The following is a 55,750-nucleotide window of genomic DNA, read 5'->3' on the forward strand; positions in this document are numbered from 1 at the left end:
ATTTTTCACGGGTGCTCTTGTGAAATGGATCATAAAAGCTGGCGCCCGACCACCGTGACGGTCGGCGCGCCCTTCGTTCGTCTCCGTCATCGTCCACCGGGGACGTGAACACCCAGAGCATCGATGAGGAAGCGTTCGGTACAACGATGGTCTCGGATCCGCAACAAGCTCCTTAACCGAACCTGAGCCTCTTCCCAGATTCCGCGCAATCGCTAAGGTCAGCGGCGCCGACGAAACGCTATCGGCTCGACGACGTTGGGGAGGCGTCGTCGCGGACCCGCCGTCCCCCGGCGGGTGCCGCCGCCTTCCTGGGTCGTGCCCTCTGTATTCCATCGCCCCCAGGAGTACGCGTGAAGTTGAACTCCCCTCTCCGCCGCGCCGCGACCGTCCTCGCCGGCGCCCTCATCGGCCTGGGCGGAGCCGCGGTCGTCACCGCGCCCGCCAGCGCGCACGCCTCGTCCGTCAACGGCACGGCGGTCTGCGACACCGCCACCGGCACGCGGATCGTGACGTGGACGCTCTCCAACGACTACCCGGCCGACGCCACCGTTGCGGACCTCAAGACGGCCCCCACCGACGTCGAGAACGCGGCCGAGGGCAACTTCGTCATCCCCAAGTCGGAGCACGGGCGGAACGGCGAGCTCACGCTCACGCAGAAGGTGACCGGCGACCCCGGGGAAGCCACCATCTCCTTCAAGTCCATCTGGTCGGTCGACGGCTACGTGGACCAGGACAACACGGCTCGCGTCGACCTCAGCGAGCCGTGCGCCCCCGCCGAGACGCCCTGCGTCGAGGCCGGCAAGGCGGCGTTCCACCACACCTTCGGCGTGACCGGCAACGGCTCCACCGCCACGGTGTCGCTCGACGAGGGCGTGAAGCTGTGCGACGGGGAGCCGGTCACGCTCGTCTCCTACTTCGCCCCGAAGCCGCAGTTCTCGGTGCCGCAGTACGAGTTCGACCACGACAGCGGCTCGATCGACAACGAGCACCGCTCGGTGACCCTGAACGTCGACGTGCCGGACTGCAACACCCAGGTCGACCTCTTCTTCGGTGGCGAGGACGACATCATCTCGGAGATCACCGAGGGCGGCCCGCGCTACGGCGACAAGAAGCTCGGCAGCAACGGCGGCCTCGGCGGCCGCTCGGAGGGCCCGCAGGGCTGGTTCAACGGTGGCGAGAAGGGCTGCCAGACCCCGGCGGTCGAGCCGCTGTCGCAGTGTGACGGCACGGTGGCGCTGAACCTCAGCAACAACGGCGAGATCAGCCGGTACGCGGTCGACTTCACCGTCAAGGCCGGCGAGTTCACCAAGACCGTCACGGTCGCCGCGGGCAAGGGCGAGACGGTCACCGTCCCGGCGGGCGCCGGCACCATCACGGTCAGCGCCGAGGGCATGGACGACGTCACGTACGACTGGGCCGCCCCCGCGGACTGCGCGCTGCCCACCGTCATCGTCGAGAACGACTGCGACACCGTGGCGATCACCGTCGAGAACCCCGAGGGCGTCACCCCGGCGACGGCGAAGATCACGTACGGCGACAAGACCGAGACCGCGACCGTGGCGGCCGGCAAGTCGGAGAAGGTCAGCTTCGAGGCCGGCAAGGCGACGTACGCGACGGTCGAGTTCCCCGGCCTGAACGTCGAGCCGATCAAGGCCACGCTCGAGAAGCTCGACTGCGACAACGGCGGCGGCGGTGGCGGCGACAGCGACAAGCCCAGCCTTCCCGTCACCGGCCCGGTGGCCGGCGGCATCGCGGGCGGCGCGGCCCTGCTGCTGATCGCCGGCGGCGTGCTGTTCCTCATGGCCCGCCGTCGCAAGATCACCTTCACCGCGTAGTACTTGCTCCGAGGGCGCGCCGATCTCCCGGTCGGCGCGCCCTTTCCACCCCTGCGAAGGCGGCTCCCGTTGAGACCCCTGCTCCACCGCATCGCCGCGGTCGCGGCAATGGCCATGATCGGACTGACCTTCGGGGCCCCCGCGCAAGCCGCCGGACCGGAAACCACCGTTACCGGCGCCGCCAGCTGCAACCCCGACAAGGGCGAGTGGCTGGTCTCTTGGACCGTCACCAACAGCGGCGCCTCATTCGCCTCGGTGGAGAGGCTGCGCACCGAGCCGGCGCCCGTACCGGGGCTGGCCAACGGTTTCCAGATCTGGCCCCGCACTCATAGCGGGACCGACGGCAGGGAAGTCTTCCACCAGACCCTGCCCGGCAGCACGCCGTCGGCCACGGTGTCGTTCGTCAGCTTGTGGACTCAGGAGGGGGTGCGGGACTACGACAACTCCGCGACCGTCGCCCTGGGCGAGTGCAAGCCGGCCGAGACGCCCTGCGTGGAGCCGGCCGGGGCGACGTTCCACCACGAGTTCGTGGTGGCCGACGGCCGCGCGACGGCGACCGTCACGGTCGACGACGGTCTCAAGCTCTGCAAAGACGAGCCGGTCACGCTGGTCAGCTACTTCGCGCCGAAGCCGCAGTTCTCGGTGCCGCAGTACGAGTTCGACCACCAGAGCGCCACGATCACCAACGACAACCGCTCGGTGACGCTCGCCGCGGCGCTGCCCGCGTGCAACGCCCAGGTCGACCTCTTCTTCGGCGGCGAGGACGACGTCATCGAGGAGATCACCGAGGACGGCCCGCGCTACGGCGACAAGAAACTCGGCAGCAACGGCGGCCTCGGCGGCCGCTCGAAGGGCCCGCAGGGCTGGTACAACGGCGGCGGGCGCGGCTGCCACGCGCCGGCCGTGGAGCCGCTGTCGCAATGCGACGGCACGGTGTCTCTGAACCTCAGCAACACCGGCGAGATCAGCCGGTACGCGGTCGACTTCACCGTCAAGGCCGGCGACTTCACCAAGACCGTCACCGTCGCGCCCGGCAAGGGCGAGACGATCGTGGTGCCCGCCGGCGCCGGCCCGATCACGGTCACCGCGGACGGCATGGACGACGTCACGTACGAGTGGCAGCGGCCCGAGGACTGCCCCGCGCCGACGGTCGCGGTCGAGAACGACTGCCGCACCGTCGCGGTAATCGTCACGAACCCCGCAGGCGTGACACCGGCGCGGGCCACGGTGACGTACGGCGACGACACGAAGGACCTCACCGTCGCGCCTGGCACCTCGGAGAAGGCGACGTTCCCGGCGCGGGACATCGCCGAGGCCACCGTCACCATCGACCACCTCGCACCCATCACCGTCGGGATCAAGAAGGCCGACTGCAACGGCGGCGGCTCGGGTCACGGCGACGGCAACGGCAACGGCGATGGCGATGGCGATGGCGATGGCGATGGCGATGGCGATGGCGATGGCGGCGGCAACGACAACGGCGGCGCGGCCGGCGGCGACGAGGGCGGCCTTCCCGTCACCGGCGCGGCCGCAGGGGCCGTCGCGGGCGGCGCGGCGCTGCTGCTCATCGCCGGCGGCGTGCTCCTCTTCCTGGCCCGGCGCCGCCGGGTGACCTTCACGCCGTAGGCCCTTACAGGAACGTCGGCGGCCGGAAGCTCCCATCGGTTTCCGGCCGCCACTCGTGGACGGCCGCCACCGCGTCGACGGGGATCGGGGCATAGAGATGCGGGAACTGCATCCCGCCCGGATCCGGTGGGTCACCGTCCTCCCACACCACGGGTACGGGCAGAAGCGCCTCGTCCAGCACCAGCAGCACGAGATCAGGACGCCCCCGGGCGAGCAGCGTCGCCGGAATGTGCACCTGCTCCGGCGTGGAGCAGTGGATGAAGCCCTGCGTCTCCAGGGACTCCGCTCGATAGGTGCCCGACGCCCGGGCGGCCTCCCACTCGGCGCGGGGGCAGAAGTGCAGGATCATCCCTTCTCCAAGTACTCGGCGCGTTCCTCGTCCACCAGGGCGGCGACCGAGGCCGCGAGCGCCGGGTGCCGGGCCAGGGTCGGATCGTCGCCGACCAGCTCGGCCGCCTCGGCGCGCGCATCGGTGATCAGGTTGCTGTCCCGCAGCAGGGAGAGCAGCCGCAGGTGGCTGTGCTTGCCGGACTGCGAGGCGCCCAGCACGTCACCCTCGCGGCGCTGCTCCAGGTCGAGCTCGGCCAGCTTGAAGCCGTCCGTGGTGGACGCCACCGCGTCGAGGCGCTCGCGGGCCGGAGTTCCCTCCATCGCCTCGGTGACCAGCAGGCAGATGCCCGGAGCGGAACCCCGGCCCACCCGGCCGCGGAGCTGGTGCAGCTGGGAGACGCCGAAGCGGTCGGCATCCATGATGATCATGACCGTGGAGTTGGGCACGTCCACGCCGACCTCGATCACCGTGGTCGCGACGAGCACGTCGAGGTCACCGGCGGCGAACCGGCGCATCACCGCGTCCTTCTCGTCGGCCGGCAGCCGCCCGTGCAGCACCCCGATCCGCAGCCCGTGCAGCGGACCTTCTTCGAGGATCGGCGCCACGTCCGCGACGGCCAGGGGCGGGCGGCGGGCAGGTTCACTATCGCTCGGCGGCTCCCCGTCGTCCTCGGCGCCTGCCGCGTCCCCGATCCGCGGGCACACCACGTAGGCCTGGTGCCCGGCCCGGACTTCCTCCCGGACGCGCTGCCAGGCCCGCTCGAGGAAGGCAGGCCGTTCCGGCGGCACGACGTGCGAGGCGATCGGCGACCGGCCGCGCGGCAGCTGGGAGAGGGTGGACGTCTCCAGGTCGCCGTACACGGTCATCGCGACCGTCCGCGGGATCGGCGTGGCCGTCATGACCAGCACGTGCGGGGGCTGGGCCGCCTTGGCCCGCAACGCGTCGCGCTGCTCGACGCCGAACCGGTGCTGCTCGTCGACCACCACCAGGCCCAGATCGTGGAAATCGACGCCCTCATACAGCAGGGCGTGCGTCCCCACGACGATCCCGGCACTGCCGTCCGCCACCTTCGCGAGCGCCGCGCGCCGGGCGGCCGCGCCGAGCGACCCGGTGACGAGGGTGAGCTGGGTGCCGGCCGGATCCCCGTCCAGCTCCCCGGCCCTGCCCAGCGTGCCGAGCTGGGCGCTGATGCTGCGATGGTGCTGCGTGGCGAGGACCTCGGTGGGGGCGAGCAGCGCGGCCTGCCCGCCGGCGTCGACGACCTGGAGCATCGCTCGCACCGCGACCAAGGTCTTGCCGGAACCCACCTCGCCCTGCAGCAGCCGGTGCATCGGATGGGCCCGCGCCAGATCCGCGGAGATCTCCTCACCGACCCTGGCCTGCCCCTCGGTGAGCTCGTAGGGCAGGGCCGCGTCGAACGCGGCCAGAATCCCGTCGTCACGTCGTGGCCGGGACCGTCCGGGAGCGGCGGCCGAGCGCGCCTTTCGCTGCACAAGCGTCAGCTGTACGGCGAAAGCCTCGTCCCACTTCAACCTGTACTTGGCCTTGAACAGCTCCTCCTTGGAGCTGGGCCGATGGATCTCGCGCAGGGCCGTACCGATGCCGACCAGGTTGCGGTTCGCCCGCACGGATCCGGGCAGCGGATCCGCGGGAGGCTCGAAGGTGTCGAGCACGGTCCGCACGCACTTGGCGATCGTCCACGTCGGCACGGCGGCCGCGGCGGGATAGACCGGAATCAGCGCCCCGGCGAACTCCTCGATCTCCTCGGCGGCCTCGTCCTGCGTCGCGTCGGCCCGCAGCAGCTGGTACGAGGGCCCGTTCAGCTGCCGCTTGCCCCGGAAATCGGTGACCTTGCCGGCGAACAGCCCCCACCGCCCGGTACGCAGCTCCCGCTCCCGCCACGCCTGGTTGAAGAAGGTGCAGGTCAGAGTCGCCCCGGACCCGTCCCCGACGGTGATCTCCAGCATGGTGCCGCGACGCTGGCGCATCGGGCGTACCGTCGCGCTCTTGACCTGGGCGAGCAGGGTGACCTGCTCACCGACCTCGAGCTGCCGCAGATCGGTGTGCTCGCCGCGCTCGTCGTAGCGCCGGGGGAAGTGGTAGATCAGGTCGCCGGCGGTGTGCAGGTCGAGGTGCGTGGCCAGGGCCTTGGCGGTTTTCTCCCCGAGCACCTTGCCCAGCGGGGTGGTGGTCGTCGTCGCGGTGGTCGTGTCGCTCATTCCACTCCAACCAGGAGGTGGTAGCGGGGCTGGCCGCCCGCGTAGCACTGCACCTCGACGAAGGGCCATGCCTGGGCGACATGCGTCCGCAGCACATCCTCGAGGACGGCCGGCGCATCGGCGCCGAGCACGAGGCTGACGAGCTCGCCGCCCCCGCCGAGCATCCGGTCGAGCAGTTGGCGGCACACCTCGGTCAGCGCCGTCTCCGGCCCGTCGCCGGCCGTCTCCGGGCCGTTCTCGGCCGGGATGATCACGTGGACTTCGCCGTCGACGAGGCCGAGCAGGTCGCCCGGATGGCAGCGGCCCGCGACGGTCAGCGCTTCCCGGGCCGCCGTGGTCACCTCGCCGTAGCGGCAGGCGCCGGCCGCCTCCGCCATCGCGATCACGTCGTCGTCGAACCGGCGCTGCGAATCCCGCACGGCGAGCGCGGCGAGGGCCTGCACCGGTGAGCGGGTCGGCACCACGCTCACGCGTACGCCACCGGCCGCCGCCTCGCGCGCCGCCGAGACCGCCACTGCATGGGTGTTGGCGTCGTTCGGCAGCAGCACGACCCGGCCCGCGCCGGTCTGAGCGATCGCCGCCAGCATCTCGGCGATGGACGGGTTACGGCCCACCACGACCGCGCCCTCCTCGGCGAACAGCGAGGTCAACCCGCCCCCCGCGGCCACGACGACAGCGCCCCGGTCCGCGGGCGCCCGGCCCGTCGCACCGCTCTGCGCACCGTTGCCCGGCGCGCTCGCCGGGTGGTCGGCGTGGGCGTGGCCATGGCTCCCGTCTGCATGATCATGAATGCGGTCCTCGAGCCGGCTCACCGAGATCCGGTACGGCCGCCCGGCGACGACCCCGGCCTCGACGGCAGCCCCCACGTGCTCCACGCCGACATGGACGTGCACGTTCCAGGTCTGCTGCCGGCCCTCCCCGGTCCCCACGACGACGAGGGAGTCGCCGAGCCCGTCGAGGGTGCCCCGCAGCACCTCCACGGCATCCGCCTCGGCGTCGAGCAGATACTGCACCTCGTAGCCGAAGTCGCCCGCGCCTTCCTCGGCGGCGTCGGTCGCCCCGGCCGCAGTCTCGGCCGTACTTGTTTCGGCAGTGGTGGTGCTGAGGGCCTCTACCAGGGCGTCGAGCAGCACGACCAGACCCCGGCCGCCCGCGTCCACCACCCCGGCCCGCGCCAGGACCGGCAGCTGCTGGGGGGTACGGGCCAGCGCCTCGGCCGCCGAGCGCGCCGCTTCTCGGGCCACCGCCACCAGGTCGTCGGACTTGATCCGGCCCGCGCCCTCGGCCGCGGCCGCCGCCACGGACAGGACGGTGCCCTCGACCGGCCGGGCCACCGCCGCGTATGCGGCCTCGCTTGCCTTGCGCAGCGCCTTAGCGAGCTCGAGGCCGCGCACGGAGACCGTCGTCGCGAAGGTGTCCGCCATGCCGCGCAGGATCTGGGAGACGATCACCCCGGAGTTGCCCCGGGCGCCCAGGAGCGCCCCGCGAGCCATCCGCCGCATCACCAGCCCCAGTGACGTCTGCGCCGCCTCGCCCTCATCGGCCGCATCCGTGACCGGCCCGGCGGCTTCCCCCTGCAGCGCCTCCTGGGCGGACATCAGGGTCAGGACGAGGTTGGTGCCGGTGTCCCCGTCGGGCACCGGATAGACGTTCAGCTCGTCGATCTCGTGCTGGTGCGCCCGCAGCGCAGCCAGCCCGGCGCCGCACCATCGGCGTACCGCGGCAGCGTCCAGGGTCTCCAGCACGCGAAAAGCGTACTAACCGCCACCGACAATTGCCGGGGCACGGGCGGGCTGATCGACGGTGTCCGGGGCGATTGGCTGTCCGGGGCGGGCATCGGGTAACCTGACCAGGTTGCCCGGGCGCACTCTGTCCGGGGCACCCTCAGTTCGCAGCCGGGCTTCGGTCAGTCCCGTCCGGCGTATCAATCCCAGGAGTACCCCGTGGCTAGCGTGTGCGACGTCTGTGGCAAGGGACCGGGCTTCGGCCACAACGTGTCCCACTCGCACCGGCGGACCAACCGCCGCTGGAACCCGAACATCCAGTCGGTGCGCACTCCGGCCGGTGGCGGCAACACCAAGAAGCTCAAGGTCTGCACCTCGTGCATCAAGGCCGGCAAGGTCGTCCGCGCCTGACGCCGGTGCGCCGGGCCCGAGGGTCCGGCCGACCGCAGCACTTCCCGTAACCGCCGGGTCTTCCGACCCGGCGGTTACGCGTGTCACAGCACCCGGGCGTAGGACAGCACCCCCGGCTCGCCCTTGTAGTAGCCGAAGTCCTCGATCCGCTCGTAGCCGCACTTCTCGTAGAGCGCGATCGCCTCGGGCTGCCTGTCGCCCGTCTCGAGAATGACCCGCTTGCAGCCGCGCTCCCGAGCCGAGTCCTCGATCGCGGCGAGCACCGCACGGGCCACTCCCCTGCCCCGCGCCGCCTCGATCGTGAACATGCGCTTGAGCTCGGCATCGTCGCCGTGAGCCCGCCAGCCCGCGCAGCCGACGAGGTGTCCGGTGGTGTCCTCCGCCACGAAGAACGCGCCCGTCGGCGGGGCGAAGTCCGTCGCCGCCACCGGGGTGTCGTCGCCCGTGCCGCCGTACCTGCTGCTCAGCTCGGCCATGGCGAGCTCGATGAGCCGCCGCACGGCGGGGTCGTCGAAGGGGGTCTCACGGATGATGATCTGTTCCACGCGGCAACGCTAACCCGTGCCGTTTTCTCAGACTCATCAGCTTCAGCGGAAGTGGTCCCAGCCCGTTCCGCCCTGCCACGGCTTCCGGTCGACCGTCACGCCCGTACCCTCGTGCACGCTGCCGATCACCCGCCATTCCGGCGGCAGAGTCACCCCGCGCGGGAAGGTCGCCGCCAGGGCGTGGTCGTCCCCGCCGGCCAGGAGCCAGATGTACGGGTCCACGCCCAGCGCCGAAGCCGCGTCGCGCATCTGGTCCGGCACCTCGAACGCCTCGCGGCGGATGTCGATGCCCACCACGCTGGCCGTCGCCACGTGGCCCAGGTCCTGCAGCAACCCGTCCGACACGTCGATCATCGACGTCGCGCCCAGCTCGGCCGCCGACACCCCGAGCGCGTACGGGACCGACGGCCGCCGGTACGCCTCCACGAGCACCTTCGGGGTCCGGAATCCCCGCGACAGCACGGTGTATCCCGCCGCAGCAAAGCCCGTACGCCCAGCGAGCGCGACCGTGTCCCCGGGCTGGGCCCCGCTTCGCAGCACCGGGTCGCGACCGCCGAGGTCGCCCAGCGCCGTGACCGCGATGGTCAGCGTCGGACTCGACGACATGTCCCCGCCGACCACGCCGGCGCCGACCAGGGCGGCCTCGGCGGAGAGACCCCCGGCGAGCTCCTCGGCCCAGGCGGCCTCCAGATCGGTGGGTACGCAAAGAGCCACCAGCAGCGCCGTCGGCGTGGCACCCATGGCCGCGATGTCGGCCAGGTTGGCGGCGGCCGCCCGGTGGCCGACGTCGGCGGCGCTCGACCAGTCGCGCCGGAAGTGCCGGCCCTCGACCAGGACGTCCGTCGAAGCCACCGTCCGGCCGTCCGGCGCGGCCACCAGCGCGGCGTCGTCACCCGGGCCGAGCAGGCTCGCCGGGCCGTCGCCGAGCCGCGCGACGATCCGGGCGATCAGCCCGAACTCCCCCGTCTCCGCGATGCTCACGTCCACCGTTCCCTCGATTTCCCCGTCGCGGTGCGCCCGCCCGGGCGACACCGTTATGTTGAAGCCCGCCGGGCAGGAGCCAGCGATGCGTGCCGCGAGGACCGCGCTCCGTACTGTAGTTTCACGTTCGGGTCGCCGGCGGCGGCGGATAGGAGTCGGATCGTGGTCCAGGCATACATCCTCATCCAGACGGAGGTCGGAAAGGCCCGTGACGTGGCCGCCGCGATCGACAAAATTCAGGGAGTGGTACGCGTCGACGCGGTCACCGGCCCCTACGACGTAGTGGTGCTGGCCGAGGGGCACAGTGTCGATGAACTCGGTCGGATGATTGTGAGCAGAATCCAGTACGTCCCGGGCATCACGCGGACCGTCACCTGCTCCGTGGTAAATCTCTGACATGGTGGATGTGGAGACCCGGACCGGACAGCAGCCCCCCGCGAAGGACCCGGCCGTCCGCAGCGCCGCCCTCTGGGCGACCGTGGTGGCGGTGCCGGTAGCCCTTCTGGTCGGACTGCTGATCTTCTTCCAGGTACTCCCCAGCGGCGAGGACGAACCCGCCGCGTCGGCCACGGCCACCCAGCCCGCGACGGTGCCCAGCACCCCGGTGCAGATGGCCGCGCCGAAGCTTGCCGCCCAGCCGGCCCAGGTGTGCCTCGCGGTGACGTCCCAGCTGCCGGTCAAGGTGCGCGACCTCGAGGCGCGGAAGGTCAGCGCCGGCCCGGAGCAGAACGCCGCCTACGGCGAGCCGCCCATCACGGTCGCCTGCGGCGTGGCTCAGCCCCGGACCTGCAAGTCCCTCGACGAGACCGGCTCGGGCTGCGTACCGATGGATTCTGAGCTTTTGAACATGAACCGGGTCTGCTGGTACGCCGCCCAGCAGCCGGCCGCCACCGTTTTCACCACGATGGACCGTGAGGTTCCGGTGCAGGTGACGGTGCCGAAACAGTACGAGCAGGCGGCACAGTGGGCCAACGAGTTCTCGGACGTGGTGGTGAAGACCGACAAGTCCCTCAGCAAGGGCGTCCCGAGCGGCTGCGTCTAGTGCAGCGGCTTCAGTGCAGGCCGGTCCCGCGGCGCAGTGCCGTGCGGATCAGCCGGTCGACGACCTTGGGGTATTCCAGCCCGGTCGCGGCCCACATCAGCGGGAACATCGACGTCGGCGTGAAGCCGGGCATCGTGTTGATCTCGTTGAGCAGGATCTCGTCGTCGGCCGTGACGAAGAAGTCCACACGGGCCAGCCCGGCGCAGTCGAGCGCCGTGAACGTGCGGCACGCGTACTCCTGCACCTGGCGAGCGACGTCGGGCTTGAGGTCCGCGGGGATCTGGTACGGAGTGCCGTCGCCGAGGTACTTGGCGTCGAAGTCGTAGAACTCGTCGCCGGTCGTGCTGACCATGATCTCGGCGAGCAGGGAGGCCTCAGGCGCGCCGCCCGCCTCCCCTTCGAGCACCCCGCACTCGACCTCACGCCCGACGATGGCCGCCTCGACCAGCACCTTGGGGTCGACCCGGCGGGCGTTGGCGACCGCCTCGTCGAGCCGGGACCAGTCGGTGACCTTGCTGATCCCGTACGAGGATCCGGCCCGGGACGGCTTGACGAACACCGGGAGCCCGAGGCGCTCCTTGTCGGCCTCGGACAGTGAGCAACCGGCCCGCAGCACCGCGTACGGCCCGACCGGGATGCCCTCGGCGGCGGCGAGCTTCTTGGTGAACTCCTTGTCCATGCCGGCCGCCGAGGCGAAGACGTTCGCGCCCACGTACGGGATCCCGGCCATCTCGAGCATGCCCTGGATGGTGCCGTCCTCGCCGTACGCGCCGTGCAGGGCGGGGAAGACGACGTCCACGCCGGACAGCACCGCGACCCCGTCGGCCGGGTCGACGACCATCAGCCCGGAGGAGGTGGGGTCGGCGGGCAGTACGACGGCCCGGCCCGACTCGGCGGTGACCTCCGGCAGCCGGCTGCCCTCGATGGCGAGGTGCGCGGGGTCGTCGCCGGCGAGCACCCAGGCGCCTTCGCGGGTGATACCGACCGGCACGACCTCGTACTCGTCGGGGTCGAGGGCGGCCAGGATGCTGCCCGCGCTCACGCACGAGATGGCGTGCTCGGTGCTGCGCCCACCGAACACGATCGCCACGCGGGTTTTGCGAGGGGTCGTCATGAAATGGCCTCTCGTTGCCGGACGTCGCTACGCTGCCTGCCGCGCGGGCTGCGGGCATGCCGGGGGTGACCCTACTCTGCGTAGACCACTTTCCGGATACGGCGGGCGCCGGGGCGGCGGATGAGGACGCGGAGTCGATGAGACCGGCACTGCACGTGATTGCCTGGCACGGTCCGGGGCGGCTGGCGACCATGCCGCACCCGCGCGGCGGCGACCTCCTGGCCGCCGAGATGACCGGCCTGGCGGCCGCCGGCGTGGACGTGATCGTGTCGGCCCTGACACCCGGCGAGGACCGCCGGCTCGGCCTCACGGGCGCCGCCGGGGCGGCGGCAGCCGTGGGCATCCAGCACCTGGCCTGCCCGATCCCCGACCGCGGCGTGCCGCTAGACGTCGTGGCCCTGGGGGTACGCCTGGCCGCCCACGTCCGCGCGGGCCGTTTCGTGGTGGCCCAGTGCTTCGCGGGCATCGGCCGCTCGACGCTCCTCGCCGGCGTGACACTGGTGATGCTGGGCGTCCGGCCGGAACGCGCGCTGGCCATGGTGTCGGCGGCGCGCGGCCTGCCGGTGCCGGGCAACGAGGCCCAGCGCTTGTGGCTCCACGACTTCGCCGCCGCACACGGTGGATTCCCCGGCGGGAATCCGGTGGGTCGTGGCATTTCCGCCACTCCTCACCGGCCGCCCGGCTCCCTAGCGTTGCCCGCATGCACACACAGATCGTCCTCTTCGACGGCTTCGACCCCCTCGACGTGATCGCCCCGCTCGAGGTCCTGCACGCTGCCGGTGCCTCGGTGGAACTCGTCTCCGCGGACGGCCCGCGGACCGTGCCCAGCGGCATGGCGGCCGTGTCCCTGCGCGCCGTCGCGTCCGTCGCGCCCACGGATTGGTTGCTCGTCCCCGGTGCGGTAGGCGCCTCCGACGCGGAAATCACCGGCAGGCTGGCGGCGACCCTGCAGACATCGCTGCCCCAGCGTCTTGCGGCAGCCCTGGCCGATCCGGCGATCCGGGTGGCCACGGTCTGCGGCGGCTCGCTGATCCCCGCGATGGCCGGGCTGATCGCCGGCCGCGCCGCGGTGACACACCACGACGGCATGTCCGCCCTGGCCGCGGCCGGGGTACGCGCGATCGACGCCCGGGTCGTCGACGACGGCGATCTCGTCTCGGGCGGCGGGGTCACCTCCGGGCTGGACGTCGGCCTGTATCTCGTCGAACGAGAAATCGGCCCGCAGGCCGCCCGGGCGGTGGAGCGGCTCCTGGCATACGAACGCCGCGGCGTCGTGTGGCGCGAGCCGGTGCCGGCATGACCCCCGGCCGCTGACGACACGTTCACCAACCGGAGCGGGGTTAACCGCCGGCCCGTCATGCCGGCGCCGGCATGACGGCAGCGCAGCCCGCCAGACGCCGCCGCTGGCCCCCGGCGACAGCGGCACTGCCCGCCAGACAGCGGCGCTGCCCGGACGACAGCGGCACCGCCCGGATAAGGGCGGCGGCACCGCCCGGATAAGGGCGGCGGCACCGCCCGGATGACCCCGAGGCCATCGCGGAGGGGTTCCGCGGCAGCGGCCCGGCTGCCCCGTGGCAGCCGGGCGGCACCGGCGTCAGCGGGTCGTGGCACGCCTGATGGCCACATCGCGGATCAGCCACTGGTAGAGCAGCCCACCCAGCACGCTCACCCCGAACGAGACCGCCAAGGCCGCCGCGTACGGCAGGTTGCGAGTGAGCACCCCGCCGGTCCCACTGATCCCGAGCAGCTCCTCGGAAAGGAGCCCGGGCAGGATGGCCGGCACGACGACCGCCAGGCCGCCCCAGGCCCCGAAGCGATAGAAGCCGGCAGCGGCCGCGGCACCGGAGACGAAGAACGCCAGGCAGGTCGGGAAGACGTGCCCGAACTCGCTCACGGCCACCGACGGCGACCAGGCCGGATAGCCGGCGCCCACGGTGCTGAACGACCTGTCCTCCAGTCCATGCCCGAGCGTAATCAGCACGCCCACGCCCAAGGACACGAGCACCCCGAGCGCAAGGCCGGCGGCGATCAGGGCGCGACGGGTGACGCCGGCCGCGACGAACTGGCGCAGGTGGAGGGACACCAGCATCACGCCGATCACCCCGAGCCAGTATTTGACCGCCGAGCCGGCCACGAACATCCACAGGCTGAAGGCCGGTTCGGCGAAGATGTCGAGCACGAGATCGCCGATGGCCACGCCGACGACCAGGGTGGCGCCGAACCACAACAGGATCGGCCTGTACATCCGCAGGAGGGTCATGAGGACCGTACGCGCGTTCATCGGACTGCCTCCGGGGTGTGCTCACCCGAGGTGAGGTGGACGAAGAGGTCCTGGATGCCGACCGGGGCGATGCTGAGGCCGGCCTGCTCGGCCCGAAGCTCCTCCTCGTCGCCCAGGCTGCCGTAGAGGGTGGCCTGACTGACGCCGCCGAGGCTCTGCGTGCCGAGCACCGTACGCCCGGACACGAACGTCTCGACCGCCTCGGCCGGACCGGTCACCGCCACGCCCCGGGACCGGAAGGTGTCGGTGTCCTCCTGCACCACCAGCCGACCGCGGTCGATGATGACGACCTCCTCGAAGAGGTCCGCGACCTCCTGGATGAGGTGGGTGGAGAGGACGATCGTGCGCGGATGGGCGAGGTAGTCGTCGAGCAGCTCGCGGTAGAACGCCGTGCGTGCGGCGGCGTCCATGCCCAGGTACACCTCATCGAGCAGGGTGAGCGGGGCGCGGCAGGCGAGGCCGAGGACGACGCCGAGGCTCGACCGCTGCCCCCGGGACAGCGCCGACGGCCTGGTGCGGCGGTCCAGGCCGAACACGTCGAGCAGGTGCGCGGCGTAGTCGGCGTCCCACCGCGGCCGTAGCCGGGCGTGGAAGTCGAGGATCCTGCCGATCCGATCGCCGTCTGCCAGGTCGAGGGTGTCGCGGATGAAGACGGTGTCGCGCATGGTCCGCGGGTTCTCGAAGGGGTCCTCGCCGTCGACGCGGACCGAGCCGCCGTCGGCCTTCCGGTACGCCGCGAGCACGCTGAGCAGGCTGGTCTTGCCCGAGCCGTTGCGCCCGAGCAGGCCGTAGATCTTGCCCGGGGCCAGCTCCACGGTGAGGTCGCCGACGGCGGTCGTGGCGCCGTACCGGACGGTCAGGTCACGCACCGAGACGCTGGGGATCATCGGTGTCCTCCGTCGATGTGCTTCTTGATCTCCTCGACCGAGACGCCGATCATCCGCGCCTCTGTGAGCATCGCGTCGACGACGTCGGCGAAGAACCGCTTGCGCCGCTCCTCGCGCAGCTTCTGGCGGGCGTCCGGGCTGACGAACATGCCGATGCCGCGCTTCTTGTAGAGCACGCCCTCGTCGACGAGCTGGGCGAAACCCTTGGCCGCCGTGGCCGGATTGATGCGGTAGAAGGCCGCGTACTGGTTTGTGGACATGACCTGGCCGTCCTCCTCGAGCACCCCGCTCAGGATGTCGTTCTTGATGCCTTCGGCGATCTGCTGGTAGATGGGGCTCCGGTCGTCGAACACGCCGAGCCTCCCTACTTCAGTGGTTCATTGCTCATGTAGCGAACCATAGAGGCTTCACGCTAGGGTGGCAACCATGACGACGGACACGGGCGACATCGACGCGACCGCCGAGCGGACCGGCGCCTTGCTGGACCGGGGCCAGCAGGCCTACGAGCAGGGTCTGCTGGAGGAAGCGATCGAGCACCTCGAGGCGGCCGTCGAGCAAGCCCGGCGGTTGGTGCGCGATCTGCCGCAGGACCGCACGTTCCGGCAGGGGCTGGGAAGCGTGCTCTACAGCCTGGGCGGCGCGTACATCACGGCTCGCCGTTTCACCGAGGCGGTCACGGTGCTGACCGAGGGCCTGGCGGTATACCGGGAACTGTCCGCGGATGCCTTGGTCGCGGACGTGCACGCTCGGCGGGGCATGGCGCACGCCCTGGCCGGCGCGGGCGCCACGGCAGTCACAGAGGTGCAGGCGGCCATCATCGGCTTCGTCCGCCGGGCGGCCCTCGACCGGTTCGACGACGACTATGTGAGCCTGAGCAGGGTGCTGATGCTCGGCGCCGACGTGCTCGGGGCGTACGCGGATCCGACCGTCGGGCTGACCGCCGCCCAGACGGGGCTGACCCTGTGCGTCAACGGCATCCGCGCGGGCGAGATCACGCCCGACGGCGCCCTGCAGACCGCGATGGTGCGCGCCCTCAGTGTGGAGCGCGAGCTGCTTCACGCCCTGAACCGTCCGGCCGAAGCCGGCAACGCCGAAGGCACGCTGCAGTGGCTCGGCGCCGAGCCGATGCCGACCCTCGTGGCCGAACGGCTGGCCGGTGACAGCCCGGGGCTACTGCTGCCCGTCGCGGATGCGGTGGCCGCGGCCGGTGATCCGGAGCTGGCGGGGTTGCTGCTGGGCGAGCCGGTCGGACCGCTGTGCGCGCCGGCGTTCCGGGTGCCCGCGCCGCGGCTGACCGAGGCCGGCCTGACCGCCGCCGATGCCGCCGTCCGGCTGATGCCCGGCGACCCCGACGCCGCGGTCCGGCTCGGCCTCGAGGCCCACTTCCTGCTCGACGTCGCCCACGAGGATCGGCCGCCGGAGGACGCGACCCGCGCACTCTGGACCGGAGTCCTGGACCGGATGCGCTCTCAGTGCGAGACGGACGGCGACACCGCACTGGCCGCCGACCTAGCCGCCTGCGGGAGGCGCATCGTCGATGCTTAGGCGGCCCCGAACTCAATGCTCAGGCAGCCGGGAACTCAATGCTCAGGCGACCGCGAAGGTCTGCGGCAGCGCGCCCTCGTCCCACAGCCGGTCGAGATGCGCGAGGAAACCGATCAGGCTGCGCTCCAGCTCGCGCCGTTGACCGGCGCCGAGCGCCGCCAACGGGTCGGAGAACACCAGGCCGTCCGGGTGCTTCGCCCGGGTGCCGACGAACCGATGGCAGGCCGAACACCAGATGTAGCTCACCAGGGTGGGTCGGCGGGCGTTTTCCGGAGCATTCACGTACGCCCGCACACTGCGCCGACCGCAGGCGGGACACTCGCGTTCCCCAGGAGCGGCGAAGAAGCTTTCGCCCTGCGCCAGCGCGGTGACCTCGGCTCCGGTGAAACTGCTCCACTCCATGCGGAGAACCGTAGATCAGGCGCCGTCCAGGGCTGCGGTGAGATCGGCGAGGAGGTCGGCCGTGTCCTCGATGCCGCAGGAGAGCCGGACGAAACCCGGCGGGGTGTCGTCGCCCCACTGCGCGCGCCGGTCGGCCGTGGTGTGCAGGCCGCCGAACGAGGTCGCGGCGAAGACCAGCTCCGACGCCGTCAGGAACCGGGCCACCCGCTCCGCGCTGCCCAGGTCGAACGAGACGATGCCGGGGATGCGGCGCATCTGGCTTCGGGCGATCTCGTACGAGGCGTCCGCGGCGAGCCCCGGCCACCGCAGCCCGGTCACGTCCCCGCGCCCGGCGAGGAGCTCCGCCACCGCGGCCGCGTTGGCGCTCTGCCGTGCCAGCCGCAGGTCGAGCGTGGCCAGTGACCGGTGCGCCAGCCAGCAGTCGAAAGCTCCCGGGATGCCGCCCGTCTGCGCACGCCAGGTGGTCACCCGGTCGGTCAGGCCCTCGTCGTTCGTCGCCACGTACCCGAGCAGGACGTCGGAGTGGCCGGTCAGCGCCTTCGTGCCGGAGGCCACCACCACGTCGGCGCCGAGCTCGAGCGGACGCTGGCCCAGTGGCGTCGCAGTCGTGTTGTCCACCGCCACGAGGGCCCCGGCGGCGTGCGCGGCGGACGAGACGGCACGCAGGTCGCACACGTCCAGGCCCGGGTTGGCCGGGGTCTCCAGCAGCACCAGGCGTACGCCCTCGAACGACGGGTACGGCCCCGCGGTCGGCACCAGGACCGCGGCGACGCCCAGGTCGCGCAGCGTACCCTCGGCGAACGCGCGGACGGTGAAGTAGCCGTCGGACGGCAGCGCCACCGTGTCTCCGGAGCGCAGCACCGAGAGCAGCAGCGCCGTGATGGCCGCCTGACCGCTGGCGAAGGCCCGGACCGTCCCGTCCTCCAGCTCACCGATCGCGGCCTCGAGCGCGCGGCGGGTCGGGTTGTCGGGCCGCCCGTACCCGTTCTCGGTCGGGCCCTCGACCGGGTCCAGGTGGTACGGCGCCGCGAGCACCGGCCCGGGCAGGAACGGCCGGCCCGGCACGGGCGAGGGCAGCCCCGCGTGCACGACCCGCGTGCCGTCCCCCTTGGTCGTCACTCGGGCTTCATCTCCCTGCCCATGAGCAGCTTCACGGCGACCCGCGGGTCCACGCCCTCGTGGCAGACCCGCTCGACCTGCTCGGTGATCGGCATCTCGACGCCGTGCGCCCGGGCCAGGTCGCGGACGGCCAGGCAGCTCTTCACGCCCTCGGCGGTCTGCTTCGTCGACGCCTGCGCCGCCTCCAGCGACTCCCCGCGGCCGAGGTGCTCGCCGAAGGTCCGGTTCCGCGACAGCGGCGACGAGCAGGTGGCGACCAGGTCGCCCAGGCCGGCGAGCCCGGCGAAGGTCATCGGGTCGGCGCCGAGCGCCACGCCCAGCCGCGCCGTCTCGGCCAGGCCGCGGGTGATCAGCGAGGCCTTCGTGTTGTCGCCCATGCCCATCGCGGTCGCCATGCCGTACGCCAGCGCGATCACGTTCTTGACCGCCCCGCCCAGCTCGCACCCGACGACGTCGTCGCTGGTGTACGGCCGGACGTACGACACGGCGATGGCCTGCTGCACGAGCTGCGTACGGTCCGGGTCGATGCCCGCCACCACGGTCGCGGCCGGCTGCTCCGCGGCGATCTCCGGGGCGAGGTTGGGGCCCGAGACCACCACGACCCGCTCCGGTGCCACCCCCGCGGTCTCGACGATGACCTGGCTCATCCGCTTCGTGGTGCCGAGCTCGATGCCCTTCATCAGCGACACGAGCGTCGCGTCGGGCGGCAGGTGGGCGGCCCAGTCGGCGAGGTTGCCACGAAGGGTCTGCGAGGGCACGGCTAGGAAGACGAACTCGGCCCGCTCGACCGCGGCCGCCAGGTCGCTGGTGGCGGTGACCCGGTCGGGCAGTTTGATGCCGGGCAGCGACGCCTCGTTGATCCGGTGGTCGCGGATGGCGGCGGCGACCGACTCCCGTCGCGCCCAGATGGTCGTCTCGGAACCCGCGTCTGCCAGGACCTTGGCGACCGCCGTCCCCCAGGCGCCGGCGCCCAGCACCGCGGAGCGCCTCATGCCGGCCGCTCCGTCGGACCGGTGGCTCGGCGGGTGGGCGCGTAGAGCCCCGGTGGCGGCGGTTCCTGACGGAGCTCCGCGAGGAGGTCACGGGTGGCCAGCTGGATCGCCTCGGTCATCTGCTCGAGCACCGCCTTGGTCGGCGCCTCGCCCTGCCAGTGGCTCAGGTCGACCGGCTTGCCGACGCTGACGCTCACCTGCCGGCGTGGCTTCAGCGAGATCTTCTTGGTCCGTACGTCGTGCACCTGCTGAGCGCCCCACGTGGCCATCGGCACGACCGGGGCACCGGTCAGCAGCGCGAGCCGGGCGGCGCCGGTCTTGCCGCGCATCGGCCACAGCTCCGGGTCGCGCGTGGTCGTGCCCTCCGGATAGATCACCACGACGCTGCCCTCGCGGAGGGCCTCGACCAGGGTGTCCAGCGACTTCACGGCCTCCACACTGCCGCGTTCCACCGGAATCTGCCGGGTCTTGCGCAGCATGAACCCGACGAACGGCACCTTCCAGATGCTCGCCTTGGCCAGGAAGCGGGGCCACCGGCCGGTGCCGTAGATGACGTGGGCCACCAGCAGGGGGTCGAACTGCGAAATGTGGTTCGGGGTGAGGATGACGCCACCGTCCGGCGGCATGTTCTCGAGGCCGTACCAGCGGGGCTTGGTCCAGACCTTGAGCGTCGGCAGGACCAGCACCACCGCCAGCCGCCGCCAGAACCCGAGCCTGCGCTGCCCCACGGTCTCTCCTCCGTCCCCCACGCCCTGGATCGAAATCATGCCTGCTCGTGGTCGCCGGAGCCAGGCCGGGTCCGCCCCGGCCGGCAGCACCCCGCGCCGAGCCCGGAGACGGCCCGGCCCGGCACCCCGGCCGGCAACGCGCCGTATCGGGGCCCGGCGCGGCGCCCGGGCACGGCCGGGGACGCGGCCCGGCGCGCCGGTGGCAGGATTGTCGGCGTGTCAGGTGCGGACTGGACGGCGGTCGTTCCCGTCAAGCGTCTCAGCGCGGCCAAGAGCCGGCTGCGCGGCGCCGTGCCCGACGCCTGGCACGAGGACCTGGCCCTGGCCATGGTGCGCGACACCATCGCAGCGGTGGGCGCATGCGAGCAGGTGGGCGAGGTGCTGGTCGTCACGGACGACTCGTCGGCCGCGGCCGCGGTGGCCGCCCTGGGGGCGCGGGTCGTGCCCGACACCCCCACGGCCGGGCTCAACGAGGCGATGCGCTTCGGCGCCGACGTAGCCGTGGGCGCCGGGCGCCGGCGGGCCGTCCTGGCCGGGGACCTGCCGGCGCTGCGGCCGTACGAGCTGGGCGCCGCCCTGCTGAGCGCGGGCAGCGGGCGCAGCTTCGTCGCCGACGCGGCCGGCACCGGCACGGTGCTGTTGACCGCCGGCCCGGGCACCGCCCTGGACCCCCGCTTCGGCGTCGGCTCGGCCAGAGCCCACGCCGCGTCCGGTGCCGAGCCGTTGACCGGTGACTGGCCGGGGCTGCGCCAGGACGTGGACACCGCCGCCGACCTGCGGACCGTCCTGGAGCTGGGCGCGGGCGAGCACACCTGCGCGCTGCTGCGACACCTCGGCCTGGTCACAGGGTGCGTGCCGGCCGGGCCGTCCCGGTAGCGTTGACCTCATGCAGGGCACTGTCGCGACGTTCGATCCCCAGACGCACACGGGCACGCTGCTGCTCGATGACGGCAGCGAGATGCCGTTCCCGGCCGAGGCCTTCCACGCCTCCGGCCTGCGCCTGCTCCGGCTGGGCCAGCGGGTCGCCGTGGAGGCCGGGGAGGACGGCCGTGTGGTCAAGGTCCGAATTCCCGGAATCTCCTGAGCTTTGTTCATTTCCCGTTCACCCAGGACGGGCAATGATGGAGTGATGACCACCCCGCCCCGGACACCCGAGCCTCTCGTGCCCGCCACGACGGCTCCCCGGCGCGGCCCGAACGGAAGGTTCCTGCCGCGCACCGCGTCCGGGGCCGCGGGGGTGGAGAACGCCGAGCCGACCGCCATCGAGCCGACGGAGCCTGCCGTGACGACCGCTGCCCCGCGCCCTGCCGATCTCCCGGCCGAGCGCGACGAGCTGCCCGACGACCGCTTCCTCAACCGCGAGCTGTCCTGGCTCGACTTCAACGCCCGGGTGCTGGCCCTCGCCGAGGATCCGGAGACTCCGTTGCTGGAGCGCGCCAAGTTCCTGGCGATCTTCGCGAGCAACCTCGACGAGTTCTACATGGTCCGGGTGGCCGGGCTGAAGCGCCGCCTCAAGGCCGGGCTGCCGATGCGCGGCGGCGACCGCAGCTCGCTGCGCAACCAGCTCGAGGTGATCAACGAGCGCGCCGCCGACCTGGTCACCCGGCACTCCGCCTGCTTCGGCGAGGAGGTACGCCCCAAGCTCCAGGCCGAGGGCATCGAGCTGGTCAGCTGGGCCGAGCTCGACGCGCCGGAGCGGGAGCGGCTGCGGACGTTCTTCCGGGAGCAGGTCTTCCCGGTGCTCACCCCGCTGGCCGTGGACCCGGCGCACCCGTTCCCGTACATCTCCAGCCGTTCGCTGAATCTGGCCGTGGTGCTGCGGGACCCTGAGGACAGCAGCGGCGAGCTGTTCGCGCGCATCAAGGTGCCCAACAACGTGCCGCGCTTCGTGACGGTGCAGAACGACAGCCGCGGGGTGCGCTTCCTGCCCATCGAGCAGCTCATCGCCGTACATCTGGATCAGCTCTTCTCCGGCATGAAGATCCTCGAGTGGCACTTGTTCCGGGTCACCCGCAACGCCGAGGTGGAGGTCGACGAGGACCGCGACGAGGACCTGTTGCAGGCCCTCGAGCGCGAGCTGGCGCAGCGGCGGTTCGGCCCGCCCGTGCGCCTCGAGGTGGCCGCCTCGATCAGCGACCACGTCCTGGACCTGCTGGCCCGCGAGCTCGACATGAACGACGAGGACGTGCTGCGGGTGCCCGGCCTGCTCGACCTCTCGGGACTCTGGCAGGTGTTCGGCGAGGTCGACCGCGACGACCTCAAGGACCGCCCGTTCGTCCCGGCGACCCATCCGCACCTGGCCGACGGCGAGGTGCCGCGCAGCGTCTTCAACCGGCTGCGCGAGTGCGACATCCTGGTGCACCACCCCTACCACTCGTTCTCGACGAGCGTGCAGCGTTTCATCGAGCAGGCGGCCGCCGATCCCAACGTGCTGGCCATCAAGCAAACGCTCTATCGCACCAGTGGGGACTCCCCGATCGTCGACGCGCTGGTCGACGCGGCCGCCGCGGGCAAGCAGGTGGTGGTGCTCGTCGAGGTCAAGGCGCGCTTCGACGAGGTGGCGAACATCGGCTGGGCGCGCACCCTGGAACGGGCCGGCTGCCACGTCGTCTACGGCCTCGTGGGACTCAAGACGCACTGCAAGACCTCTCTGGTCGTACGCCAGGAGGGCAACCAGATCCGGCGCTACTGCCACATCGGCACGGGCAACTACCACCCCAAGACCGCCCGCCTGTACGAGGACTTCGGCATGCTCACCGCCGACCCGGAGGTCGGCGCGGACGTCACGGACCTGTTCAACGTGCTCACCGGCTACAGCCGCCAGACCGCGTTCCGCCGCCTGCTCGTCGCGCCGCACGGGGTGCGCCGGGGCCTGATCGAGCGGATCGACCATCAGGCCCGCATCGCCCGCGAGGGCGGCGAGGGGTTGGTGCAGTTCAAGGTGAACTCGCTCGTGGACGAGGAGACCTGCGACGCGCTCTACCGCGCCTCGCAGGACGGTGTGAAGGTCGACCTGGTCATCCGCGGCATGTGCGCGCTGCGCCCGGGCGTGCCGGGGTATTCCGAGAACATCCGGGTCCGCTCGATCGTCGGCCGGTTCCTCGAGCACTCCCGGGTGTTCCGCTTCGGCACCGGCGACGACGCCGAATACTGGATCGGCTCGGCCGACCTGATGCACCGCAACCTCGACCGGCGGGTCGAGGCTCTGGTGCGGGTCACGCTGCCGTCCGCGCAGGAGGACCTGCGCAATGTGCTGGAATTGGCCATGAGCGACGAGAGCGAGGGCTGGGACCTCGACGGCGAGGGCACCTGGCACCGGCGGCCCGCCAATCCGGCCCAGCCGCACATGCACCTGCAGGAGGCCCTGCTGCGCCGGGTCATCGGCAAGGCGGTCTGACCCGGTGACGGACACGGTTCGCGCCGCGGGCGGGGTGCTCTGGCGGCCGGCCGGTGACGGGGTGGAGATCTGCGTCGTGCACCGGCCGTACCTGGCGGACTGGAGCCTGCCCAAGGGCAAGCTGGACGGCTCCGAGCATTCTCTCGCTGCGGCGGTGCGCGAGGTCTTCGAGGAGACGGGTGTACGTGCGCAGCCGCAGCTGCGGCTGCCCGAGGTCGCCTACACGATGGCGAACGGCGTACCGAAGACGGTGGACTTCTGGTTGATGCGGGCCGGCGACGGCCCGGCGGCAGACCCGCAGGATCCCACGGAGGTCGACGCCGTGCTGTGGCTCCCGCCGCGGGAAGCCGTCGCCCGGCTGACCTATCCCGATGACCGGCGGCTGGTCGAGTACGTGGTGAAGCTGCCGCCGGTGACCGCTGTGACGGTGCTCGTCCGGCACGCGCACGCGGGCAGACGCAAGGACTTCGCGGGCAACGACGCGCTGCGGCCCATCGACGACCGGGGCCGGGCCGAGGCGGAGACGATCGGCGTCGCGGCCGCCCTCTTCGCGCCGCGGCGGCTGATCGCCGCGACCCCGCTGCGCTGCCGCCAGACCCTGGAGCCGCTCGCCCGCACGCTGGGGCTGCCGATCGTGACGGACGCGGCCTTCGCCGAGCCCGGCGACCCGGAGGACGTCCCGGCCCGCGTCAAGGCCGCGGCGGCGCGGATCGTCGAGCTGCGCGACGGCGAGCGTGCGGCGATCTGCAGCCAGGGGAAGGTGATCCCGGACCTGCTGGCGCTCCTGGACGGCGCCGAGGACCCCGCGCCCTACAAGACGCGCAAAGGCGACGGCTGGGTGCTCAGCTGGTCGGGCGACCGGCTCGTGGCGCTGAGCCGGCTCTGACCCGTGGACCGCGCCCCGGCCGGCGCGGCAGAGGCGGCGGCAGCGGATCCGCGCGCCAGAAGCCGATCAGGTCGCCGGTGAGCCACCGCGCCCGCCACAGCTCGTCGCCCCGTGGTTCCCAGTCGCGCAACGGCAGCAGCGCGACCCGCCAGGACAGCACCGCGGTCAGATACCAGCCGTAGATCGGCACCAGGCCGAGCACCGCGTCGCGCCGGCGGTACGAGCCGTACGGCGCCAGCAGGACGACGGCGACGGCGGACACGGCGCCGGTGACGAGCCAGTCGAGCAGGCCCCATCCGGTCCAGCGCTCGGCGGCGTCGCCCAGAGTCCAGCCGGGTACGACCGCGGCGGCGAAGACGGTGGCGGCGATCAGGGACCGGCTCACCAGACCGCGGGGCCGGACCGGGTCGCGTGGCGAGGCAGGCCCCCGGCGCCGCCGCTCGTGGTCGGGCGTGACGGTGCGGGGCCGCTCGCCGGCCGGGACGGTTCTGCGGTCCATGATGCGGACCGTAGGCTCAGCGGCCGCTGTGGCGCCGGAACACGCGAAAGGCGTCCACCGGACGGGTGGACGCCTTTCGTCTCGTCAGCGTGCCGCTGAGCGGGTGCTTCAGCGGGTCTTGCGCGGCGCGGAGGTGCGCGCCGTGGTGGCCTTCGTGGCCGGCGTGGCCTTGGCGGCCGCCGTGGTCTTGCGGGCGGTCGTCTTCTTGGCCGGTGCCGACTTGGTGGCGGCCGCCGACTTGGTAGCGGTCTTCTTCGCCGGCGCGGCCTTGGTCGCCGTCGTCTTCTTCGCCGCCGCCTTGGTGGCGGTCGACTTGGTCGCCGTGGCCTTCGTCGCCGTCGACTTGGCCGCCGGAGTGGCCTTGGCCGTGCCGGCCGTCTTCTTCGCCGCGGTCGACTTCGCCGCGGTCGACTTGGCCGCGGTCGACTTGGCCGCGGTCGACTTGGCCGCGGTGGCCTTGGTGGCGGTCGCCTTCGTCGCCGTCGCCTTGGTCGCCGTCGTCTTGGTGGCGGTCGACTTGGCCGGAGTGGCCTTCGTCGCCGTCGTCTTCCTGGCCGCCGTCGTCTTGGCCGCCGCCGTCTTGGTGGCGGTCGACTTGGCCGGGGCGGCCTTGGTGGCAGTGGACTTCGCCGCCGCGGTGGTCTTCTTGGCGGCGGCGACCTTGGCCACCTTGCCGCTCGCGACCATCTCCCGGAAACCCGTGCCGGGCTTGAAGGCGGGGACGGACGTCTTCTTCACCTTGACTGGTTCGCCGGTGCGCGGATTCCGAGCCGTGCGCGCATTCCGCGCGCGCTTCTCGAAGACACCGAAACCGGTGATGGCAACGCGGTCGCCCTTGGTGACGGCGGTCTGCACCTCGCTGATGACCGCGTCCAGCGCCGCTGTCGCCGTTTTCCGGTCCCCCAGTCGGGCGGCGAGCGCCTCGATGAGCTCGGCCTTGTTCACGGTTTTCCTCCCGAACGTGAGAACTGACGCTTGGTCACGCACCGGTCTGCGCCGTCGCAACAAGCATCATTGGCCCAATGCGAGCCATTCTGCGCGCACCGTATGCCCTCTGACCAGCAGACACAAACATTGGCCCGAAAAAAAACCGTTGTGTCGCAACGAATTCGCCCCCGCCGGGGGACCGACGGGGGCGAAAAAGCCTGTACTGACAGGGTTTTCCGGCCTCAGACCACGACCGGCTTGAAAGCCGGGCGGGTTTCCTCGTACGAGGTGATGCCGGCCCCGTGCCGCAGGGTCAGTCCGATGTCGTCCAGGCCCTCCATGAGGCGCCAGCGGCTGAAGTCGTCGATCGGGAAGCCCCAGGCGGCGTCGTCCACGCGCACCTGACGCTCGCCGAGGTCGACGGTCACCTGCTTCTCCGGCTCGCTCTCGGACATGTCCCAGAGCGCCTCGACGGCCTTCTGGTCGAGTTGGACCGGCAGCAGTCCCTCCTTGAGGGCGTTGCCGCGGAAGATGTCGCCGAACCGGGCCGCGATGACGACCTTGAAACCCCAGTCCCGCAGGGCCCAGACGGCGTGCTGCCGCGACGAGCCGGTGCCGAAGTTGGGGCCGGCGACCAGGATCGTGGCACCGGCGTGCGCCGGGTTGTTGAGCACGAACGACGGGTCGTCGCGCCAGGCGCTGAAGAGCCCGTCCTCGAAGCCGGTACGGGTGACCCGCTTCAGATAGACCGCCGGGATGATCTGGTCCGTGTCCACATCGGAGCGACGCAGCGGCATGACCTTGCCGGCGTGGGTGGTGAACTTGTCCATGGCTGGTTCCTTCGGCTCTACAGGTCGGCGGGGGCGGCCAGCTTGCCGGCCACGGCGGTGGCGGCGGCGACCTCGGGCGAGACCAGGTGGGTACGCCCGCCCCGGCCCTGCCGGCCCTCGAAGTTGCGGTTGGACGTGGAGGCTGCCCGCTGCCCGGGGTCGAGCGTGTCCGGGTTCATACCCAGGCACATCGAGCAGCCGGCGAACCGCCACTCGGCGCCCGCGTCGAGGAAGATCTTGTGCAGGCCCTCCTGTTCGGCCTGCTCCCGGACCTGGTACGACCCCGGCACGATCATCATCCGGACGCCCTCGTGCACCTTGCGCCCGCGGATCACCTCGGCCGCGGCGCGCAGGTCCTCGAGGCGCCCGTTGGTACAGGAGCCGACGAAAACCACGTCGACCGGAACCTCTTTGAGCGGGGTGCCGGCCTCGAGCCCCATGTACTCCAGCGCGCGGCGGGCGGCGTTGCGCTCCACCTCCTCGACGAACTCGTCCGGGTCCGGCACCCTGCTGTCGAGCGCGGCTCCCTGACCCGGGTTGGTGCCCCAGGTGACGAACGGGCTGATCGCCGCGGCGTCCAGGATCACCTCGGTGTCGAACTCGGCGTCCTCATCGGTGACGAGCGACTTCCAGTACTCGACCGCGGCGTCCCAGTCGGCACCTTGAGGCGCGTGCTCGCGCCCGTTCAGGTAAGCGAACGTGGTCTCGTCCGGCGCGATCATGCCGGCCTTGGCGCCCCACTCGATCGACATGTTGCAGATGGTCATCCGGCCCTCCATGGAGAGCCTGCGGATGGCCTCGCCGCGGTACTCGACGATGTGGCCGTTGCCGCCGCCGGTGCCGACCTGGGTGATGAGCGCGAGGATGAGGTCCTTGGCGGTGACGCCGGGGCGCAGCTCGCCGACGACCGTGACGGCCATCGTCTTCGGCTTGGCCTGCGGCAGCGTCTGGGTGGCGAGCACGTGCTCGACCTCGCTGGTGCCGATGCCGAAGGCCAGCGCGCCGAAGGCGCCGTGGGTCGCGGTGTGCGAGTCGCCGCAGACGATGGTCAGGCCGGGCTGGGTGAGGCCGAGCTGCGGGCCGATCACGTGCACGATGCCCTGCTGCTCGTGACCGAGGGAGCGGATCTGCACGCCGAACTCGGCGCAGTTCTTGCGCAGCGTCTCGATCTGGGTGCGCGAGGTCGTGTCCGCGATCGTGAGGAGGTCGCCGCGGCGGGTGTTGAACGCCGGGTCCGCGTACCCCGTGGGGGTGTTGTGGTCCTCGGTCGCGAGCGTGAGATCGGTGCGCCGGACCGGGCGGCCCGCCAGGCGCAGGCCGTCGAAGGCCTGAGGGCTCGTCACCTCGTGGAGCAGGTGCAGGTCGATGTAGAGCAGATCAGGCTCACCCTCGGCAGCACGCACCACGTGGTCGTCCCAGACCTTCTCGGCCAGGGTCCTCGGCTTCGGAGTGACTCCCACCATCTGGACATCCTAAATTCTGGGAGGTATGTTTCGGCTTGTGGGACACAGTATGAGCGGTGTCGGCGTTCTCGACAAGGCGGTGGTCATCCTCGCGGCCTGTGTCGACGGCGCCAGCCTGGCCGAACTCGTCGACCGCACGAAGCTTCCCCGGGCGACCGCGCACCGGCTGGCACAGGCCCTGGAGATCCACCGGATGCTGGTCCGGGACACCCAGGGACGCTGGCGGCCGGGACCGCGCCTGGGCGAGCTGGCGAATGCGGCCCCCGACGTCCTGCTGACCGCGGCCGAGCCGCTGTTGGCGGCGCTGCGCGACGCGACGGGGGAAAGCGCCCAGCTCTACCTGCGCCGTGCCGACGAGCGTATCTGCGTGGCCGCGGCGGAACGGGCCAGCGGACTGCGCGACACCGTCCCGGTGGGATCGGTGCTGCCGATGGTGGCGGGCTCAGCGGCGCAGATCCTGCTGGCCTGGGAGCCGCCGGAGGCGGTGATGCCCCTGCTGCCTCGCTGCAAGTTCACGGGCCGCACCCTGGCGGAGGTCCGCCGGCGCGGCTGGGCGCAGAGCGTCGCCGAGCGGGAGCCGGGTGTGGCGAGCGTCTCGGCCCCGATCCGCGACCGGACCGGCCGGGTGATCGCGGCCATCTCGATAAGCGGTCCGATCGAACGCCTCGGACGCCGGCCCGGCGAGCGGCACGCGATGGCCGTCGTACGCGCGGGACAACGCCTCAGCGGTCTTTAAAGGCCGCTCAGGGCTCCCAGACCGCGTTGTCGTGGGCGAACACGACCCGGGCCGGGTCGAAGTCCAGGAGCCGCGCGATCCACGCCGGAGCGACCGGCAGCGGCGGCTCCACCCCGTGCCCGGCCGCCCGGTGCGCCAGCACGTCACCGGTGAACGCCGTTGCGTGGTCGTGGCTCTGCCCCGCGACGATCACCGTGCCGTCGCCGCGCCGGACGATCACGGACTGGTGGCCGGCGGTGTGGCCCGGAGTGGGCACGATGATCACACCAGGCAGGATCTCCGCCTCGCCGTCGAGTTCGGCATACGAGGCGCCGGGCGAGTCGATCAGTTCCGGCAGCGTGTGACCTTCCGTGTGGCGCGCGAGGTCGAGCTCCACCCGTTGCGTGAAGATCGGCCGCCCGGGCAGCAACGGGTTGCCGCCGCTGTGGTCGAAGTGCAGGTGGCAGTTCACGACGTACCGGATGTCGGGGAGCCGGACCCCGACGGCGCCGAGCGCGTCCGCCAGGGGGACGCGCCGAGGCCGGTAGTGCGCGTCGACCTCGGGATGCGCGCCCATGCCGGTGTCGACGAGCAACAGGCCCTCGGGATGGTCGATCAGGTAGCCGAGGCAGGGCTCGACCCGCGGCGACCCGGTCTGTGTCTCGGAGGCCGGCCGGACGAAAAAGCCGAAGTCGACCCGGCGCACGCGAAGATCCGTCACACTGTCAGTGTCCCGCACAAGACAAACGGCCCGTGTCCACTGACACGAGCCGTTGATGCTGGTAGTCCCGAAGGGATTCGAACCCTCGCTACCGCCTTGAGAGGGCGGCGTCCTAGGCCGCTAGACGACGGGACCAGGCCTTGCCTTGTTGCTCTTGCTCGGTCTTCCCGCTCCAGCAACGGTGCTGAACTCTATCAGAAGTCCAGCGCCGCCGACCTCGCGGGGAGACCGTAGCGCTGGGGTACCAGGACTCGAACCTAGACTAACTGAACCAGAATCAGTCGGGCTGCCAATTACCCCATACCCCATTGGTACCGCTTGCCGTACCGAGTCAGAACTCTACCCGAGCCCATGGTGCCCACCAAATCGGGGCACCACATGGCGTTTCCGTAACCTGGCGACTACGGCTTGAAGAGGCGGCATACTTCCGCGCCCATTGCGCGAATGTGACCACCGGCCGCCCGGTCAGCTCGGCCACCGTTCCCACGGCCCGTTGCGGGTGCTCGGCCAGTAGTCGCAGCCCGTCGGCGTACCAGGCCGCGTACTCCCCCATCGGCTCTTCGAGCTGGCGGACGAGGTCGTCATGCGGCAGGTCGACGTACGTGAGCTCCCGGCCGTGCGCCGCGCCGATCTGCGCCACCCGCTGCCGCCGCGTCAGCGACTCGGGGCCCGTGAGCTCGTACGCATTCCCCTCGCGCCCCTCCTCGACCAGGCACCGGGCCGCGACCGCCGCGATGTCCGCCAGGGCGATGGGGGCGTTGGCGGCGGAGCCGTAGCCGTCGCGGACCACATCCCCGGCGCGGATCTGGGCGGCCCACAGCGTGGAGTTGGTCACGTACGTACCGTCGCGGGCGGAACTGGTCGACCTCATGGTCGACGCCGTGCTCGGCAGCCGGGACCTGCCCGGGCCGGACGACCCGCGGCCGGCGGACTGGCGGGACCAGATCCACCTCTACGCGGACCGCACCCGGGCCATGTACCGCGCGCACCCCTGGCTCAGCCGGGTGTCGACGATCCGGCCCCCGCTGGGACCGGGCATGTTCCGCGAACGCGAGTACGTCCTGTCCGCGATGGAGCACGCCGGCGTACCCCTCGAACGCGTCAACGAGGCCGCGGTGGCCGTCGGGATGTTCGTCACCGCAGCGGCCCGGCAGGAGGGCGAGAACGTCCTGCTACGCCGGGCGAGCGGGCAGACGAACGACGCGTGGTGGCAGGAGCGGAGCCGGTTCTGGGACGACTGGTTCGACGTGCGGCAGCACCCGGCGATGACCCGGGTGTGGGAGGCCGGCGGCTTGGGCGGCGGCACCGAGGAGCAGGCCGAGGCGGCGTACGCCTACGGCCTGCGCCTGATGCTGGACGGCATCGCCGGCGACGGATCAGTCGAGTGAGACGACCGGGTTGCGCAGCTCGCCGATCCCCTGGACGCTCACCGACACCGTCTCGCCGGCCACGATCTGGCTGACCCCGGCCGGGGTGCCCGTGAGGATCACGTCACCGGGCAGCAGCGTCATGACGTGCGACACGTACGAGATCAGGGTCGGCACGTCGAACACCATGTCCTTGGTCCGGCCGAGCTGGCGTACCTCCATCTCCTCGGGGTTGCGGCCCACCTCGCACCGCACCTCGAGGTCGCTGACGTCCAGCTCGGTCTCGATCCACGGGCCGAGCGGGCAGAACGAGTCGAAACCCTTGGCCCGGGTCCACTGCGGGTCGCTGCGCTGCAGATCCCGCGCGGTGACGTCGTTGCCCACGGTGTAGCCGAAGATCGCCTTCTCCGCGCCGGCCCGGTCCACCCGGCGGGCACCGCTCGCCCCGATGACCACGGCCAGCTCGGCCTCGTGCTCGACCTGCCGGGTGACCGGCGGGATCCGGATCGCGTCGTTGGGCCCGATCACCGAGGTGGAGGGCTTGATGAAGATCAGCGGCTCCTTGGGCACCTCGTTGCCCATCTCGGCCGCGTGGTCGGCGTAGTTGCGCCCGACGCCGATCACCTTGCTGGAGAAGATCGGCGCGAGCAGCCGGATGTCGGCCAGGGCCCAGCGCTGACCGGTGAAGCGGACGTTCTGGAACGGGATGCTGTCGATCTCGGCGATCGTCAGACCCTGGGCGCCCGACTGCGCCTCACCCTCGACGACCCCGAAGGACACGCCACCGGCATGAACAAAACGAGCGAAACGCACGGATAACCCCATCCATCGAAAGCTTGCACGCAAGGACGAGGCTACGCGGGGAGCCCGGGCCAGGCCTCGTTCGGGCGTTCCTCACACCCGGCCCCGCCAAGGCTCGATAGGACTGGACCGGCTGGATACGCTGGTGCGATGGGGATCAGCGAGACACACGCGCTGACCACAGTGCTGCCCAGCATCAGCTGGATCCCGCTGGCCCAGGCCCACGCCGAGCGCGCCGACGAGATGACCGCGGGCCACCGGGCCCGCCGCGCCGTCGGCGAGAAGCACGCGATAGAGGATTTCCTCTACGACTACTACGGCACCCGCCCGGCCCAGCTGCGCCGCTGGCACCCCGGCGTCGGCACCGGCCTGGGCCCGGCCCCCGACGGCCTCGCCGAGCAGGCGGCCTGGAAGTTCTACACCACCGGCCCGGACGGCGTGGTGACGCTGGACGTCGAGGCCTACATGCACGCCCGCGGCGAAAGCGTCCGCTACATCCACGGCCTGCTCACCGCGACGGCATCCCGCCCCGCGTTCTCCGGCTGCTTCGGCCTGCACGAGTGGGCGATGGTCTACCGCCAGCCCGAGCACCGCCACTCGCTCCCGCTGCGCCTGGGCCAGGCCGAGACCGACAAGGTCGTGGAGGAGCACCCGATCCGCTGCACCCACTTCGACGCCTTCCGCTTCTTCACCCCGGAAGCGGTGGGGCTCAACCGTCTCCAGCCGACCCGGGCCACCCAGGTCGACCTCGACCAGCCCGGCTGCCTGCACGCGGCGATGGACTGTCACAAGTGGGCCGGCAAGCTCGGCCCGGCGGTACCGGGCGCCCTCGCGCTCGACTGCTTCGCCCTGGCCGGCGACATCCGCCTGCTCGACATGCAGGCCAGCCCCTACGACCTCAGCTCCTACGACCAGCCGCCGGTGAAGATCGAGACCCCGGAGGGCAAGGCCGAATACGTGACCCGGCAACGGGAGTTCGCCCGCCGCGCCTCGGCCCTGCGGGCCCGCCTGATCCGCGTCTGCGAGGAACTGCTCGGTCCCGCACTCGCCGCCGAGAACCGCGAGGCCGTAGCCCCCCACAACACCTGATTTCCTTCTACGCCCGACGACCTCCCCCAACCGCATCACCAGGGCGCCGTCCTCAGGGGAGGCGAGCAAGGGAACGGATCAGGCGTTCGGTGATGTCGGCAGGCCAGGGAAGGACGCCGACAGCGTGCGCTGGTGGGCCAGGCCGTGCAGACCCAGCCACAGCGCCACGGCATCCGCGAAAGTGTCCCGGCTCGCCGCCTGGCCGGCTTCGACGCAGGCCTCGAGGGCGCCGATGATGACCCGCAGAGCGTCCTGGCCAAGGCTCGCCGCGTCCTCGGCCGTGATCGATTCGGCCTGGACTCCGTGATCACTCGCGGGGCCGCCCCGTGCCGGCGCCGCCCCGCCGCTGCCGGCCGCGACCGACCGCGCCGACGATGACCTTGACTCCGAGCCCGAGAACGACCAGATCAGCGATCATCTGACCGGTGACCACCAGCCGCGCCGCTTCGGTCTTCGCCGTGATGTCACCGAACCCGACCGTCGCGAAAACCGTGACCGTGAAGTACAGCGCGTCCGTGCGTGTCAGCGGCTCGCTGAAGGCGACGGAAGACAGGCGGGACATGACCGTGTACGTACCGGAGAACAGCAGCAGGAACAGGGGAACGCTCGTGGCCAGCGCTTCCACGGCCCGCAGCACCGGGAACGGTGAGGAGACGATGGCGCGGACCTGTAAGGCGATCAGCCCGACCAGGACCGCAAGCCCGACGACCAGCATCGCCACAGCGGCACCCGTGGAAGAGCTGCCCAGCGGCAACAGGTAATAGATGACGATCAGCGCGACGATCGATCCCGCCGCACGCATCACTGTCAGGATGATCGATAGGTGTGGAGGTGGCTCGTGGCGTGACGCGTTACTCGTGGCGTCCGGACCAACGGTCATGGCCACAGGCTAGAGACCGCGTCCAGGAGGGCGGGCCTGCCGCAGGCACGGCGCGCCACCATGATGCTGACGGCCAGGTGGGTCAGTCCATGTCTCCGCGGCGGTTGCGTTTGATCTGGGCTCGGCGCTTCTTCTCGCCGATGCGGCGCTCGACCGAGCCACGAGTGGGTTTGGTGGCGCGGCGCTGGCGAGGCGGGGCAGCGATGGCCTCGCCGACCCGCATGGCGAGGCGGGCCTCGGCAGCCTCGCGGTTGCGGAGCTGGGAGCGGTGCTCGGACGCCGTGATGGTCAGCACGCCGTCGACCAGCCGGCTGCCGAGCCGCTCGACCGCCCGCTCCTTCAAAGCAGGTGAGAGCAGGCTGGAGGCGAGCAGGTTCCACGACAGCTCGACTCGCGAGTCAGTCGTATTCACGCCCTGACCGCCTGGACCGCTGGAGCGGGAGAAACGCCAGTTCAGCTCGGCCTCGGGGATGGCCAGGCCGGGCCGGATCAGCACGTCGGCCATGAGGTCCCCCTTGCGAAAAGCCGGACCCGGGAATCCCTGGTGTTGACGCCCTGGCCGCCGGGCGCGCTCGAGCGGGAGAACCGCCACGACAGCTCGGCGGCCGGGATCACCAGCCGCTCGCTCACCTGGACGTCATCGGGCACGCGGCCCAGCATTCCATCGCCGGGCCGGTAGCGCCACGCGGTTTGTGATCAAGAGAGGGCGGTCGAACCGATGCTGGCGAGGACCACGAGGAACACCGCTGCGATGGCGGCCGGGCTCAGGGGTTGGGCGAGCAGGAGCCAGCCGGCCAGGGCGGCGACCGCCGGTTCGAGGCTCAGCAGGATGCCGAAGGCGCGCTGGGGCAGGCGGCGTAGCGCCGACATCTCCAGGGAGTACGGGATCACCGAGGCCAGCAGTCCGGTGGCGAGCGCGATCAGCAGCAGGTGGGGCGACGTCAGGGCCTTCTCGGCGCCGCTCACGCCGCCTGGCAGGAGGACCAGGGCCCCGACGGTCATTGCGACCGCGAGACCGCCCTGTCCCGCGACGGCGGTGCCGGCGCGGGAGCTGGCCAGGATGTAGAGCGCCCAGAACACCGCTGCCACGAGGACCAGCAGTACGCCGACCGGGTCCAGGGTCGTGCCGCCGTCGGCGAAGCCGAGGGCCGCTACGCCAGCGGCCGCCAGCAGGACCCAGGCGAAGTCGCGGAGGCGGCGGGACAGGATGGCGGCGAGGGTGAGCGGGCCGAGGAACTCGATCGTGACGGCCGGTCCCAGCGGGATGCGGGCGATGGCCGCGTAGAAGAAGCCGTTCATCCCGGCCAGGGAGGCGCCGAGCAGCAGCACCGCGCGCCACTGGTGCCGCTGCCAGGACCGTACGGCCGGGCGGGCCACGGCGAGCAGGACGCCGGCTGCCAGGCCGAGCCGCAGCAGCGTCGCGCCCGCGCTGCCCGTCACCGGGAAGAGCCGGGCGGCGAGGGCCGCACCCACCTGGAGGGAGGCGCAGGAGCCGAGGACCATGAGGACGGCGGGTCCGGGGGCGGATGCGAGGCGCGGCGGGGCAGTGGTCACCGCTTCACCATCGCGATGGCGGAACCGTTTCGTCCAGCGAATGTTTCTGAGCGATAATCGTCAGTGATGTTGGACGTTCATCGGCTCCGGCTGCTGCGCGAGCTCGAGCGGCTCGGCACGCTGGCCGCCGTCGCGAAGGCGTTGAGCTACAGCCCGTCCGCCATATCGCAGCAGCTCAGCGTGCTGGAGGCGGAGACCGGGGCGACGTTGCTGGAGCACGTCGGGCGGGGCGTACGGCTCACCGCGCAGGCGCGGATCCTGGTCGGGCACGCCGAGGTGATCCTGGAGCGGATGGAGCTGGCCGAGGCCGAGCTGGCGGCGACCATGACCGACGTCACGGGCACGCTGCGGGTCGCGTCCTTCCAGTCAGTGATGCTCGCCCTGGTGCCCGGGGCGCTCTCCTGGTTGACCGCCGAGCATCCCGGACTGCGGGTGGAGATCACCCAGTCGGAGGCGGCTCCGGCCTTCGCGGGACTGCTCGCCCGGGACTTCGACGTCGTGCTCGGGGAGTGCTATCCAGGCGTGCCCGAGCCCCGCCTGCCCGGCGTCGACGAGGAGGATCTGCTCGAGGACGAGATGCGGATGGCCGTACCGAAGAAAGGGCCCTGGCATCGGGCCCGGCTGGCCGACCTCACGGATGCGCCCTTCGTCTTCGACCCGGAGGAGGCGACGGCGGGCCGGTGGGCCCGGCACGTCTGCCGCACCGTGGGCTTCGAGCCCGACGTCCGGTTCCAGAGCCCCGACCTGCTGCTCCAGCTGCGGCTGGTGGAGACCGGGCACGCCGTCGCCTTCGTACCCGATCTGCTGTGGACCGGGCGTACCCCCGGCGATCTGGAGTTGCGGCACCTGCCGGACCGGCCGCGGCGCCGGCTTTTCACCGGCGTGCGCAGCGGCTCGGCCGAGCAGCCGGCGATCCGTGCGTTCCGCTCCGCGCTCCAAATCACGGCTCGACGTTGAGGTTCGGGATACTGGAACCCGATACAGGGAGGTTGCGTGTCCGCTCAGCCCGCTCCGGTCGCCGAGACCGGCTATCCGTGGCCCATCGAAACCGCTCGCCTGGACAACGGCTTGCGCATCGTCGTCAGCGAGGACCACACCGCGCCCGTGGTGTGCGTGAACCTCTGGTACGACGTCGGCTCACGGCACGAGCCGGCCGGCCAGACCGGCTTCGCCCACCTCTTCGAGCACCTGATGTTCGAGGGTTCGGCGCACGTCGGCAAGACCGAGCACATGCGGTACGTGCAGGGCGCCGGTGGTTCGCTGAACGCCACCACCAATCCCGACCGCACCAACTACTTCGAGACGCTGCCGGCCGAGCACCTCGAGCTCGCGCTCTGGCTGGAGGCGGACCGGATGGGCGGCCTGGTCCCCGCGCTCACCCAGGAAACCCTGGACAACCAGCGCGAGGTGGTGAAGAACGAGCGGCGCCAACGGTACGAGAACGTGCCGTACGGCGACGCGTGGCTGCGCCTTCTGCCGTTGCTGTACCCGGCGGGGCACCCGTACCACCACGCGACCATCGGGTCCATGGAGGACCTGAACGCGGCGAGCCTGGAGACGTTCCAGGCGTTCCACGCGCAGTACTACGCCCCGAACAACGCCGTGCTGACCGTGGCCGGGGACGTCACGCCGGCCGAGGTCCTCGCCCTCGCGGACAAGTACTTCGGGATGATCGAGCCGGTCCCGGACATCCCGGCGGCGCGGCACGGGCACATTGCCGGCCCGGCCACGTCGCCGGTGCGCGAGACGGTCACCGGCACTGTTCCGGCGCCGCGGGTGTACCTGTCGCACCGTACGCATGCCTTCGGTACGGCCGGGTACGACGCGATCACCGTGCTCGCCACCGTCCTGGGCAGCGGCCGGGGCAGCCGCCTCTACCAGCGGCTGGCCGACGGTGCCCGGATCGCGCAGCCGGACTACATCGGCGCGTACGGCGTCGACCTGGCCCACGCGCCGGCACCGCTGATCGTGACGGCGACCGCGAAGGACGGGGTGGACGCCGCGACCCTCGAAGCGGGCGTGGCAGAGGTGCTGATGAGCATGGCCACCGAGCCGGTGACCGAAGCCGAGCTGGAACGGGCCAAGGCGCTGCTCACCACCGCGTGGTGGCGGCAACTGTCCACCGTCGGCGGCCGGGCGGACACCCTGGGCCGGTACGCGACCCAGTTCGGCGACGCGTCGAGTGCCGCGTACCGGCTGCCGCAGTGGCAGGCCGTGACCGCGGGCGACATCGCCGAGGCCGCCCGCACGCTGAACCCGGAGTCCCGGGTGACCCTCGTCTACCTCCCGGAAGGGACCGAAGTATGAGCCTCGTCGCGACCCGGCCCGACCCGGGCGACGCCCGCCCGTATTCGTTCCCGGCGATCCACCGCACCTCGGTGGCGGGCGGCGAGGTCGTCGCCGCGCACATGCCGGGCCAGCTCCTGGCGACCGCGTCGTTGCTGCTCGACGCGGGCGCGGCGAAGGAGACCGCGAGCCGCGAGGGTACGGCCGCCGTCCTCGCGAAGTGCCTGGAGGAGGGCACCCGGACCCGCGACTCGGCGGCGTACGCGCTGGCCCTGGAGGGACTCGGGGCGGAGCTCACCACCTCGGTCGACTGGGACTCCTTCCGGTCCGGCGTCTCCGTGCCGGCGGATCTGCTGTCGCGGGCGGTGGCCCTCATGGCGGAGGCGGTCCGCACACCTCGTCTCGACCCGGCCGACGTCACCCGCGTCCGCGACGACGAGGCGACCGGCCTGCGCATGGACTGGGCGCAGCCGGGACCGCGGGCGGACGCGGCGCTGCGCGCCGACCTGTTCGGCGCGGCCGAGCGGTACGGCCGGCCCCTGCACGGCGACCCGGCGTCGATGGCGGCGGTCACGGTCGAGGACGTGCAGGCGTTCCACTCCGCTTGGCTGACGCGTCCCGGCGTGCTGCTGGTCGCCGGCGACCTGGACCGGCTCGACCTGGCGGAGCTGGGCGCGGCGGCGTTCGCCGGCACGTCCGGCGCGCCGGTGGCCGCCGAGGGTCCGCTGGACGTACCGATCGCGGCGAGCCGGCGGGTGCTGCTCGTCGACCGGCCCGGCTCGGTGCAGTCGACGCTGCGCCTCGGGCACCGGGCCCCGGAGCGGGCGCATCCGGACTACGTGCCGATCACGCTGATGGGAACGGTGCTGGGCGGGGCGTTCACATCCCGGCTCAACCACCTCATCCGGGAGGTGAAGGGCTACACGTACGGCATCCGCGCGGACTTCGCGATGACCCGCCGGTTCGGCCGCTTCGGGGTCAGCTCGTCGGTGCAGACCGCGGTGACGGCGCCGGCGCTGGCGGACACCGTCGGCGAGATCGCCCGGACCCGGCTCGACGGGGTCACCGAGGAGGAGCTGGCGGTCGCGCGTACGTGGCGGGCCGGGTCGCTCTCCGTCGACATGCAGACGCCGGGCTCGATCGCCGGCGCGCTCGCCAACCTGGTCGTGCACGGCCTGCCGGACGACTACTACGTGACGCTGCGGCAGCGCCTGCTGGACGCGACGGTCGAGGAGGTGTCCGCGGCGGCGGCGAAGTACCTGCATCCGGACGGGCTCACCCTGGTGGTCGAGGGGGACGGAGCGCTCATCCGCGACGAGCTGACGGCCGTCAAGATCGGCGAGGTCCTGGCGGCGGATTTCTGACGTACGATGTCGGGCCGCCGCCATGATCGACGGCGGCTCGAGTATTGCCAGGGCGTGTTCCAGGGAGTTTCAATGACCCCGAGCCTCTCTGAGAGCGCTCCCGCGAACGTTGGGACCCTGACATGCCCACAAACCTGACGGCGTCGTCCGCATCGTTCACCCGCCGCCGCCCGCTCCCCCGGCCGCCGGCGGACGCACCCGTGCCCGCGCCGGACCCCGCCGCCGGGACCTGCGCGCCGCGGCACCTCGTCGACCGGTCGCTCGCCGAGCCGGTCGGCCGCGCCTACCACTACCTCGACGTCGTGCAGGACGCCTACGTCAAGGGCGGCGAGCCGCGGCTGCTCCAGAGCTACAACAACGAGAGCGAACTGCTGACGACCGCGTTCGTCTACGACAACGCGCTCGCGATCCTGGCCTACCTCGCCAACCCGACCGTCGCGAACGTGCGGCGGGCCCGGCTCATCGGTGACGCGCTGCTGTGGGCTCAGGCCAACGACGAGACGTACAGCGACGGCCGGGTGCGGCAGGCATACGCGGCCGGGCCGATGCAGTTCTACGGCGGCGGCCCGATGTTCCCGGGCCTGAAGCGCGAGGACGGCAAGGCCGCGTTCCTCTGGCCGTTCGGCTTCGGCGGCTCGTCGACGGGCGACATGGCCTGGGTGGGGCTGGCGCTGGCGCAGCTCTACGCGGACACGCGCATCCGCAAGTACCTCGACGGCGCCGTCGCCCTCGGCCTCTGGATCGCCGGCCGGCAGTCGCCCTACCGGTACGGCGGCTACCACGGCGGCTTCCAGGAGGACGGCCGGACGCCGCAGCGCTGGGCGTCGACGGAGCACAACATCGACGCGTACGCCCTCTTCACGCTGCTCGCCAACCTGACCCGGGAACGGCGCTGGACGACCCGTGCGGCGCTCGCCGCCGCCTTCGTCCGCGAGATGTGGAACCCCGCGGGCCGGCACTTCTGGACCGGCACCACCAGCGAGGACCCCAACGAGATCAACGTCGGCAACGTCCCCGAGGACGCCCAGAGCTGGGGTTTCCTCGGCCTCGGCGACCACCGCTTCGACGAGTCGGTCGACTGGGCCGTCCGGCACCTGGGCAACACCGACGGCCGGGTGTCCGGCCTGACCTACAGCAGCCAGGCCAAAGTGCTCACGGGTACGGTCACCGGCAGCGCCCAGGCCAGCAACCCGGGGGCGGTATGGCTCGAGGGCACCGGTCACGCCGCGCTCGCCCTGCTCAAGCGCGGTGGCCCCGGCGATGCCGCGCAAGCCCGCCAGCTCCTCCGGGCGACCGTGACGGCCCAGGAGTCGCTCGGCGCCGGGCAGACCGTCGGCCTGACCGCGGACCCGCGCGGCGGCCTGCTCGCCAGCCCGGCCGAGGGCGGCACGTGGACCGGCACCCCGCTCCCCGCCGCCTCCGGCATCGTGGCGGCCACCGGCGCGTTCGAGACGGGCTTCGGTTTCGGCTATTTCGGACTCCAGCACGTCGGCACCACGGCGTGGTTCCTGATGGCGGGACAGAACTTCAACCCGTACCAATGACGGCCCGGATGTGACCTGAGCCCTGATCATTCGGTACGGGTGGCCGCCGCCGGATACCGTCGCGCGCATGACGATCACGACCCCCGCGCCCGTGGCGAAGCCGGTCCGGGCCCGACGGGCCGCCTGGACGGTGCTGCTCTGGCTGCTGGTGCTGCCCGGCACGGCGTGGGCGGTGGCGCGGCTGGGCGGCTGGGAGCGCGGTCTGTTCGTGCAGTTCTTCGCCTTCACGCCGTACGTCGCCGCATGGTCCGTCGTACCGGTGATCGCGGCGCTCGCCACCCGCCGCTGGCTGGCCGGCGCAGTCGCGGTGGTCACGCTCGCCATCTTCGCCGTCACGGTCCTCCCGCGCGCGATCACCGACAGCGACCGGGGCCCGCAGGACGGCGTACGCCTGCACGTCATGACCTCGAACATGCTCTTCGGCAACGCCGACCCGGCCGAGATCGTCGATCTGGTCCGATCCCAGGCGGTGTCGGTCCTGGCGCTCCAGGAATTCAGCCCGGCCGCGCAGACCCGGCTCGCCGAGGCGGGCCTGGGCGACCTGCTCCCCTACTCCTCGCTGAGCCCCGAGTACGGCGCCGGCGGATCGGGCCTCTACTCCCGCTTCCCGATCACCGACCCCGGCACCCGCGACAACGCCGGCGGCTTCCACCAGGCGTACGGCACGATCCAGCCGCCCGGGGCCACCAAGCTCGTCGTCGAATCCGCCCACCCGCTGGCGCCGGCCGCCCGATCGGCCCTGGACGGCTGGCGCACGGACCTCGAAGCCCAGCCACGCCCGGACCACGCCGGGCCGCCGCGCATCCTGCTGGGCGACTTCAACTCGACCCTCGACCATCAGCCCCTGCGCTCGCTGATCGCCAAGGGCTACCGGGACGCCGCGGACGCCACGGGCAAGGGCCTGATCGGCACGTGGGGCCCGTACGACGGCGACCCGATCCCGCCGGTCACCATCGACCACGTCCTGGTGGACGAGCGCCTCGGGGTCGGGGCCGCGGCCGTGCACGGCATCCGGGGCAGCGACCACCGCTCGATCATCGCGGAGGTCGTCCTCCCGGCGGCCTGGCGCCCCGGCCCGGAGCAACTCTCAGGTGCGGGCGGCCGTGCGGGACAGCCCGTACGTCAGTGCGTCGGTGAGCGCCTTCCAGCTCGCCTCGACCACGTTCTCGTGCACCCCGACGGTCGTCCACTCGCGGTTGCCGTCGCTGGTCTCCACCAGTACGCGCGTGATGGCGTTCGTGCCGTGCGAGCCCTCCAGGATGCGGACCTTGTAGTCGGCGAGCTCGAAGGTCTCGAGTTCCGGGTAGTGCTTGGACAGCGCCGTGCGCAGGGCTTCGTCGAGGGCGTTGACCGGGCCGTTGCCCTCCGCGGTGGCGATCACTCGCTCTCCGCGTACCCGGACTTTGACGGTGGCTTCCGACACGACCGCGCCGTCCTCGCGATGCTCGACCTGCACCCGGTAGGACTCCAGGGTGAACGGCCGGGCCAGGGCCGCGCCCGGCAGGGCGTCGCGGACCAGGAGTTCGAAGGAGGCGTCGGCGGCTTCGAAGGACCAGCCGCCGGCCTCGAGGTCCTTGACCTTCCGGGTCACCTCGGTGAGGGTGTCCGGGTGGCCGGCCAGGTCCAGTCCGAGCTCACGGCTCTTGAGCTCGATGCTGGCCCGGCCGGCCATCTCCGTCACCAGGATCCGCATGTCGTTGCCCACAACCGCCGGGTCGACGTGGTTGTAGAGCAGCGGATCCACTTTGATCGCGCTCGCGTGCAGCCCCGCCTTGTGGGCGAATGCCGCGGCCCCGACGTAGGCCTGGTGGGTGTCGGGGGCGATGTTGGCGATCTCGGCGAGCGCGGTCGACACCCGCGTCGCCTTCTCGAGGCAGCCGTCCGGTAGGACCTTCAGCCCGAGCTTGAGTTGCAGGTTGCTGACGACGGCGAAGAGGTCGGCGTTGCCGGGCCGCTCGCCGTAGCCGTTGGCCGTGCACTGGAAGTGCTGGACGCCCGCCTCGACGGCGGCGATGGTGTTCGCCACCGCGCAGGACGTGTCGTTCTGGCAGTGGATGCCGAGCCGGTCGGGGCTCACCCCGGTGCGCGCCACGACGTCGTTGATCGCCGCGGTGATCATCGAGGGAAGCATGCCGCCGTTGGTGTCGCACATGATCACGCGCTCGGCGCCGGCGTCGAAGGCCGCGCGCACCACGGAGGCGGTGTAGTCGGGGTCGTGGCGGAAGCCGTCGAAGAAATGCTCGCAGTCCACGAACGCGCGGCGCCCGTTCGCAACCAGGTGGAGGACCGTGTCGCGGACCATCGCCAGGTTCTCGTCGCCGGTCGTGCGCAGGGCCCGTTCCACGTGCCGGATGTCGGACTTGGCGACGACGCAGACCACCGGGGTCTCGGCGTCGAGCAGCGCCTGCACCTGGGCGTCGCCGGCCACGTCCACGCCGGCCTTGCGGGTGGCTCCGAAGGCGACCAGGACGGCGTGCTTCAGGTCCAGCTCCGTCTTCGCCCGCCGGAAGAACTCCGTGTCCTTCGGCATGGCGCCGGGCCAGCCACCCTCGATGAAGCCGACCCCGAACTCGTCCAGCAGCCGCGCCACGGCGAGCTTGTCGACGACCGAGTAGCTGATGCCCTCGCGCTGCCCGCCGTCGCGCAGCGTCGTGTCGAACACCTGGTAGGTCATGGGGATTTCCTTTCGGGCGAGACCTGACGACCCAACAAAAAGACCCCCCGGCGGATGCGGGAGGTCTGCGCGTCGACGGTGGGGGGCCGGCGCGCTAGGTGCCAATAATGAGCACGAAAAGTCGGGTCACGTAGGAGAGCATGCCACTCACCGTGCGTTCATGGGACAGAAGTCCAGACTCCGGGACAGGTTAGGTTGGAGGGGTGGCAGTCGATGCGTACCCCCGGAACCTGTCCTTCTCGTCCAGCTACAACTTCCGCGACGTCGGCGGGTACGCCGGCCTCGACGGCAGAACGGTCCGCTGGCGGCGCCTGTTCCGCTCCGACTCGCTGCACCGGCTCAAGGGCGACGATCTGGTGACGTTCGGCGAGCTCGGCGTCCGTACCGTCATCGACCTGCGCCGGCTCTTCGAGATCGAGGAGCACGGCCGGGTGCCGGAGTCCGACGGGCTGGCGTACCACAACCCCGTGCTGCACCACGTCGACTGGGACACGGTGCCGGAGCCCGAGGGCACCTCGCACGACCGCTGGCTGGCCGACCGCTATCTCAACTTCCTCGAGGACGGCCAGGAGGGGCTCGCCGCGGCCCTCACCCTCATCGCCGACCCCGGTGCGGCGCCGGTGGTCGTGCACTGCATGGCGGGCAAGGACCGTACGGGTGTCGTCTGCGCGCTCACCCTGGCACTGCTGGGTGTCTCGGACGCCGACATCGCGGAGGACTACGCGCTCACCGAGGTCGCGATGGCGTCCCTGACCGAGTACCTGTCGCGGACCCGGCCCGACATGGTGCAGGACAAGTACCACATGTTCGACTGCCCGAGGGACGCCATGCTGATGTTCCTGGGCGACCTGCGGGACCGGTACGGCTCGGTGGAGAAGTACGCGCGCGAGATGGGCATCAGCGCCGAGCAGATGGCCGCGCTGCGCGACCACCTGCTCACGCCCGCGTCCTAGAACACCCGGTGGACCCAGCCGAACGGATCCTCGGCACGGCCGCGCTGGATGTCGGACAGCTGCTGGCGCAGACCCATCGTGACCTCGCCCGGGCCGCCGTCGGCGACCGCGAACTCGCCCTCCGGCGAGCGGACGGTGCCGATCGGGGTGATCACCGCGGCGGTGCCGCAGGCGAACGCCTCCCGGATGCGGCCGGAGGCGGCACCCTCGCGCCACTCGTCGATGCTCACCGGACGCTCCTCCACCCGGCGGCCGGCCCGCTGGGCCAGCTTCAGGATCGAGTCGCGGGTGATGCCCGGCAGGATCGTGCCGCTCAGCGGCGGGGTCACCAGCGAACCGTCGTCCATGACGAAGATGACGTTCATGCCGCCGAGCTCGTCGACGTACTTGCGCTCCACCGCGTCCAGGTAGACGACCTGGTCGCAGCCTTGCTCGATCGCCTCCGCCTGCGCCGACAGCCCGGCCGCATAGTTGCCGCCGCACTTCGCCGCGCCGGTGCCACCGGGAGCGGCCCGGGTGTAGTCGGGGGTCACCCACACCGTCACCGGCTTGACGCCGCCGCTGAAGTAGGCGCCGACCGGCGACGCGATGACCAGGTAGAGGTATTCCATCGCCGGGCGCACACCGAGGAAGACCTCACTCGCGTACGCGAACGGGCGCAGGTAGAGGCTGCCCTCGTCGCTCTCCGGGATCCACTTCCGGTCGATCGTGATCATCTGGCGCAGCGACTCGAGGAACATCGCCTGCGGCAGCGCGGGCATCGCCATGCGCTGGGCCGACTGGGCGAACCGCGCGGCGTTGGCATCCGGGCGGAACATCGCGACGCCGCCGTCGGGCGTCGTGTACGCCTTCAGCCCCTCGAAGATCTCCTGCGCGTAGTGCAGCACGGCCGACGCCGGGTCCATCGGGATCGGCGCGCGTGCCTCGACGCGGGGCTCGTACCACCCTTTGCCCTCCGCGTACCGGACGGTGACCATGTGATCGGTGAAGATGCGCCCGAAGCCCGGGTTGGCCAGCAACGTCGTGCGGTCCGCGTCGCTTACGGGCGCCGGGTTCGGACGGATCTCGAAGTCGAGGTTGTCACCACCACTCATGGGAGTTGACCTGCTTTCTCTCGCGAAGAAGAAAGGATGTGAGCATGACGGAGCACCCGCAGCGCTCCATGAACTTACCCCGAACGACCGTTAATGCCGACCACCATGAGGGCGACCGGCCCCGGGGCAGGGTCCGTCATTCACCGGTGCGCCGAGCGCACCGCGATGGAATCATGCTGGGATTCGCGCTTTTGTCGCCAATCGGCGGCCCTGACCGCCGACGCTCGTACCAGGATCAGGCGAGCGCGGCGGCGACCCGGTCCCCGACCTCGGCGGTGCGCAGCGGGGCCCCCGGCGTGCGGGAGGCGACCTCGGCCGCGACCGCCTCGGATACTCGCCGGGCCTCGTCGGCGTGCCCGAGGTGCTCGAGCAGCAGGGCGGCGGAGAGGATGGCGGCAGCCGGGTCGGCGATGCCCTGGCCGGCGATGTCGGGCGCGGAACCGTGCACCGGCTCGAACGTCGACGGGTATGCGCGCTCCGGGTTGACGGAGCCGCTGGCGGCCATGCCGATGCCCCCGGTGACGGCAGCGGCGATGTCGGTGAGGATGTCACCGAAGAGGTTGTCGGTCACGATGACGTCGTAGCGCTGCGGGTTGCTCACCATGAACATGCTCGCGGCGTCGACGTGCTGGTATTCGGTCGCGACGTCGGGGAATTCCGCGGCCACGGCCTGGAAGGTGCGGACCCACAGGCCACCGGCGTGGGTGAGCACGTTGGTCTTGTGCACCAGGGTCAGGTGGCGGCGCTCCCGGCGCTGCGCCCGCGCGAAGGCGTCCCGCACGACCCGCTCGACGCCGTGCCGGGTGTTGAGGCTCTCCTCGGTGGCGATCTCGGCGGGGGTGTCCTTGTGCAGGACACCGCCGGCGCCGACGTACAGGCCCTCGGTGCCCTCGCGGACGACGACCATGTCGATCTCGCCGGGCTTGAGGCCGGCGAGCGGGCTGGTGGTGCCGGGCCACAGCCGCGAGGGGCGCAGGTTGACGTACTGGTCGAAGTCGAAGCGGAGCTTGAGCAGCAGTCCCCGCTCGAGAACGCCCGGCGGGACGCTGGGGTCGCCGATGGCACCGAGCAGGATGGCGTCGTGGCGGGCGAGCTCGTCCTCGACCGACTGGGGGAGGATCTCGCCGGTGCGGTTGTAGAGCCGGGCGCCCAGGTCGTACTCCTGGTATTCGGCGCCGGGAAGGACGGCCTCGATCACCTTGCGGGCCTGCGCGGTCACCTCGGTTCCGATGCCGTCGCCGGCCACCACCGCGATCCGCGCCACCGTCACGTCCACTCCCTCGATCGGTCCGACCTGGACGAGCCTAACCGGGCGTCCCGATCTCCGGTACGTGGGTCCCAGACTGTGGATGGACGCGACTGTGGATGCGGGCCCCGGACGCGAACAACCCCCGCGGATCGCGGCAACGATCGCGGGGGCTGTCACGACGAAAACGCGTGGCTCGCGCCCGCCGGGGTGCACAACCGCACGGAACGGCCACGGAAATGTCACCCGAAGACACGCCCGCAGTGCCCGCGCGGCAAGGACCAACGCTAGCGATGCGGACTAATGTCGCGCAAGACGCATCCCCCGCGTGTCGCCGCGACAATGGGATCGAACGCCCACAGGTATGGCACCATGCGCCGGTGAGTTTCGACCTCGTGGTGTGGGCCATGGACAACGCGGACATGCCGGACGACGTGCGTGCCGCCAACGAGCGGTGTGCGCGCGGCGAGCACCCGCAACGCCCCGCCGACCCCCGCGTCGTCGCCTTCTATGACGCCCTGACCAGCACCTACCCGGATCGCGGACCGCGGGCGGCGGTGGACGGGTCCCCCTGGGCGGCCGCCCCGCTGCACGCCGCCGCGGACCACATCCAGATGCGCCTGGACGAGGGCTGCCCCGACGAGGTCCTCGAGACGATCGAACGACTCGCCGGCGAGCTCAACCTCGACCTGCTCGACCTCCAGGACGGCACCGTCTACCCGCCGCCGGTGAAGGCTCGCTGACCGGCGTCAGTCCTCGTCGCGCAGGTCGGCGATGCTGCCCTTGGTCGCACCGATCGCCGTAGCCACCGTGGACAGCAGCTCCGCGTCCACGGACGAGTCGACGGTCAGCGCCATCAGCGCCTCGCCGCCGGCCTCGCGGCGGGCCACCTGCATGGCCGCGATGTTCACGCCGGCCTCGCCCAGGATCGAGCCGATGGCGCCGACGATGCCGGGCCGGTCGGCGTAGCGGAAGAAGAGCAGCACACCCTCGGCGTCGAGCTCCAGGTCGAACTCGTCGATCTGGGTCAGCTTCCGGGACTCCCGGCCGCCGGCGGCGTGGACCGCGCCCGTGACGGTCACCCGGCGGCCGTCCGGGAGCGCTCCCCGTACCGTGACGAGGTTGTGATGGTCCGAGTCCTCGTCGAAGACCGCCAGCTCGACCTCGACGCCGCGGTCCCCCGCGAGCTGCGGGGCGTTGACGTAGGTGACCTGCTCCTCGACGACCGACGTGAAGAGCCCCTTGGTCGCGGCCAGCTTGAGCACCGTGACGTCGTGCGACGCGATCTCGCCGCGCACCTCCACGGTCACGCTCGCCGCGATGCCGCTCGCCACCGCGGTGAAGACCTTGCCGAGCCGTTCCGCAAGCGGCAGCAGGGGCCGCACGTCCTCGTCCACGACGCCGCCGGCCTGCACGTTGACGGCGTCGGGCACGAACTCCCCCTGCAACGCGAGCTTGACGCTGCGCGCCACCGACAGGCCGGCCTTGTCCTGCGCCTCCACCGTGGACGCGCCCAGGTGCGGCGTCGCCACCACGGTGTCGAACGCGAACAGTGGCGACGACGTGATCGGCTCGGTGGTGTAGACGTCCAGCCCGGCGCCGGCCACGCGGCCCTCCGCCAGCGCGTCGGCCAGAGCCCGTTCGTCGACCAGACCCCCGCGGGCGGCGTTGACGATGCGGACGCCCGGCTTGACGGTCGCCAGCTCCTTCTCCCCGATCAAACCCAGGGTCTCGGGGGTACGCGGCAAGTGCACCGAGATGAAGTCGCTCTCCCGCAGCAGCTCGTCGAGCCCGACCAACCGCACGCCCAGCTGCGCGGCCCGGGCCGGCTGGATGTACGGGTCATAGGCGATCAACCGGGTCCCGAAGGCGGCCATGCGCTGCGCGAACAGCACACCGATGCGGCCCAGCCCGACCACGCCGACCGTCTTGCCCTGCAGCTCCACCCCGGTGTACTTGGCGCGCTTCCACTCCCCCGCCTTCAGCGCCGTGCTGGCGCTGGCGGTGTTGCGGGCCACGGCCAGCAGCAGGGCGATCGCCTGCTCCGCGGCCGACACGATGTTGGAAGTCGGCGCGTTGACCACCATGACACCGCGCGCCGTGGCGGCGGGCACGTCGACGTTGTCCAGCCCGACCCCGGCCCGAGCGACGACCTTGAGCCGGGGCGCGGCGGCGATGGCCTCGGCGTCGACCTGCGTCGCGCTGCGCACGATGACCGCGTCGGCGTCGGCCAGCCCGGCGAGCAGAGCCGCCCGGTCGGTGCCGTCCACTCGGCGCACGTCGAAGTCGTGAGCGAGCACGTCGAGAGCGGCGGGGGCGAGTTCCTCAGCGATCAGTACAACGGGAGTCATGCGTCTCCATCTCGCAGGCTGCCGCGATCGTATGCCCGTCCCCGCCACATCGGCGTGACCGGCGTCACACATATGCAACGGTCCCCGGCCGGCCTCCCGATGTCGGACCCGACCGCAACCTCCCACGCAAATCGCGGCCGTCCTGACCGCGGCCACGGCATGGTCCTTCGCCCGCAACGGCACCACCGTCGGCCCGATGATCGTCGGCGGCCTGACCAGGGTTCACCGTGGCCCGGCCCGCAATACAGCCAGCAGTATCAGGTCCAGCCCCCGGCACCGGGCTCGCCTGACAGCGCAGTCTGACCGGGCTGCGAGCCGGCCTCAGACCCGGGCGTGCGGAATGGACCCCCGGGCGATCGGGGGGACCGGCGGCAGCCCCGCCGACGCCCGCCCGTCGAACTGGCGGAACGTCTGCGCCTCCGCGTCCAGCCCGTCGTACAGCAGCTCGAGGTCCAGGCTTCCCACCGGCGGATAGACGCGCTCCCGCGGCGGCTGCTGCCCCACCTCCAGCGCGCCCTCCGCCACCATGAACTCGATGATGGCCTGGCGGACCGCCGGCAGCGTCACGGGCGAGTGGTAGACCACGTTCAGCGCCTGCATGCGCATGCCCTGCACGTGTTCCTCGCCCTTGTTGTCGTGGAAGTGCGGGTTGCGGGTCTCGATCTGCAGCACCGGCACCGAGCCGGCCATCACGTCGGGGTCGGTGCTCTCGAGGACGCCGCCGAACTGCTCGAACATGTCCAGGTACTCGTACGGTTCGACGGCGAAGCCGCCCGCGAGGCGCAGCTTCAGCCCGAGCTCGAGGCTCATGGCGTGCTCGCCGGCGTTGCCCGTCGCGATGACCTCGGTGCCGAAGCCCGAGTACTCGGCGAGGAAGCGGTTGAGCCATTCGTTGGTGATCTGCGAGCTGCGGCCCTTGCGGCTGAAGAAGAGGCGCCCGTCGCGGAACTTCGGCTTGGAGTGCCAGGAGATGCGGACCATCGAGTACGGGCTGTCGGCCAGGTGCAGGCCCGCCGCGTACGCCTTGCAGTATTCGTGCACCGCGCCCGGCACGTAGTTGTCGGCGTCGACGTAGCCGACGTATCGACGGCCGGTTATCGCCGCGACCGCCATCCCGATCAGCATGGCTTCGCCCTTGCCGTTGCGGACCAGGCCGTCGTCGCCGATGAGTTCCGCCATGCCCGCCGCCTTGAAGGCCGCGGCGAGACCCGGATCCTTCTGGTGGACGGCGATCGCCGAGCGGCCGGCGAGGCGGCAGAACTGTTCGAGGGTTTGCGCCTCGATCTCGTACCGGTCCACCGGAAGCTTGTCGCTGTTGGAGATCAGCACAATGAGACAGTCATGCGGAATGCCGGAGAGCACTCCCTCGATGACGCTTCGTGTCTCATTCATGCAGGGGATGACGATTACCATTTGCGACTCGACTGCGCGCAATGCCTGCGGCGGCACCACCCGGCTGCCAGCCGAAAGCGCTGGTCGACCGGTGTCGTGCGCGGCGCCCGAGTCGAGCTCGATCACCCTCTGCAGCTCATGAATCCGGACCGCGCCGAAGCGCTCACTCCGGAAAGAATCAGCCAGTCGCATGCGGCGAGGCTACCTGTTCGACACCACCCGCAAGCGCCTTAACCGTGCACAATTCGCCGGTGACGCCGAGTAGGTAAGCGGGACGTAACACCCACGTTTCAGGTAGTCGAATGATTACTGAGAACGCCGGATCAGGAGGCCGACAAGACCTCTGATCCGGCGTTCCTCCAGAATGATCAGGCGGTTTCCGTGATCGGCCGGTCGACCCAGCTCATCATGTCGCGCAGCTTCTTGCCGGTCACCTCGATCGGGTGCTCGGCGCCTTCCTTGCGGTACTGCTGAAGGCGCTGGCCGCCCGCCTCGTCGTCGGCGATCAGCGTCTTGGTGAACTCGCCGGACTGGATCTCGGAGAGGATCTTCTTCATCTCCTCCTTGACCGACGCGTTGATCACCCGCGGGCCGCTGACGTAGTCACCGAACTCCGCGGTGTCCGACACGCTGTAGCGCATCCGCGAGATGCCGCCCTCGTACATGAGGTCGACGATCAGCTTCAGCTCGTGCAGGCACTCGAAGTACGCGATCTCCGGCGCGTACCCGGCCTCGGTCAGCACCTCGAAGCCGGCCTGCACCAGCGCGGCCGTGCCACCGCAGAGCACCGCCTGCTCGCCGAAGAGGTCGGTCTCGGTCTCCTCCTTGAACGTCGTCTTGATGACGCCGGCGCGGGTGCCGCCGATCGCCTTCGCGTACGACAGGGCGAGCGCCTGGGCGCCACCCGTGGCGTCCTGCTCCACGGCGATGAGGGCAGGCACGCCCTTGCCGTCCACGTACTGGCGGCGGACCAGGTGGCCGGGGCCCTTCGGGGCGACCATCGCGACGTCCACGTCCGCCGGGGGCTTGATCAGCTCGAAGCGGATGTTGAGGCCGTGCCCGAAGAAGAGCGCCTTGCCGGCGGTCAGGTTCGGCGCGATCGACTCGGTGTAGATCTTGCGCTGCGCGGTGTCCGGCGCGAGCACCATGATCACGTCGGCCCACGCGGACGCCTCGGCCGGGGTCATCACCCGCAGGCCCTGCTCCTCGGCCTTGGCCCGGCTCTTGGAGCCCTCCTGCAGGCCGACCACCACGTCGACGCCCGAGTCGCGCAGCGACAGCGAGTGGGCGTGCCCCTGGCTGCCGTACCCGATGACGGCGACCTTGCGGCCCTGAATGATGGACAGGTCGGCGTCGTCGTCGTAGAACGTTTCCGCGGTCATGACTTTCCCTTTCGAGTTCTGCTGAGAGTCAGGCGGCGCGCAGCGCCGGGCCGGTGGTGATGGAACGAGAGCCGCGGCCGATGGCCACGAGGCCGGACTGCACCATCTCCTTGATGCCGAACGGCTCGAGGTCGCGCAGCAGCGCGTCCAGCTTGTCGGGGTTGCCGGTCGCCTCGATCGTGAGGGTGTCCGGGGCGACGTCGATCACCTTCGCCCTGAAGAGCTCGACCGTCTCGAGCACCTGCCCGCGCACCGCACGGTCGGCGCGCACCTTGACCAGCAGGAGCTCGCGCTGGACCGACTGCTGCGGGTCCAGCTCGACGATCTTCAGGACGTTCACCAGCTTGTTGAGCTGCTTGGTCACCTGCTCCAGGGGTGAGGAGTCGGCGTTGACCACGATCGTGATGCGGGAGACGTCCGGGTTCTCCGTCTCGCCCACCGCCAGCGAGTCGATGTTGAAGCTGCGCCGCGAGAAGAGGCCGCTGACCCGCGCGAGCACGCCGGGCTTGTTCTCGACCAGCACGGAGAGGGTGTGTTTGTTGGTCACAGGTCGTCCTCGTCGAAGGTGGGGCGCACGTCCCGGGCGAACATGATCTCGTCGTTGCTCGTGCCGGCCGCGACCATGGGCCAGACCATGGCGTCTTTGCCGACCGTGAAGTCGATGACCACCGGACGATCGTTGATCTCCATGGCGGCCTTGATGGTGGCGTCCACCTCGTCCTTCGACTCGCACCGGATGCCGACGCAGCCCAGCGCCTCGGCGAGCTTCACGAAGTCGGGGATGCGGTGCTTGTGGGTGCCCAGCTCGGTGTTGGAGTAGCGGCCCTCGTAGAACAGGGTCTGCCACTGCCGGACCATGCCGAGGTTGCCGTTGTTGATGACCGCGATCTTCACCGGGATGCCCTCGAGGGCGCAGGTCGCCAGCTCCTGGTTGGTCATCTGGAAGCAGCCGTCGCCGTCGATCGCCCACACCGGGGTGCCGGGCTTGCCGACCTTCGCGCCCATCGCGGCCGGCACCGCGTAGCCCATGGTCCCGGCGCCGCCGGAGTTGAGCCAGGTGCCGGGCTTCTCGTACTTGATGAACTGCGACGCCCACATCTGGTGCTGTCCGACGCCCGCCACGTAGATCGCGTCCGAGCCGACCAGCTCGCCGATCCGCTCGATGACGTACTGCGGGGCCAGGGTGCCGTCGGTGGGCTCGTCGTAGCCGAGCGGGTAGCGCTGGCGCAGGTCGTTGAGCTGTGCCCACCACGGCTCGTACGCCGAGGCGCCGGTGGCCGTGCCGGAGACCGCCGCGATCAGCTCGTCGATGACGTGCCGCGCGTCGCCGACGATCGGGACGTCGGCGTGCCGGTTCTTGCCGATCTCGGCCGGGTCGATGTCGGCGTGCACGACCTTGGCGTCCGGGGCGAAGGAGTCGAGCTTGCCGGTGACCCGGTCGTCGAAGCGGGCGCCCAGGGTGACCAGCAGATCCGACTTCTGCAGCGCGTACACGGCGGGAACCGTGCCGTGCATGCCGGGCATACCCAGGTGCTGCGGGTGCGAGTCGGGGAAGGCCCCGAGGGCCATCAGCGTGGTGACCACCGGGATGCCGGTCACCTCGGCGAGCTTGCGCAGCCCGTCGGTCGCGCCGGCCTTGAGCACGCCGCCGCCCACGTACAGGACCGGGCGCTTGGCCGCGGCGATCAGCCGGGCCGCCTCGCGGATCTGCTTGCCGTGCGGGTGCAGGGTGGGCCGGTAGCCGGGCAGGTCCAGCGTCGGCGGCCAGGAGAACGAGGTCTGCGCCTGCAGCACGTCCTTCGGGATGTCGACGAGGACCGGGCCGGGGCGTCCGGTCAAGGCCAGGTGGAAGGCCTCCGCCATGATCCGCGGGATCTCGTCGGCCGACTGGATGAGGAAGTTGTGCTTGGTGATCGGCAGCGTGATGCCTTGGATGTCCGCCTCCTGGAAGGCGTCCGTGCCGATCGCGGGCCGCGCCACCTGGCCGGTGATGGCCACGATCGGCACCGAGTCCATGTAGGCGTCGGCGATGGGCGTGACCAGGTTGGTCGCGCCCGGGCCGGAGGTGGCGATGCAGACGCCGACCTTGCCGGTGGCCTGGGCGTACCCGGTGGCGGCGTGTCCCGCGCCCTGCTCGTGGCGCACCAGGATGTGCCGGACCTTCGAGTCGTAGAGGGGGTCGTACGCCGGCAGGATCGCCCCGCCGGGGATGCCGAAGGCCACCTCGACGCCGAGGGACTCGAGCGACCGCACGAGCGAGCCGGCTCCGCTGACCGGGGTCGGCGAGACCGTGGCTACGGCGGCCGCGACGGTGGCCGGGGTGGCACGTTGGGCGAGGGTCTCGGGCGTGGGTCTCGTCATGGCGATTCAGACCTTCGTTCGGGTTCGGGTGTCGATCTCCGTACCAGCCGGTAGATCCGGCGCAACAAAAAAGGTCCTCGTGCTTTCGCACGGGACCTAGCGCACTGCCCAGAGGATCAGGGGCAGCGCGCTCAACTAAGTACGAGGAACGACGAACACATGCGGCTAAGACTGCCCCATCTCACGTGGTGCGTCAACTGATCTCACATCCTGGTCACCCGAAAAGGCCGGGTCGGTCGGCAGCACCGCCCGGACCTGCCGCATTCCGGGGCCCAGCATGATGATCTGGCTCCGCGCCGGGGCACTCGGCGTGATCTTGGCCGGGCGGCGGCGCGGCACCGGCACCGGCCGTGTCGCGGACGACCGCGCGGTCCGCAGCTGCGCCTCCAGGTGCTCGGCGGGCACCCCCCAGCCGAAGAGCGAGCCCTGCCCGAGCCGGCATCCGGCCTCCTCGACCACCTCGCGCTGGGCGGGGGTGCCGATGCCCTCGGCGAGCACCTCGAGGCCCAGCCGGTGCCCGAGCCGGACCACCACGTCGACCAGGGGCGCGGCCGTGCCGGTGCGGGACTCCGGCTCGGCCACCAGGGCGTGGTCGATCTTCAGGATGTCGACCGGCAGGTTCCGCAGCTGCCCCAGCGAGGAGTAGCCGGCGCCGAAGTCGTCCAGCGCGATCCGTACGCCGGTCGACCGCAGCTCGACCAGCCCCCGGATCAGCTCGTCCATGTCGGTGGCGACGGCGTGCTCGGTCACCTCCAGCACCAGCCGCTGCGGCGGTACGCCGTACTTGTCCAGCACGGCCGCCACCTGCCCGGCGTAGTCGGCGGCGTGCAGCTCCTTGGGCGAGAGGTTCACCGAGACCCACACGTCGTGCCCCCCGGCGAGCCACCGGGCCAGCTGGGCGCACGCCTGGTCCAGCACCCAGGAGCCGAGCATGCCGATCAGGCCGGACTCCTCGGCGACCGGGATGAACTCGTCGGGGCGTACGGCGCCGAGTTCCGGGTGTCGCCAGCGCAGGAGCGCCTCCGCCCCGACCGGGCGTACCGAAGGCAGCGCGACGACCGGCTGGAAGACGAGCCGCAGCTGGTCCCGGCCGATGGCGTGGCGCAGCTCGTTCTCCAGCACGCTGTGCCGGCGCAGCAGTTCGTCGTAGCGCTTCTGATAGCGCTCGACGCGGTTTTTTCCCCGCTGCTTCGCGTACCGCAGGGCGAGGTCGGCGTCGCGCATCAGCTCGCCGGTGTCCCCCGGGGCCGGGGAACCGGCGACGCCGACGCTCGCCGAGAGGAAGACCGAGCCGTCCTCCGTCTCGTACGGCTCGCAGAGCACGGTCAGCAGCCGCTTGCCCGCCGCCATCGCCTCCTCCGGCGTGGCCCACATGAGCACCGCGAACTCGTCACCGCCGTGGCGCGCCGCGACGTCGCCGTCGCGCAGGTGGGCGCGCAGCCGCTCGCCGACCTGGGCCAGGACCGCGTCACCGACGTCGTGACCGCGCATGTCGTTGACGTTCTTGAAGCCGTCCAGGTCGAGCCCGACCAGGGTGCGCGGGCGGTCACGGGCGGCCGGCTCGCGCAGGGCCCGGACCAGGCCACGACGGTTGGCCAGCCCGGTCAGCGGGTCGGTGTGGGCCAGGTCGCGGAAGTGCGCCTCGCGCTGGCGCAGCTGCAGCGTGTAGCTCCGCACGTCGCCCAGGGCGAGGTACTGCCTTCCGACCAGCGCGAAGCCCTCGACGCTGGCGCCGAGGAACCCGAACGCGGCGAAGTCACCGCCCGCCAGGATGTGGTACGTGCCGGCGAGGACCATGGCCGCCATCGGGACGAACGCGTAGCCCGTACCCCGCTGGATGATGTCGCCGTCGACCGTGACCGGCCGGTCCGCGACCTTGACCGCGTGCGCCACCACGAACAGCCCGGCCGGCAGCAGCACGGCGCTGAGCAGCACGAAGCCCGGGCGGCCCTGGCAGATGCCGTCCGGCAGGCCGGTGGCCGCGACGGAGACCAGGCTGACGCCCGCCGCGACGCGGATCGTGACCTGCCGGGGCCGGTGCGCGTGCATGGCAAGGACCGCGGTGAGCCCGAACGCGACCGTGGTCACCCCGGCGCCCAGCAGGAGGGCGACGCAGCCCATCGGGGTGCTGTCGCCGAGGATCCGGGTCGGCTCGGAGACGAGGATCCAGCCGACGAACCAGAGCGCCGCCG

Annotated in this window: 54 protein-coding genes, 2 tRNA genes and 2 pseudogenes (1 of these 58 cut by a window edge); 22 read left to right on the forward strand and 36 right to left on the reverse strand. The window is 71.4% G+C overall.

The annotated features are described in order from the left end of the window. Nucleotides 1–350: 350 nt before the first annotated feature. Together AB0368_RS11780 and AB0368_RS11785 are read left to right on the forward strand one after the other, a co-directional pair. Nucleotides 351–1,835: a cell wall anchor protein gene (locus tag AB0368_RS11780; RefSeq protein WP_366153807.1), complete on the forward strand. Its 1,485-nt coding sequence runs from the start codon at nt 351–353 to the stop codon at nt 1,833–1,835. Nucleotides 1,836–1,904: 69 nt separating this feature from the next. Continuing rightward, nucleotides 1,905–3,461, forward strand: coding sequence for a cell wall anchor protein (locus AB0368_RS11785; RefSeq protein ID WP_366153808.1), 1,557 nt, complete (start codon nt 1,905–1,907; stop codon nt 3,459–3,461). Between the two features lie 4 nt (nt 3,462–3,465). Here the strand turns inward: AB0368_RS11785 and AB0368_RS11790 are convergent, their stop codons facing one another. Genes AB0368_RS11790 through AB0368_RS11800 form a run of 3 tightly spaced genes read right to left on the reverse strand, consistent with a single transcriptional unit; the run spans nt 3,466 to nt 7,756 of the window. Then, nucleotides 3,466–3,810: a DUF952 domain-containing protein gene (locus AB0368_RS11790; RefSeq protein ID WP_366153809.1), complete on the reverse strand. Its 345-nt coding sequence runs from the start codon at nt 3,808–3,810 to the stop codon at nt 3,466–3,468. After that, complete coding sequence (gene recG / locus AB0368_RS11795; RefSeq protein WP_366153810.1) at nt 3,807–6,011, reverse strand: ATP-dependent DNA helicase RecG; 2,205 nt, start codon at nt 6,009–6,011, stop codon at nt 3,807–3,809. Before recG ends, AB0368_RS11790 begins: the two co-directional genes overlap by 4 nt. After that, nucleotides 6,008–7,756, reverse strand: a complete 1,749-nt coding sequence (locus AB0368_RS11800) for a DAK2 domain-containing protein (RefSeq protein ID WP_366153811.1) — start codon at nt 7,754–7,756, stop codon at nt 6,008–6,010. The genes recG and AB0368_RS11800 overlap by 4 nt, the downstream gene beginning before the upstream one ends. 198 nt (nt 7,757–7,954) lie before the next feature. Here AB0368_RS11800 and rpmB point away from each other — a divergent pair, with 198 nt between their 5' ends. Next, nucleotides 7,955–8,146 carry a 50S ribosomal protein L28 gene (rpmB, locus tag AB0368_RS11805; protein ID WP_023561910.1) on the forward strand — a complete coding sequence of 64 codons (192 nt, stop codon included), beginning with the start codon at nt 7,955–7,957 and terminating at the stop codon, nt 8,144–8,146. An 83-nt stretch (nt 8,147–8,229) separates the two neighbouring features. Here the strand turns inward: rpmB and AB0368_RS11810 are convergent, their stop codons facing one another. Together AB0368_RS11810 and AB0368_RS11815 are read right to left on the reverse strand one after the other, a co-directional pair. Next, nucleotides 8,230–8,691 carry a GNAT family N-acetyltransferase gene (locus AB0368_RS11810; RefSeq protein WP_366153812.1) on the reverse strand — a complete coding sequence of 154 codons (462 nt, stop codon included), beginning with the start codon at nt 8,689–8,691 and terminating at the stop codon, nt 8,230–8,232. 42 nt (nt 8,692–8,733) lie between these two features. Continuing rightward, on the reverse strand, nt 8,734–9,672 hold the full coding sequence (locus tag AB0368_RS11815; RefSeq protein ID WP_366153813.1) for a thiamine-phosphate kinase: 939 nt from the start codon (nt 9,670–9,672) through the stop codon (nt 8,734–8,736). A 162-nt stretch (nt 9,673–9,834) separates the two neighbouring features. Here AB0368_RS11815 and AB0368_RS11820 point away from each other — a divergent pair, with 162 nt between their 5' ends. Continuing rightward, nucleotides 9,835–10,068: an Lrp/AsnC ligand binding domain-containing protein gene (locus AB0368_RS11820; protein WP_366153814.1), complete on the forward strand. Its 234-nt coding sequence runs from the start codon at nt 9,835–9,837 to the stop codon at nt 10,066–10,068. 1 nt (nt 10,069) lies between these two features. After that, the gene (locus AB0368_RS11825) at nt 10,070–10,714 is read left to right on the forward strand and encodes a DUF3515 family protein (RefSeq protein ID WP_366153815.1); all 645 of its coding nucleotides are present in this window, start codon (nt 10,070–10,072) and stop codon (nt 10,712–10,714) included. A gap of 10 nt (nt 10,715–10,724) precedes the next feature. On the opposite strand, the gene AB0368_RS11830 is transcribed toward AB0368_RS11825, so the two are convergent. Next, on the reverse strand, nt 10,725–11,828 hold the full coding sequence (locus AB0368_RS11830) for a D-alanine--D-alanine ligase family protein (protein WP_366153816.1): 1,104 nt from the start codon (nt 11,826–11,828) through the stop codon (nt 10,725–10,727). Nucleotides 11,829–11,965: 137 nt separating this feature from the next. Here AB0368_RS11830 and AB0368_RS11835 point away from each other — a divergent pair, with 137 nt between their 5' ends. Both AB0368_RS11835 and AB0368_RS11840 read left to right on the forward strand, forming a co-directional pair. Then, nucleotides 11,966–12,577 (forward strand): hypothetical protein, encoded by a 612-nt coding sequence (locus AB0368_RS11835; protein WP_366153818.1) that lies wholly within the window; start codon nt 11,966–11,968, stop codon nt 12,575–12,577. Beyond that, nucleotides 12,529–13,128 (forward strand): DJ-1/PfpI family protein, encoded by a 600-nt coding sequence (locus tag AB0368_RS11840; protein ID WP_366153819.1) that lies wholly within the window; start codon nt 12,529–12,531, stop codon nt 13,126–13,128. Before AB0368_RS11835 ends, AB0368_RS11840 begins: the two co-directional genes overlap by 49 nt. A gap of 294 nt (nt 13,129–13,422) precedes the next feature. Here the strand turns inward: AB0368_RS11840 and AB0368_RS11845 are convergent, their stop codons facing one another. From AB0368_RS11845 to AB0368_RS11855, 3 genes are read right to left on the reverse strand one after another with little or no spacing between them, the layout of a single operon-like run. Beyond that, nucleotides 13,423–14,109, reverse strand: a complete 687-nt coding sequence (locus tag AB0368_RS11845; RefSeq protein ID WP_366153820.1) for a hypothetical protein — start codon at nt 14,107–14,109, stop codon at nt 13,423–13,425. After that, nucleotides 14,106–14,996: an ABC transporter ATP-binding protein gene (locus AB0368_RS11850; protein ID WP_366153822.1), complete on the reverse strand. Its 891-nt coding sequence runs from the start codon at nt 14,994–14,996 to the stop codon at nt 14,106–14,108. The genes AB0368_RS11845 and AB0368_RS11850 overlap by 4 nt, the downstream gene beginning before the upstream one ends. Then, the gene (locus AB0368_RS11855; RefSeq protein WP_366153823.1) at nt 14,993–15,349 is read right to left on the reverse strand and encodes a GntR family transcriptional regulator; all 357 of its coding nucleotides are present in this window, start codon (nt 15,347–15,349) and stop codon (nt 14,993–14,995) included. The genes AB0368_RS11850 and AB0368_RS11855 overlap by 4 nt, the downstream gene beginning before the upstream one ends. A gap of 73 nt (nt 15,350–15,422) precedes the next feature. Here AB0368_RS11855 and AB0368_RS11860 point away from each other — a divergent pair, with 73 nt between their 5' ends. Then, nucleotides 15,423–16,541 carry a tetratricopeptide repeat protein gene (locus AB0368_RS11860; RefSeq protein WP_366153825.1) on the forward strand — a complete coding sequence of 373 codons (1,119 nt, stop codon included), beginning with the start codon at nt 15,423–15,425 and terminating at the stop codon, nt 16,539–16,541. A gap of 42 nt (nt 16,542–16,583) precedes the next feature. Here the strand turns inward: AB0368_RS11860 and AB0368_RS11865 are convergent, their stop codons facing one another. Genes AB0368_RS11865 through AB0368_RS11880 form a run of 4 tightly spaced genes read right to left on the reverse strand, consistent with a single transcriptional unit; the run spans nt 16,584 to nt 19,782 of the window. Then, complete coding sequence (locus AB0368_RS11865; RefSeq protein ID WP_366153826.1) at nt 16,584–16,943, reverse strand: hypothetical protein; 360 nt, start codon at nt 16,941–16,943, stop codon at nt 16,584–16,586. Nucleotides 16,944–16,958: 15 nt separating this feature from the next. After that, the gene (locus AB0368_RS11870) at nt 16,959–18,062 is read right to left on the reverse strand and encodes a cystathionine gamma-lyase (protein WP_366153827.1); all 1,104 of its coding nucleotides are present in this window, start codon (nt 18,060–18,062) and stop codon (nt 16,959–16,961) included. Then, on the reverse strand, nt 18,059–19,054 hold the full coding sequence (locus tag AB0368_RS11875; protein ID WP_366153829.1) for an NAD(P)H-dependent glycerol-3-phosphate dehydrogenase: 996 nt from the start codon (nt 19,052–19,054) through the stop codon (nt 18,059–18,061). Before AB0368_RS11875 ends, AB0368_RS11870 begins: the two co-directional genes overlap by 4 nt. After that, on the reverse strand, nt 19,051–19,782 hold the full coding sequence (locus AB0368_RS11880; protein WP_366153830.1) for a lysophospholipid acyltransferase family protein: 732 nt from the start codon (nt 19,780–19,782) through the stop codon (nt 19,051–19,053). Before AB0368_RS11880 ends, AB0368_RS11875 begins: the two co-directional genes overlap by 4 nt. A gap of 216 nt (nt 19,783–19,998) precedes the next feature. On the opposite strand from AB0368_RS11880, the gene cofC reads away from it, so the two are divergent. The 4 genes from cofC to AB0368_RS11900 are packed head-to-tail and all read left to right on the forward strand — an operon-like array spanning nt 19,999 to nt 24,065. Beyond that, nucleotides 19,999–20,658 (forward strand): 2-phospho-L-lactate guanylyltransferase, encoded by a 660-nt coding sequence (gene cofC, locus AB0368_RS11885; protein ID WP_366153832.1) that lies wholly within the window; start codon nt 19,999–20,001, stop codon nt 20,656–20,658. 10 nt (nt 20,659–20,668) lie between these two features. Beyond that, nucleotides 20,669–20,866, forward strand: coding sequence for a cold-shock protein (locus tag AB0368_RS11890; protein WP_366153833.1), 198 nt, complete (start codon nt 20,669–20,671; stop codon nt 20,864–20,866). A 45-nt stretch (nt 20,867–20,911) separates the two neighbouring features. Then, nucleotides 20,912–23,179, forward strand: a complete 2,268-nt coding sequence (locus AB0368_RS11895) for an RNA degradosome polyphosphate kinase (RefSeq protein WP_366153834.1) — start codon at nt 20,912–20,914, stop codon at nt 23,177–23,179. 4 nt (nt 23,180–23,183) lie between these two features. Then, entirely contained in the window at nt 23,184–24,065 is an 882-nt protein-coding gene (locus AB0368_RS11900) for an NUDIX hydrolase (RefSeq protein WP_366153835.1), read from the forward strand. Here the strand turns inward: AB0368_RS11900 and AB0368_RS11905 are convergent. From AB0368_RS11905 to leuC, 4 genes are all read right to left on the reverse strand, one after another. Further along, nucleotides 24,022–24,564, reverse strand: coding sequence for a hypothetical protein (locus AB0368_RS11905; protein ID WP_366153836.1), 543 nt, complete (start codon nt 24,562–24,564; stop codon nt 24,022–24,024). The two genes, AB0368_RS11900 and AB0368_RS11905, sit on opposite strands and share 44 nt — an antisense overlap. 108 nt (nt 24,565–24,672) lie before the next feature. Continuing rightward, complete coding sequence (locus AB0368_RS11910) at nt 24,673–25,509, reverse strand: HU family DNA-binding protein (RefSeq protein ID WP_366153837.1); 837 nt, start codon at nt 25,507–25,509, stop codon at nt 24,673–24,675. A 224-nt stretch (nt 25,510–25,733) separates the two neighbouring features. Further along, complete coding sequence (gene leuD / locus AB0368_RS11915; RefSeq protein WP_366153838.1) at nt 25,734–26,321, reverse strand: 3-isopropylmalate dehydratase small subunit; 588 nt, start codon at nt 26,319–26,321, stop codon at nt 25,734–25,736. Between the two features lie 17 nt (nt 26,322–26,338). Continuing rightward, entirely contained in the window at nt 26,339–27,784 is a 1,446-nt protein-coding gene (gene leuC, locus AB0368_RS11920) for a 3-isopropylmalate dehydratase large subunit (RefSeq protein ID WP_366153839.1), read from the reverse strand. Between the two features lie 49 nt (nt 27,785–27,833). Here leuC and AB0368_RS11925 point away from each other — a divergent pair, with 49 nt between their 5' ends. Further along, entirely contained in the window at nt 27,834–28,520 is a 687-nt protein-coding gene (locus tag AB0368_RS11925; RefSeq protein ID WP_106125738.1) for an IclR family transcriptional regulator, read from the forward strand. A gap of 7 nt (nt 28,521–28,527) precedes the next feature. Here the strand turns inward: AB0368_RS11925 and AB0368_RS11930 are convergent, their stop codons facing one another. The 4 genes from AB0368_RS11930 to AB0368_RS11945 all read right to left on the reverse strand — a co-directional run bounded on the left by AB0368_RS11930 (nt 28,528) and on the right by AB0368_RS11945 (nt 30,055). Continuing rightward, complete coding sequence (locus tag AB0368_RS11930; protein ID WP_366153840.1) at nt 28,528–29,220, reverse strand: N-acyl homoserine lactonase family protein; 693 nt, start codon at nt 29,218–29,220, stop codon at nt 28,528–28,530. A gap of 59 nt (nt 29,221–29,279) precedes the next feature. Next, nucleotides 29,280–29,355 (reverse strand) — tRNA-Glu (locus AB0368_RS11935). Between the two features lie 101 nt (nt 29,356–29,456). After that, nucleotides 29,457–29,528, reverse strand: a tRNA-Gln gene (locus tag AB0368_RS11940). Nucleotides 29,529–29,551: 23 nt separating this feature from the next. Further along, on the reverse strand, nt 29,552–30,055 hold the full coding sequence (locus AB0368_RS11945) for a hypothetical protein (protein ID WP_366153841.1): 504 nt from the start codon (nt 30,053–30,055) through the stop codon (nt 29,552–29,554). On the opposite strand from AB0368_RS11945, the gene AB0368_RS11950 reads away from it, so the two are divergent. Next, nucleotides 30,042–30,608: a TetR/AcrR family transcriptional regulator C-terminal domain-containing protein gene (locus AB0368_RS11950; protein WP_366153842.1), complete on the forward strand. Its 567-nt coding sequence runs from the start codon at nt 30,042–30,044 to the stop codon at nt 30,606–30,608. The two genes, AB0368_RS11945 and AB0368_RS11950, sit on opposite strands and share 14 nt — an antisense overlap. Here AB0368_RS11950 and AB0368_RS11955 read toward each other — a convergent pair. After that, on the reverse strand, nt 30,597–31,400 hold the full coding sequence (locus tag AB0368_RS11955) for a fumarylacetoacetate hydrolase family protein (RefSeq protein WP_366153843.1): 804 nt from the start codon (nt 31,398–31,400) through the stop codon (nt 30,597–30,599). The two genes, AB0368_RS11950 and AB0368_RS11955, sit on opposite strands and share 12 nt — an antisense overlap. A 138-nt stretch (nt 31,401–31,538) precedes the next feature. Here AB0368_RS11955 and AB0368_RS11960 point away from each other — a divergent pair, with 138 nt between their 5' ends. Beyond that, a complete protein-coding gene (locus tag AB0368_RS11960) occupies nt 31,539–32,477 on the forward strand; it encodes a 3-methyladenine DNA glycosylase (protein WP_366153844.1) in 939 nt (312 codons plus the stop codon). A gap of 78 nt (nt 32,478–32,555) precedes the next feature. Here the strand turns inward: AB0368_RS11960 and AB0368_RS11965 are convergent, their stop codons facing one another. The 5 genes and pseudogenes from AB0368_RS11965 to AB0368_RS11985 form a co-directional block, all read right to left on the reverse strand. Next, complete coding sequence (locus AB0368_RS11965) at nt 32,556–32,888, reverse strand: TetR-like C-terminal domain-containing protein (RefSeq protein ID WP_366154173.1); 333 nt, start codon at nt 32,886–32,888, stop codon at nt 32,556–32,558. After that, on the reverse strand, nt 32,785–33,279 hold the full coding sequence (locus AB0368_RS11970; protein WP_366153845.1) for a potassium channel family protein: 495 nt from the start codon (nt 33,277–33,279) through the stop codon (nt 32,785–32,787). Before AB0368_RS11970 ends, AB0368_RS11965 begins: the two co-directional genes overlap by 104 nt. 160 nt (nt 33,280–33,439) lie before the next feature. Next, on the reverse strand, nt 33,440–33,862 hold the full coding sequence (arfB, locus tag AB0368_RS11975) for an alternative ribosome rescue aminoacyl-tRNA hydrolase ArfB (RefSeq protein WP_366153846.1): 423 nt from the start codon (nt 33,860–33,862) through the stop codon (nt 33,440–33,442). Nucleotides 33,863–33,879: 17 nt separating this feature from the next. Then, a pseudogene (locus AB0368_RS11980) lies at nt 33,880–34,005 on the reverse strand (aminoacyl-tRNA hydrolase); the annotation flags it as partial. Nucleotides 34,006–34,053: 48 nt separating this feature from the next. Continuing rightward, nucleotides 34,054–34,911, reverse strand: a complete 858-nt coding sequence (locus AB0368_RS11985) for an EamA family transporter (RefSeq protein ID WP_366153847.1) — start codon at nt 34,909–34,911, stop codon at nt 34,054–34,056. Between the two features lie 66 nt (nt 34,912–34,977). Here AB0368_RS11985 and AB0368_RS11990 point away from each other — a divergent pair, with 66 nt between their 5' ends. From AB0368_RS11990 to AB0368_RS12010, 5 genes and pseudogenes are all read left to right on the forward strand, one after another. Beyond that, a complete protein-coding gene (locus AB0368_RS11990; RefSeq protein ID WP_366153848.1) occupies nt 34,978–35,868 on the forward strand; it encodes a LysR family transcriptional regulator in 891 nt (296 codons plus the stop codon). Between the two features lie 36 nt (nt 35,869–35,904). Next, complete coding sequence (locus tag AB0368_RS11995; protein WP_366153849.1) at nt 35,905–37,218, forward strand: pitrilysin family protein; 1,314 nt, start codon at nt 35,905–35,907, stop codon at nt 37,216–37,218. Then, a complete protein-coding gene (locus AB0368_RS12000) occupies nt 37,215–38,561 on the forward strand; it encodes a pitrilysin family protein (protein ID WP_366153850.1) in 1,347 nt (448 codons plus the stop codon). Before AB0368_RS11995 ends, AB0368_RS12000 begins: the two co-directional genes overlap by 4 nt. A 122-nt stretch (nt 38,562–38,683) precedes the next feature. Then, nucleotides 38,684–40,105, forward strand: coding sequence for a hypothetical protein (locus AB0368_RS12005; protein ID WP_366153851.1), 1,422 nt, complete (start codon nt 38,684–38,686; stop codon nt 40,103–40,105). A 67-nt stretch (nt 40,106–40,172) separates the two neighbouring features. Then, a pseudogene (locus tag AB0368_RS12010) lies at nt 40,173–41,168 on the forward strand (endonuclease/exonuclease/phosphatase family protein); the annotation flags it as partial. Between the two features lie 24 nt (nt 41,169–41,192). On the opposite strand, the gene cimA reads toward AB0368_RS12010, so the two are convergent. Continuing rightward, nucleotides 41,193–42,779 carry a citramalate synthase gene (gene cimA / locus AB0368_RS12015; protein WP_366153852.1) on the reverse strand — a complete coding sequence of 529 codons (1,587 nt, stop codon included), beginning with the start codon at nt 42,777–42,779 and terminating at the stop codon, nt 41,193–41,195. A gap of 203 nt (nt 42,780–42,982) precedes the next feature. On the opposite strand from cimA, the gene AB0368_RS12020 reads away from it, so the two are divergent. After that, complete coding sequence (locus tag AB0368_RS12020; protein WP_366153853.1) at nt 42,983–43,732, forward strand: tyrosine-protein phosphatase; 750 nt, start codon at nt 42,983–42,985, stop codon at nt 43,730–43,732. Here the strand turns inward: AB0368_RS12020 and AB0368_RS12025 are convergent. Beyond that, a complete protein-coding gene (locus tag AB0368_RS12025) occupies nt 43,729–44,826 on the reverse strand; it encodes a branched-chain amino acid aminotransferase (RefSeq protein WP_366153854.1) in 1,098 nt (365 codons plus the stop codon). The genes AB0368_RS12020 and AB0368_RS12025 overlap by 4 nt on opposite strands. A gap of 235 nt (nt 44,827–45,061) precedes the next feature. Beyond that, on the reverse strand, nt 45,062–46,096 hold the full coding sequence (locus AB0368_RS12030; protein ID WP_366153855.1) for a 3-isopropylmalate dehydrogenase: 1,035 nt from the start codon (nt 46,094–46,096) through the stop codon (nt 45,062–45,064). A 356-nt stretch (nt 46,097–46,452) separates the two neighbouring features. On the opposite strand from AB0368_RS12030, the gene AB0368_RS12035 reads away from it, so the two are divergent. After that, the gene (locus AB0368_RS12035; protein WP_366153856.1) at nt 46,453–46,815 is read left to right on the forward strand and encodes a hypothetical protein; all 363 of its coding nucleotides are present in this window, start codon (nt 46,453–46,455) and stop codon (nt 46,813–46,815) included. A 6-nt stretch (nt 46,816–46,821) separates the two neighbouring features. Here the strand turns inward: AB0368_RS12035 and serA are convergent, their stop codons facing one another. The 6 genes from serA to AB0368_RS12065 all read right to left on the reverse strand — a co-directional run. Beyond that, nucleotides 46,822–48,423 carry a phosphoglycerate dehydrogenase gene (gene serA, locus AB0368_RS12040; protein ID WP_366153857.1) on the reverse strand — a complete coding sequence of 534 codons (1,602 nt, stop codon included), beginning with the start codon at nt 48,421–48,423 and terminating at the stop codon, nt 46,822–46,824. 321 nt (nt 48,424–48,744) lie between these two features. After that, nucleotides 48,745–50,007: a mannosyl-3-phosphoglycerate synthase gene (gene mpgS, locus AB0368_RS12045; protein WP_366153858.1), complete on the reverse strand. Its 1,263-nt coding sequence runs from the start codon at nt 50,005–50,007 to the stop codon at nt 48,745–48,747. Nucleotides 50,008–50,183: 176 nt separating this feature from the next. Then, nucleotides 50,184–51,197 (reverse strand): ketol-acid reductoisomerase, encoded by a 1,014-nt coding sequence (gene ilvC, locus AB0368_RS12050; RefSeq protein ID WP_366153859.1) that lies wholly within the window; start codon nt 51,195–51,197, stop codon nt 50,184–50,186. 28 nt (nt 51,198–51,225) lie between these two features. Then, nucleotides 51,226–51,744 (reverse strand): acetolactate synthase small subunit, encoded by a 519-nt coding sequence (gene ilvN / locus AB0368_RS12055; protein ID WP_366153860.1) that lies wholly within the window; start codon nt 51,742–51,744, stop codon nt 51,226–51,228. Next, nucleotides 51,741–53,558, reverse strand: coding sequence for an acetolactate synthase large subunit (locus tag AB0368_RS12060; RefSeq protein ID WP_366153861.1), 1,818 nt, complete (start codon nt 53,556–53,558; stop codon nt 51,741–51,743). Before AB0368_RS12060 ends, ilvN begins: the two co-directional genes overlap by 4 nt. A gap of 165 nt (nt 53,559–53,723) precedes the next feature. Beyond that, a protein-coding gene (locus tag AB0368_RS12065) for a bifunctional diguanylate cyclase/phosphodiesterase (protein WP_366153862.1) crosses the window boundary here: on the reverse strand, nt 53,724–55,750 show its 3' portion. 379 nt of this gene lie beyond the right edge of the window; 2,027 of the gene's 2,406 nt are visible here — the last part of the coding sequence; its start codon lies beyond the right edge, outside the window — the gene reads right to left on this strand; the stop codon is at nt 53,724–53,726.

Origin of the sequence: Actinoplanes sp. NPDC051475 (assembly GCF_040689425.1) — a bacterium.
GTDB lineage: Bacteria > Actinomycetota > Actinomycetes > Mycobacteriales > Micromonosporaceae > Actinoplanes.

What these genes read in the sequence shown, in the direction of transcription:
- AB0368_RS11905 (WP_366153836.1), bottom strand. Translation starts at nt 24,564, where the DNA reads ATGGACCGCAGAACCGTCCCGGCCGGCGAGCGGCCCCGCACCGTCACG.
- AB0368_RS11970 (WP_366153845.1), bottom strand. Translation starts at nt 33,279, where the DNA reads ATGCGTGCGGCGGGATCGATCGTCGCGCTGATCGTCATCTATTACCTG.
- cimA (WP_366153852.1), bottom strand. Translation starts at nt 42,779, where the DNA reads ATGACCTACCAGGTGTTCGACACGACGCTGCGCGACGGCGGGCAGCGC.
- ilvC (WP_366153859.1), bottom strand. Translation starts at nt 51,197, where the DNA reads ATGACCGCGGAAACGTTCTACGACGACGACGCCGACCTGTCCATCATT.
- serA (WP_366153857.1), bottom strand. Translation starts at nt 48,423, where the DNA reads ATGACTCCCGTTGTACTGATCGCTGAGGAACTCGCCCCCGCCGCTCTC.
- AB0368_RS12025 (WP_366153854.1), bottom strand. Translation starts at nt 44,826, where the DNA reads ATGAGTGGTGGTGACAACCTCGACTTCGAGATCCGTCCGAACCCGGCG.
- AB0368_RS11825 (WP_366153815.1), top strand. Translation starts at nt 10,070, where the DNA reads ATGGTGGATGTGGAGACCCGGACCGGACAGCAGCCCCCCGCGAAGGAC.
- AB0368_RS12000 (WP_366153850.1), top strand. Translation starts at nt 37,215, where the DNA reads ATGAGCCTCGTCGCGACCCGGCCCGACCCGGGCGACGCCCGCCCGTAT.
- AB0368_RS11860 (WP_366153825.1), top strand. Translation starts at nt 15,423, where the DNA reads ATGACGACGGACACGGGCGACATCGACGCGACCGCCGAGCGGACCGGC.
- mpgS (WP_366153858.1), bottom strand. Translation starts at nt 50,007, where the DNA reads ATGCGACTGGCTGATTCTTTCCGGAGTGAGCGCTTCGGCGCGGTCCGG.
- AB0368_RS11790 (WP_366153809.1), bottom strand. Translation starts at nt 3,810, where the DNA reads ATGATCCTGCACTTCTGCCCCCGCGCCGAGTGGGAGGCCGCCCGGGCG.
- AB0368_RS11835 (WP_366153818.1), top strand. Translation starts at nt 11,966, where the DNA reads ATGAGACCGGCACTGCACGTGATTGCCTGGCACGGTCCGGGGCGGCTG.
- AB0368_RS12005 (WP_366153851.1), top strand. Translation starts at nt 38,684, where the DNA reads ATGCCCACAAACCTGACGGCGTCGTCCGCATCGTTCACCCGCCGCCGC.
- leuC (WP_366153839.1), bottom strand. Translation starts at nt 27,784, where the DNA reads ATGGTGGGAGTCACTCCGAAGCCGAGGACCCTGGCCGAGAAGGTCTGG.
- AB0368_RS11990 (WP_366153848.1), top strand. Translation starts at nt 34,978, where the DNA reads ATGTTGGACGTTCATCGGCTCCGGCTGCTGCGCGAGCTCGAGCGGCTC.
- recG (WP_366153810.1), bottom strand. Translation starts at nt 6,011, where the DNA reads ATGAGCGACACGACCACCGCGACGACGACCACCACCCCGCTGGGCAAG.
- AB0368_RS12060 (WP_366153861.1), bottom strand. Translation starts at nt 53,558, where the DNA reads ATGACGAGACCCACGCCCGAGACCCTCGCCCAACGTGCCACCCCGGCC.
- AB0368_RS11830 (WP_366153816.1), bottom strand. Translation starts at nt 11,828, where the DNA reads ATGACGACCCCTCGCAAAACCCGCGTGGCGATCGTGTTCGGTGGGCGC.
- AB0368_RS11850 (WP_366153822.1), bottom strand. Translation starts at nt 14,996, where the DNA reads ATGATCCCCAGCGTCTCGGTGCGTGACCTGACCGTCCGGTACGGCGCC.
- AB0368_RS11875 (WP_366153829.1), bottom strand. Translation starts at nt 19,054, where the DNA reads ATGAGGCGCTCCGCGGTGCTGGGCGCCGGCGCCTGGGGGACGGCGGTC.
- AB0368_RS11840 (WP_366153819.1), top strand. Translation starts at nt 12,529, where the DNA reads ATGCACACACAGATCGTCCTCTTCGACGGCTTCGACCCCCTCGACGTG.
- AB0368_RS11865 (WP_366153826.1), bottom strand. Translation starts at nt 16,943, where the DNA reads ATGGAGTGGAGCAGTTTCACCGGAGCCGAGGTCACCGCGCTGGCGCAG.
- AB0368_RS11890 (WP_366153833.1), top strand. Translation starts at nt 20,669, where the DNA reads ATGCAGGGCACTGTCGCGACGTTCGATCCCCAGACGCACACGGGCACG.
- AB0368_RS11845 (WP_366153820.1), bottom strand. Translation starts at nt 14,109, where the DNA reads ATGAACGCGCGTACGGTCCTCATGACCCTCCTGCGGATGTACAGGCCG.
- AB0368_RS11895 (WP_366153834.1), top strand. Translation starts at nt 20,912, where the DNA reads ATGACCACCCCGCCCCGGACACCCGAGCCTCTCGTGCCCGCCACGACG.
- AB0368_RS11925 (WP_106125738.1), top strand. Translation starts at nt 27,834, where the DNA reads ATGAGCGGTGTCGGCGTTCTCGACAAGGCGGTGGTCATCCTCGCGGCC.
- arfB (WP_366153846.1), bottom strand. Translation starts at nt 33,862, where the DNA reads ATGGCCGACGTGCTGATCCGGCCCGGCCTGGCCATCCCCGAGGCCGAG.
- leuD (WP_366153838.1), bottom strand. Translation starts at nt 26,321, where the DNA reads ATGGACAAGTTCACCACCCACGCCGGCAAGGTCATGCCGCTGCGTCGC.
- AB0368_RS11960 (WP_366153844.1), top strand. Translation starts at nt 31,539, where the DNA reads ATGGGGATCAGCGAGACACACGCGCTGACCACAGTGCTGCCCAGCATC.